The organism is Anabaena sp. FACHB-1391, assembly GCF_014696755.1.
GTDB lineage: Bacteria > Cyanobacteriota > Cyanobacteriia > Cyanobacteriales > Nostocaceae > Dolichospermum > Dolichospermum planctonicum.
This window is the reverse complement of sequence record NZ_JACJQS010000039.1, coordinates 1-45,044: the sequence shown is the minus strand read 5'-3', so window position 1 is coordinate 45,044 and position 45,044 is coordinate 1. Positions and strand designations below refer to the sequence as shown.

The window sequence follows — 45,044 nt, the reverse complement described above, 5'->3', positions numbered from 1 at the left end:
ATTAGTGGTGTTGTTAGCATTAATTGTCAGACTATTAGCACTTGTTCCTCCGGTAATAATCAGGGTATCTGTGCCAAGACCACCATTGATGTTGTCATTTTGTTGTAAGTTGGCAAAGACGCTGGTAATTGTGTCATTTCCTGCAACTGCATCAATGATATCTTTGTCGTTGGTGGTGGTGATGTTATTTGTATTTGCTGTACCAGTGATTGTATTGTCTGTTAGGTTGCTGATATTTATAGTCAATTGTTTTTGATACGTTAAACCACCCTGGTCTCTGGTTTGAACGCGAATACTGTAACTGTTTTTGGTTTCAAAGTCAAAGACAGAGTTGGTTTTAAGTTGATTATTGGTAATGGTGAATAAACTATTATCAGTTGCACCACCTCCTGATACTAACCTATAAGTAAAGGTGTTTGCTGTATCTGGGTCTGTGGTGGAAAGATTACCAATTACTGTACCAACAGTCTTGTTTTCCGCAACTGTGCTGGTGGATAGTGTTAAGTTGGTAGGGGTTTCGTTAACGTTGCTGACTCCAATGGTTAATTGTCTTTCAAAGGATAACCCCCCTTGGTCTGTGGTTTTGACTCTAATGCTGTAACTGTTTTTGGTTTCAAAGTCAAATACAGAGTTGGTTCTAAGTTGATTTCCGCTAATGGTAAATAAACTATTATCCGTTGCACCTGTTCCTGTAACTAAGTTATAAGTAAAGGTGTTTCCTGTATCTGGGTCTGCGGTGGTGAGATTACCAACTACTGTACCAATAATTTGGTTTTCCGCAACGGTGTTATTAGAAAGAGTTAAATTAGTAGGAGTTTCGTTAACGTTGCTAACTCCAATGGTTAATTGTCTTTCAAAGGATAACCCACCCTGGTCGGTGGTTTTGACTCTAATGCTGTAACTGTTTTTGGTTTCAAAGTCAAAGACAGCGTTGGTTTTGAGTTGATTATTGGTAATGGCAAATAAACTATTATCCGTTGCACCGTTCCCAGTGACTAAGCTATAAGTAAAGGTGTTTCCTGTATCTGGGTCTGTGGTGGTGAGATTACCAACTACTGTACCAATAATTTGGTTTTCGGCAATTGTGCTGGTGGAGAGTGTGAGATTAGTAGGTGCTTGGTTAGTAAATTCACTCACATTAATAATCTTTAAACCACCTACATCGTCAGCAACATAAGCGTAGTTACCGACTACTTGCACACCTCTAGCATAGCCAGATGTATCATAATTGCCCTTGAGGGTGGGAGTTGTGGGGTTGCTGATGTCAATTATTTGTAGTCCTGACCAACTATCAGCTACGTAAGCATAGTTACCGACTACTTGCACACCTTTAGCAGAGCCAGATGTATTATAATTGCCCTTGAGGGTGGGGTTAGTGGGGTTGCTGATGTCAATTATTTGTAGTCCTGAAGAATCATCAGCTACGTAAGCGTAGCTACCGACTACTTGCACACCCCAAGCACTGCCAGGTGTATCATAATTGCCTTTGCGGGTGGGGGTAGTGGAGTTGCTGATGTCTATGATTTGTAGTCCTGAACCACCATCAGCTACGTAAGCATAGTTACCCACCACTTGCACACCTTCAGCATAGCCAGATGTATCATAATTGCCCTTGAGGGTGGGGGTTGTGGGGTTGCTGATGTCAATTATTTGTAGTCCTCCATAATACCCATCAGCCACATAAGCATAGTTACCGACTACTTGCACACCCTGAGCATAGCCAGATGTATTATAATTGCCCTTGAGGGTGGGGTTTGTGGGGTTGCTGATGTCAATTATTTGTAGTCCTCCATAATACCCATCAGCCACATAAGCATAGTTACCGACTACTTGCACACCCTGAGCATAGCCAGATGTATTATAATTGCCTTTGAGGGTGGGGGTAGTGGGGTTGCTAATGTCTATGATCTGTAGTCCACCAATATCAGCTACATAAGCGTAGTTAGCCACTACTCGTACACCTGTAGCGTAACCAGATGTATTATAACTGCCTTTGAGGGTGGGGTTTGTGGGGTTGCTGATGTTTATTATTTGTAGTCCTGAATCACCATCAGCTACGTAAGCATAGTTGCCGACTACTTGCACATCATTAGTGTAACCAGATGTATCATAATTGCCCTTGAGGATGGGGGTAGAAGGGTTGCTGATGTTTATTATTTGTAGTCCTGAATCACCATCAGCTACATAAGCGTAATTGCCCACTACTCGCACAGTTCTAGCAGAGCTATACCCATACGAATACCCAGTAGAACAATTGGCCTTGAAAGTGGGGTTTGTGGGGTTGCTAATGTCTAGGATTTGTAATCCTGTAGAAGAATAACGATTATCAATAGCCAAATAAGCGTAGCTGCCCACTACTTGTACACCTACAGCACTGCCAGATGTATTATAACGGCCTTTGAGGGTGGGGGTAGTGGGGTTGCTAATGTCTATGATTTCTAGTCCAGATGTAAAACCATCACCATTAACCACAGCATAATCGCCATCATCATTAGCCACATAAGCATAATTGCCAACTACTTGTACATTAAGAGCAATGCCAGATGTATCATAATTGCCTTTGAGGGTGGGGGTAGTGGGATTGCTAATGTCTATAATTTGTAGTCCTGATTCTCCATTAGCTACATAAGCATATCTACCCACCACTTGCACACCTTGACCATTATAAATATCGTAACTTCCCTTGACAAGGGGTTGGGCAGGGTTGCTAATATCAATGATATCCAATCTATCCCCTACAGCATAAGCATAGTTACCCACCACTGTCACAGCACGGGCATAGCTTAAAAAATCCCACTCTCCCACTAATGTGGGTGTAAAAGTGACACTGACGGTTAATTGTTTCTCAAAGGATAACCCACCTTGGTCTGTGGTTTTGACTCTAATGCTGTAACTGTTTTTGGTTTGGTAGTCAAATACAGCATTGGTTTTAAGTTGATTTCCAGCAATGGTAAATAAACTATTATCTGTTGCACCGTCCCCGGTAACTAAGCTATAGGTAAAGGTGTTTCCTGGATCTAGGTCTGTGGTGATGAAATTACCAACCACTGTACCAATGGCCTTGTTTTCTGCAACAGCACTATTGAATAGTGTTAGGTTAGTAGGAGTTTCGTTAACGTTACTGACTCCAATGGTTAATTGTCTTTCAAAGGATAACCCGCTTTGGTCGGTGGTTTTGACGCGAATGCTATAACTGTTTTTGGTTTCAAAGTCAAAGACAGCGTTGGTTTTAAGTTGATTTCCAGTAATGGTAAATAAACTATTATCTGTTGCACCTGTTCCAGTGACTAAACTATAGGTAAAGGTGTCTCCTGTATCTGGGTCTGTGCTAGTGAGATTACCAACTACTGTACCACTAACTTGATTTTCCGCAACTGTGCTATTAATTAAGGTAATGTTGGTAGGTGGTTGGGTTAAATCACTGACATTAATAATCTTTAAACCACCTACATCGTCAGCAACATAAGCGTAGTTACCGACTACTTGCACACCTCTAGCAGAGCCAGATGTATCATAATTGCCCTTGAGGGTGGGGGTAGTGGGGTTGCTAATATCAATTATTTGTAGTCCTGACCAAGCATCAGCAACATAAGCATAGTTACCCAATACTTGCACACCATAAGCAGAGCCACTAGTATCATAAGTGCCTTTGCTGGTGGGGGTAGTGGGGTTGCTAATGTCTATTATTTGTAGTCCTGCATAACCACCAGCAATATAAGCATAGTTACTGACTACTTGCACACCATTAGCATAGTCAGATGTATCATAATTGCCCTTGAGGGTGGGGGTAGTGGGGTTGCTAATGTCTATTATTTGTAGTCCTGAATACGCATCAGCTACATAAGCGTAGTTACCGACTACTTGCACATCATAAGCATAGCCAGATGTATCATAATTGCCTTTGCGGGTGGGGGTAGAGGGGTTACTAATGTCAATTATTTGTAGTCCTGATTCTCCATCAGCTACGTAAGCATAATTACTGACTACTTGCCCACCCTGAGCAGAGCCAGATGTATCATAATTGCCCTTGAGGGTGGGGGTAGTGGGGTTACTTATGTCTATTATTTGTAGTCCTGAATCACCATCAGCTACGTAAGCATAGCTACCCACTACTTGCACACCATAAGCAATGCCAGAGGTATCATAATTGCCTTTGCGGGTGGGGGTAGAGGGGTTGCTAATGTCTATTATTTGTAGTCCTGAACCACTATCAGCTACATAAACATAATTACCGACTACTTGCACACCATTAGCATAGCCTGTACCATAATTTTCCTTGAGGATAGGGGTGGTGGGGTTGCTAATGTCTATTATTTGTAGTCCTGAACCACTATCAGCTACATAAGCGTAGTTACCGACTACTTGCACATCACTAGCATAGCCAGATGTATCATAATTGCCCTTGAGGGTGGGGGTAGTGGGGTTACTTATGTCTATTATTTGTAGTCCTGAACCACTATCAGCTACATAAGCGTAGTTACCGACTACTTGCACATCACTAGCATAGCCAGATGTATCATAATTGCCTTTGCGGGTGGGAGTAGAGGGGTTGCTAATGTCTATTATTTGTAGTCCTGACCAACCATCAGCTACATAAGCGTAGTTACCGACTACTTGCACACCCTGAGCATCACCAGATGTATCATAATTGCCTTTGAGAGTGGGAGTAGATGGGTTGCTAATGTCTATGATTTGTAGTCCTGATTCATCATCAGCTACATAAGCGTAATTACTGACAACTTGTACACCTCTAGCAAGTCCAGATGTATCATAATTGCCTTTGCGGGTGGGGGTAGTGGGGTTGCTAATGTCTATTATTTGTAGTCCTGAACCACTAACAGCAACATAAGCGTAGTTACCGACTACTTGCACATCACTAGCATAGCCAAATGTACTATAATTGCCCTTGAGGGTGGGGGTAGTGGGGTTACTTATGTCTATTATTTGTAGTCCTGAACCACCATCAGCTACATAAGCGTAGTTACCGACTACTTGCACACCTTGACCATTAGAAATATCGTAACTTCCCTTGACAACGGGTTTGGCTCGGTCAGTAATATCAATGATGTTTAATGTATCCCCCACAGCGTAGACATAGTTACCCAATACTGTCACAGCATAGGCATAGTTTAAAATATCCCACACTCCCACTAATGTGGGTGCAAATACTCCCTGGTAGCTGATGAGGGTGTCTGCAACAATATCTGACAAATGTAGAGACGTTCCATGGAACGTCTCTACATCTGTAACGGGAATATTCACCTCTAACTGCCAATTTCCCCCTAATGCTGCATTGCCGGTTTTTGTGGTGGAGGCGCTAATGGTGGCGTTGGTAATTTGATGTAATTTGTGAATAAATTCTGCCCCTGCGTCTCCTGCCGCGACGTTACAACCATATAGTAAAATATTCTGAGGTTGCCACTGTTGTAATTGTTGGGTGTAATTATGAATATTGGTTAAGTTTAATTGACTATTACCTAAATATAAGCATCCCGGCGCACCGTGGGAAAGGATGTGAATGGTGGTGATGTGGGGATGTTGTTGTAAAATTTGGCTAATTTGCTCAATTCCGTCTTGCTCTGGGGAAATAATAACTGTTTTTACGCCCTCGATAATTCCTGTTTGCAGGGTCTGATAGTCGGAAAGGGAGGCATCAATAAAAACAATTGTTGTTGCGGTTTGACGGAGAAAAGAGTTGTTAAACATATTTTTTTCCTTTACACCTGGTACTGTAGGTTTTTGTTATATAAGGTAGAAAATGAGCAACTTCACGTAAAACCTGGGTCGGGTCAGGATATCAATTTCCTGTCTTCAATCACAATTATAATCGTACAATGGATTTAATCATAGACACAACCGTATTTTTTTAAATTTTTAATGTGTTATTTTTAATCTGTATTATTGTCACAACCGTGGATTCGGTAGCATTTATGCTTTTATATCGTCTGATAGCGAAGCGTGGCCTTAGCCCAGGATGTCCAGGATGAAAGGATGTACAGGATAATGATTTAAAATGGTGCGTTACTATGTTATTATATAGATGTAGCGAACTGCTTGCAGCAGCGCTTCGCTATCGCTATGCTATACCCAAAGTCTTTACCAATGGTGCGTTACGAATAGCTAACACACCCTACTATATTATATAGCGAACTGCTTGCAGCAGCGCTTCGCTATCGCTATGCTACACCTAAAGTTTTTACCAATGGTGCGTTACGAATAGCTAACACACCCTACTATATTATATAGCGAACTGCTTGCAGCAGCGCTTCGCTATCGCTATGCTACACACAAAGTCTTTACCTCAAGTACAGATATTATATTGCGGGGTGCGGGGTTATCTTCTTCATCCTCTTCTTCATACTCCCCACTCTCTAACTCTGTACTTTTTAAGATAATTCTTCCTTATTAAGATGATAATAACATTTTTTAAATCCCTTGTCAACACCTGAAAAACAAATTTTTCGCGGTTTTTTTGCGTCTTGTTTCCTGTCAACTGTCAACTGATTAAAGGATGTACAGGATGAAGATGGGGATTTTCTGATGATGTTAATGATTTAAAATGGTGCGCTACTATATTATATAGCGAACTGCTTGCAGCAGCGCTTCGCTATCGCAATCATAAAAATCTTGTAGTGCGGGCATCTTGCCCGCTAAAAGTCTATGATAAAAATCTTGTAGTGCGGGCATCTTGCCCGCTAAAAATCTACCTCATGAAAATGAAATCTGCTGTATGATGATGTCAATGATTTAAAATAATGCGTTACTATATTATATAGCGAACTGCTTGCAGCAGCGCTTCGCTATCGCTATGCTACACCCAAAGTTTTACCTACTCAAAAAGCTGTTCCCAGTTAAGAGTTCCCAGTTAAGAGTTCCCAGTTAAGAGTTCCCTTACATAATACTCTGGTAACATTCATGCTTTTACATTTGTCAGAATCAGGATATCCAGGATGAAAGGATGTACAGGATGAAGATGGGGATTTTTTGATGATGATTTAATATGGTGCGTTACTATATTATATAGCTAGTATATAGCGAACTGCTTGCAGCAGCGCTTCGCTATCGCTATGTTACACACAAATGCTTTACCCATGGTGCGTTACGCTGTCGCTAACACACCCTACTAAATAATTTAAGATAGTTCTTCCTTATCAATGTAAGGATAACATATTTAAAATCCCTTGTCAACACTTGAAAAGCAAATTTTTCGCGGTTTTTTTGCGTCTTGTTCCCTGTTCCCAGTTAAGAGTTCCCTGTTCCCAGTTAAGAGTTCCCTGTTCCCTGTCACCTGTCACCTGTCACCTGTCACCTGTCACCTGTCACCTGTCACCTGTCACCTGTCACCTGTCACCTGTCACCTGTCACCTATTCCCTAACAAGATACCCGAATTCTTAAAGAAGTCGGATATCTAGGTTTGTCTAAATTTGTTAGTTAAGATTCAGAAGTTTTTTTACCGACAACTTGAGATTTGAGGGTGGTAATTTCGCTAGATAACTCTTGTCTGCTGGAAGCTTTGAGTAAATAGCGATAGATAAACCACACAGAGTAACCAATACCAATTAATTCAAAGCTGGGTGCTACTAAAGGAATATCATTAAGAGCGTCTAGCACGGCCAATAGTACCTTAACTGCGACTACAGATGTCACTACTAAACCAATAGTAACTATAGGCTGTTGATATTGACCAAAGAACTTACCTACATAATCTGGTAATGTACCCAGAAAACCAGAAACTTGTTGTCCATATTTGAGCCATTGTTCTTGAGGCTGCATAGGCGGCTGAAGTTTGGTAAGATTTCCGGTTTGGGTGTTAATTTGGGGGATAGTTGTTTCTTTGGACTGGGTTTCTTGGTATTCTGGTTCTTGCATTTTTATTTCCATGATTTTAATCGTTGAGTTTTTTACCTAGACATTTACAACCAAAAGGCTGTTAATTGACAATTCTTCCACTAATAAGGATGGGAAATCAGAGATTATTGGTTTATTTTATCAGAAAACGCCGTAATACCCCATCCCTCTACAGGGTGGAGATGTAAAGCAAGTAAAATTAAACACCCTCCAAGGGATATTAAGCGCAGCTTAATCGTGAGAGAGGGTAGTTTCATTTTTACCAATCTTAAAGATTGACTAATTCCTTAAAGTATATTATACTTAAAACAGGTCGAATTAGTAATAAAAAAAATGATTGTTTTTGAATTTAAAGCCAAAGGCACAAAGCAGCAATATCAAAAAATTGATGAAGCTATACGGATAACTCAGTTCATTCGTAATAAGTGCTTGCGCTTTTGGATGGACAATCAAAATGTTAAACCTTACGACCTAAATAAATACACTGCGGTCGTAGCTAATGAATTTGATTTTGCAGATAAATTAAACTCAATGGCTAGACAAGCAGCAGCAGAGAGAACAGCTTTTGCAATTAAAAGATTTTTTGATAATTGTCAAGCTAAAACTCCTGGAAAGAAAGGATATCCAAAGTTCGAAAAAAATAACCGTTCCATTGAATATAAAACATCAGGATGGAAACTATTAGAAGACCGAAAACACATTAACTTTACGGATAAATGTGGAATTGGTCAGCTAAAATTAATTGGAACTTGGGATTTACATTTTTACCAGATTAAGCAAATGAAAAGAATCAGAATAGTTAAACGTTCTGATGGATATTACGTTCAATTCTGTATAGATGCAGAACGGAATATTGATGTTAATCCAACTGGTAAAACTATTGGTTTAGATGTTGGTCTTAACAGTTTCTACACTGATTCTCAAGGGGATAAAATTGATAATCCAAGATATTTACGAAAGTCAGAAAAATCTTTAAAACGACTACAAAAAAAAGTTAGTCGTAAAAATAAAGGTTCTAATAATCGTAAAAAAGCTATTAACCGTCTTGGTAGAAAATATTTGCAAGTTTCACGTCAACGTAAAGACTTTGCCGTTAAGACAGCATTGTGCGTAGTTAGATCTAACGATTTAGTGGCGTTTGAAAAACTGCAAGTGAAAAATATGGTTAAAAATAGCAAGTTAGCCAAGTCAATTAGTGATGCTGGTTGGTCATTGTTTACTCAATGGTTAGAATATTTTGGTAAAGTCTATGGGCGTGTAGTTGTACCAGTTGCACCTCAATACACTTCTCAAAACTGTTCTAGTTGTGGAGAAATCGTCAAGAAGTCACTTTCAGTTAGAACTCATGTTTGTCAATGTGGGTGCATACTTGACCGTGACCACAATGCTGCAATTAACATTCTCACTAAAGCACTAAGACAAGCTGGCTATGATCTAAGTACGGTGGGGCGCACCGGAACTTCTAACGCTTGTGGAGAGATGACCCTCTGCTCAGACTTGGTAACAAGGTTGGGTAAGGTTGCTCATTGAAGCAAGAATCCCCGTCCCTCTATAGGGCGGGGAGCGTCAAACTCCTCATCGTCTTTATATTTTATGATAACAAGTATTGATTTCCTTAATCACCTCAATCCTAGTCAACGTCAAGCTGTAGAACACTATTGCGGACCATTGTTAGTAGTTGCTGGTGCTGGTTCGGGTAAAACCCGTGCGCTGACTTACCGTATTGCTAACTTGATTCTACAACACCGTGTTAATCCTGAAAATATCCTCGCGGTGACATTTACTAATAAAGCTGCTAGGGAAATGAAGGAAAGAATTCAAAGGATATTTGCTGAACAATTAGCAATCACAAAACATGATAAAAAGTTTGATTTACTAACAGAATATGAACAAACTTTGATTAAATCACAAGTTTACCGCACTACTATTAAAGATATGTGGTGTGGAACTTTTCATAGTTTGTTTTCTCGGATTCTCCGTTATGATATTGAGAAATATCAAGATGAAAAAGGGAGAAAATGGGAAAAAAACTTTTCTATTTTTGATGAGTCTGATGTGCAAAGTCTGATTAAAGAAATTGTGACTAAAGATTTAAATTTAGATAGTAAGAAATTTGAACCTAAGTCTGTGCGTTACGCTATTAGTAATGCTAAAAATCAGGGATTTTCCCCTAGAGAATTTGAAAGTGAACAGCCAAATTATCGGGGGAGGGTAATTGCTGATGTTTATAACCGCTATCAAGATAAACTGGCTCAAAATAATGCTTTAGATTTTGATGATTTGATTTTAATTCCTACTAGATTATTTCAACAAAATGAGCAGGTTTTAGGTTATTGGTATCGCAAATTTTGTCATATTCTAGTTGATGAATATCAAGATACTAACCGGACTCAATATGATTTAATTCAGCTTTTAGTTACCAATGGGGAAAAACGTAAAAGTGAATGGGAATGGGAAAATCGTTCTGTATTTGTGGTCGGAGATGCTGACCAGTCAATTTACAGTTTTAGAATGGCAGATTTTACGATTTTACTGGAATTTCAGGAGAATTTTGGCGATGGTTTAGCAGATGATGATACCCGTTCTATGGTAAAATTAGAGGAAAATTATCGCTCTTGTGAAAACATTCTCCAAGCTGCTAATGAATTAATTGAAAATAATACCCAACGCATTGATAAAATTCTCAAGGCCACAAGACAACCGGGGGAAGCAATTTATTTTCATAAAGCTGAGGAAGAAATGGCTGAAGCAGCTTTTGTTATTGACCAAATTCGCAGTTTAGAAAATCAAAACCCGGAATTAAATTGGGGTGCTTTTGCAATTTTATATAGAACCAATGCTCAATCTCGACCTTTTGAAGAACTATTAGTTAAGTATCAAATTCCTTATACGGTTGTGGGAGGAATGAAGTTTTATGACCGGAAAGAAATTAAAGATGCTGTTGCATATTTAAGAGCTATTAATAATCCAGCGGATACTGTTAGTTTATTGCGAGTTATTAATACACCTCGTAGGGGAATTGGTAAAGCTACTATTGACGCTTTAGTCAATGCTTCCCAGCAATTAGGAATAACATTATGGGAGATAATTAGTGATGAAACATCAGTTAATAGTTTAGCAGGACGTTCGGCAAAAGCTGTGAATAATTTTGCGGCAATGATTGAAAATCGTCAAGCACAAATCACGGTTATTCCCGGTTCGGAGATATTACAAGGAATTTTAGAAGATTCTGGTTATATCAAGGAATTGCAAGATCAAGGTACAGACGAAGCTGATAATAGAATTAGCAACGTTAATGAATTGTATAATGCCATGTTGCAATTTCAAGAAGAAAATGAAGGCGAGGATATTTCTTTACAAGCGTTTTTACAAAGTGCTGCGCTCAGTTCTGATTTAGATAATTTAAAAGAGGGACAAACAGCAGTTTCTCTAATGACTTTACACGCTTCTAAGGGTTTGGAATTTCCGGTGGTCTTTCTAGTTGGATTAGAACAGGGATTATTTCCGGGTTATCGTTCATTACAAGATCCATCGTTGTTAGAAGAGGAACGTAGATTATGTTATGTAGGTATTACCCGCGCTCAAGAACGTCTATTCCTATCCCATGCTAGGGAACGCCGTTTATATGGTACTAGAGAACCGGCAATGCGATCGCAATTTTTAGACGAATTACCAGCAGAGTTATTAACTACACAGAATAAAGTTACCCGTAGTTTCACTAAGACAACATCGGCAAACCCTAATAAACAAAGCACTTCTCAAGCTTGGCAAGTAGGTGATAATGTATTACATAAAACTTTCGGCATTGGTAAAGTTACTCACGTTTTTGGAGAAGGAAATAAAGTTTCTGTAGCCATTCAATTCGCTAGTTTGGGACAAAAAATTATAGACCCTAGAGTAGCACAGTTACAGAAAGTCTAATGGGAGGAAATACTAATAATTAGGGCTTGCTGAGTAAGTTGTCTGTGAGGGTAGGGAACTCTTAACTGGGAACAGTTTTAACTGTTTGGATATCCTCAATTTTCCAAATCCGACAAAGAAAAATGCAATTCATTTTGAGACATCATTAGCCAAAACCTTGCACTTTTTTGTGGTAAAAATCCGAGAAACCCTTTGTTAATAAATGGTTTTAGGTTTATATGGCTAACGCCACGCTACGCTATCAGTAAGCCCTAATTAGGTTAACACCATAAAACCAAAATGTGTAAAATCAATGTAAAATCAATGTAAAATCGCTAAAAACCTCTTCCCTGTTAAGAGTTCCCTGTCACCTGTCACCTATCACCTATCACCTGTTCCCTGTTCCCTGTCACCTGTTCCCTATCTCAGCTTACCGGGTATTTAAGCTGGGGTTTTTACCTGGCTTGCCATTTCTAAAAAGCTGTTCATATTTACCCCAGGACGACGACGAGGGGTATTCTTAGGAATGAGATACTTGGTGGCAAAGTTGGTTTCAGTTGGGACTGATATTTTAACGGGTTCAGCTTTGGTGGCTTTTGCTGCTACTGGTGCTACTGGTGCTACTGCTACTGCTGCTACTGCTGCTGGTGCTGCTGGTGTTGGCGCTACTGCGGCTACTGGTGCGGCTACTTGAGTAACATTAGCTTCAGCTTCTTCCTTTAGTTCCAGGTAGTAGCTGTTTCCCTTATTACCAAATAATCCAGTGATAAAACCGACAATACCCGCAATCAGATTTTTGATAAAGCCCATAAAAAATACTCCTGGTTTATTCTGTTAATTGCTGCCAGTCATAAAAGTTACTGGTTGTTACTTAGCAAACCGTGAATTAATACTGATTAGTATTTTCAGGTTTTTGGTGTCAACAGTTGCAACTGGTAGATCACATTTCACAAAAATTAAATTAATTATTAAATTTTATTATGAAAATAACATTATGAGAAATTTTTTAACAAATCTTAATAGTTTAGATTTATGCTCATGTCACATTTTCTATTATCTTCATGATAATACTGAGTTAAATTCTGGAAAATCATGAAAAATGAAAATTACCACCACAAAACAGCAGAATCCGGTTTTATTAGTCCATGGTATCAACGATACTGGGGCGATTTTCGATAAAATGGCGTTGTATCTCAGACAAAGAGGTTTGTCTGTGTATACAGTAGATTTGGTCCCGAATAATGGCGCTGAGGTTCTGGATAAATTAGCGCAACAGGTAGCTAATTATGTAAATGATACTTTTGCACCAGAACAACCACTTAATTTAGTTGGTTTTAGTATGGGTGGTATTGTTGGTCGTTATTATATTCAACGTTTGGGAGGAATAGAAAGAGTAGAGCGATTTATTAGTATTTCTTCACCCCATAAAGGAACAGTAATTGCTTATGGTTCATGGTTGCCAGGATGTGTACAAATGCGTCCTAATAGTCCTTTTTTAGCAGATTTAAATGCTGATGTTGAGATGTTAAAAAAAATAAATTTTACATCTATTTGGACACCTTATGATTTGATGATTTTACCTGCTATAAGTTCCCAGCTTGGGATAGGAAAAGAAGTAAATTTACCAGTGTTATTACATCCTTTAATGCTAACAGATCCTAGGAGTTTAGCAATAGTAGCAGAGGCATTAACATCAACAGTAAATTTATGAATTTATACTTTCTAATATATATACTATTAAACTGCCATCTAATCTCTATCCCCAATTTTGGTATATTCAGCACTGCCAAAAATAGCTTCTGGATGACGATAATACTTAAATTCCATTAAGTTATAAAAAGGGTCTTCTAAAAAGAAAGTGCGATGTTCTAGAAGGGAGTCAACAAAGCGGTTTTTCGGTTCTTCTCGAAATTTTAGATCTTGGTTTTTTGCCTTTTCTAGTAATTCTTGCCAATCCTCTAATTGAGAAAAAATTAGTCCAAAATGTCGGGGATAGATAGCTTTTTGAGGTGTTAAAATATCCTGGGTAACGTGGGCTACTAATTGATGTCCATAAAGATTGAGAATTAAAGCGTGGGGGTTTTCACGTCCGGGTATGCAGCCTAAACCATCAACATAATAGGCTTTGGTGTCGGGGATATTGGTGACGGGGAAAGCGAGGTGAAAAATAGGTTGGTTCATGGTGGGGGTGGGTGAGAGAATATAACTATTGTGGGTTTCTTTATTCCCACAGTATGGAAAAGCCAGGGAGAAAAGAATCTTAATATTAATGTAATAAAAGAGGATAAAATCATTTTATCACATTAAAAACCTGAAAATACTCATAATTGATCACAGATGTTATCTCTAATTGATTTGACAAATCCCTGGTTAATGGGATTAGCCTTAAATACGATTTTACTAGGAATAGTGGCAATTCTTCCCAAAAAACTGCTCACCCCCGCAGGTATACTTAATGCTGGGTTATTGGGAATTATCATTTGGGGAACGCTGGGTTGGCCAGGATATCTAGTGGTAGTGTTCTATTTTATTGTTGGTTCTGGAGTAACGCGCATTGGTATAGCGGAAAAAGAAGCCGCAGGAATTGCAGAAAAACGTGGTGGTGCAAGAGGTCCAGAAAACGTTTGGGGTTCTGCATTAATAGCGGCTGTATGCGCTTTAGGAGTGTTGTTTTTACCTGATTTTAAATATTTGCTATGTTTGGGTTATGTTGCTAGTTTTAGCACCAAACTATCGGATACTACCGCTAGTGAAGTTGGTAAAGCTTATGGTAAAAGCACATTTTTAATTACGACACTGCAACCAGTTCCTAGAGGTACAGAAGGGGCGGTAAGTTTAGAAGGGACTGTAGCTGGTATGATAGCATCAATAGCGATCGCTCTGATTGGTTGGGGCGTAAATTTAATTAATCCTGTTGGTATGATTTGGAGTGTATTAGCTGCATTTATCGCTACAAATTTAGAAAGTGTCATTGGTGCAACTTTACAATCTAAATATACTTGGCTAACTAATGAAGTTGTTAATATTTTTAATACCTTTATTGGTGCTATTTCGGCGATGATAATGGCGTTAATTTACCAAAGTATCTTTGTTTAATTATTCATTGACTAAAATCAAAATATTTGTAGGTTGGGTTGACTCGCGTTAACCCAACATTATGATTTTATTTTTGTCATCGTGTTTACAGATTTCCAAATACTTATTAGTTAAAATTCTTGAGATATTGCCGACTGATTAAGCATATATTTAATTTATCAAATCTTCATGATTACTAAATATCATTCTCTACTGTTTTCTCTATTATTTAATGGAAAGTCTTAGAGATGTTTTAGTTTTATTTTCAGAATCACTTCATGGAATCTGCAACTTTTTTAACTGTAAATAACCAAGAAATCGCTTTAGCTGAAGTAGTAAAGTACCTACAGATATCGGGTAGACTAGGAAATTTTATTAATGATGTACTGCGTCAGCACATAATTGAACAAGAAATTAATACCAGGACAGATATTGAGATTAGTTCGGCATTAATTGAACAGACAATTATTGATTTTCGCCTCAAAAATCAACTAACTGATCCACAAAAGTTTCAAGAATGGTTAATCAATAATGGTACAGATTATACAACGTTTCATACATCTATCACCTTTAGCTTTCAATTAGAAAAACTCAAAGCATTGGTGACAGAATCAAAATTACCAGAATACTTTATTGAAAGAAAGATCTACTTAGATAGAGTCGTACTTTCACGAATTTTAGTTGATAGTCGAGAATTAGCAGAAGAACTGCAAACTCAAATTGAAGAAGGTGCTAGTTTTGAACAGTTAGCAAAAGAGTATTCATTAGCAGATGAAAAAGTATTTAATGGAATGATGGGACCAATTAGTCGGGGAACTATACCGGATATTTTACGTGGGGCTGTAGATGCAACTATCCCTGGAAAATTGATAAATCCCATAGAAATAGAAGGGCGTTTTGCTTTATTTAGATTAGAACAAATTCTCCCAGCATCCTTAGAAGATCCTCAATTAAAACAATCACTACAAAATGAATTATTTGAAAAATGGCTAGGGGATAAAATTCAAAATCTCACGGTGAAAATCCAAGTTAATTAAAAACTCTAAATTAGCAATCTTTACGAATAAATGTGTTAAACAATTTACTCTGGAATGAACCACCGCTATCTTGGCTAAATGCGGAAGAACAAAGCGAATTAAAACAGCAAGCGGAAATTCGTAATTACAAACTTGGTGAGAAAATTTGGTCACCAGAACTAGGAGGTGAACAGTTTTTAATTATCACTGGTAAAGTACGTTTACGAGAAGAAGGAGAAAATAAAACTGTAGCTACTTTACAAACAGGAAATTGGTTTGGTGACTGTCAGGAATTATTTACTAATTTTAAAGCTGTAGCTGCTAGTAAGGAAGTAGTAGTAGTCTGTTGGAATTCAGAGGTGTGGAAAAAGTTTTTAAATCCTCAGATTGATGAATTTTGGAAAAATTCAAGGAATCAAGAGGAGAAAAAAATCGTTTTACCAGTTACTAACTCTCGCATTTCTGCACCAGCTTTCACACCGCCCCAACCAATAATTTCCCATTATCCCTTTGTGGGAAGTGGGAATACAGGTGCTGCCTGTTTAACAATGGTAGCGCAACATTTACAAAATCCTGTGCAGTTGGAATGGGTACAACGTCAATTGCGGGGACAAAAGCCACAAAATATAGTAGAAGCAGGAGAAAAATTAGGGTTAGTGTTGCGGAAATTGCAGGTTAATTGGAGTGAATTACGTCAATTATCTTTTCCGGCTTTATTGTTGTGGAATCAAGAGAATCAGGAAAGTGAGAATGATAAAAATGACAAATTAAATAGTCAATTAAATTGGGTTGTAGCATATCAAATGAAAGGTAATTATTTGATTATTGCTAATCCCCAAAATCCTGATTATATTTGTGAACAATTACCTCAATCTGTAGTAGAAAATTGTTGGGATGGTACATTATGGCAAGTTGAATTAATTTCCCAACAAGAGAAATTTAATTTAGGTTGGTTTACTCCCGCAGTGTGGAAATATCGGGGATTATTAGGTGAGGTTTTATTAGCTTCATTTACCTTACAATTATTAGGTTTAGCTTCACCATTAATTACCCAAGTTATCATTGATAAAGTCATGGTACAGGAGAGTTTAGCCACCTTAGATGTGATGGCGATCGCTCTGTTGTTAGTGGCGACATTTGAGTGTATTCTAGGTATTCTGCGGCTATTCATATTTACTCATACTGCACGGCGGTTAGATTTGAGTTTATCGGCTCAACTTTTTCGCCATTTAATGCGTTTACCATTGGCTTATTTTGAGTCGCGGAGAGTGGGAGATACAGTTGCTAGAGTTCAGGAATTAGAACAAATTCGTCAATTTCTCACAGGTACAGCTTTAACAGTAATTCTGGACAGTATCTTTGCTATAGTTTACCTGGGATTGATGTTTTATTATAACATTCCTCTCACATTTGTAGCCTTAGCGGTATTACCTTTGTTTGCGACTTTAACGATTATTGCCACACCAATTTTGCGAAATTGGTTAAATGAAACCTTTAACCGCAGTGCGGACAGTCAATCATTTTTAGTAGAGACAATTACCGGCATTCATTCAGTTAAAGCTCATGCGGCTGAACCAATAGCTAGAGAAAGGTGGGAAGGCTTATTTGCCCGCTTTATTCGCACCAGTTTTAAAGCTTCCACCACATCCAATATTAGTAGTAATATCGGTGATTTTCTGACTAAATTTTCTACTTTAATTATCCTATGGTTTGGGGCGAAATTAGTCATTGATCATCAACTTACCATTGGGCAATTAATCGCCTTTCAAATGTTATCGGGAAGAGTTACCAGCCCTTTATTAAGGCTAGTACAACTGTGGCAAAATCTCCAACAGGTGCTATTATCAGTAGATAGAATTGGTGATATTCTTAATGCAGCCCCAGAAACCGAAGCAGGAACAGGTTTAGTATTACCTCCCCTGAAAGGTGAAGTTAATTTTGAACAGGTATTTTTTCGTTATTCTGCTAATACGGAACCAGTATTAAAAGGAATTTCTTTTCATGTTAAACCGGGGCAATTTATAGGTATTGTTGGTCGTAGTGGTTCAGGGAAAAGTACCCTTTCTAAACTTTTGCAAAGACTATATCAAATTGAATCAGGGCGCATATTAATTGATGGATTTGATATTAAAAGTGCTGACTTAGCATCTTTAAGACAACAAATTGGGGTAGTTCTCCAAGAAGACTTTTTATTTAATGGTTCAATCTTGGAAAACATTACTTTAGGAAATGCAGATATTAGTGCGGAAAAAGTTATAGAAGCTGCGAGATTAGCCGTAGCCCATGACTTTATTAGTCAATTACCTTATGGTTACGAAAACAATGTTGGTGAAAGAGGTACAGCATTATCAGGAGGACAAAGACAAAGGATTGCATTGGCAAGATTATTTCTGAGTTCTGCACCTCTTCTTATCTTAGATGAAGCCACTAGTGCCTTAGACAGTGAAACCGAACAACAAGTTTTAAAAAACCTGAAAAACGTCTCTTCCCACCGCACAGTTTTTTTAATTGCCCACCGTTTTGCCCCTCTCAAGCGTGCAGATTTAATATTAGTCATGGAGAAGGGAATTATCGCGGAACAGGGAACACATTTAGAGTTGTTAAAACAAAAAGGTTTATATTGGTCACTATATCAAAAACAACAGACCAATATTTAAACAAAAGCTTTAATTCCTCTCTGCCCTGGGAGCGTATCTGTGTGAAAAAACCTAATTTAATAAGTCTAGACCCAAAGCAACAGCACCCCATAAAGGGGCATCATCACCCAACAATGCCCGGACAATTTCAAAATTCACTTCTGGTAATGCGGTTTCTCTGGCTACTTTTCGCACCGCAGCCCAAAAATTATCACCAGCTTTAGTCACACCACCACCTAAAACAAAGCGTTGAGGATTCATAAGATTGGCTACATTACCAATACCTACTCCCAATGCCCAAGCTCCCCTATATAATACCTCTTGGGCGATTTCATCTCCGTAGGATGCGGCGGCACTGACGACTTTTCCCGTGAGTAAATCCAGATTATTACCGATCAAATACCTAAGTATTTCTCCCCTGGCTTTACCCTCAGGGCTGGGTAGTTCTTTTTCTAGCATTTCTCGCGCATTTTGTGCCATGTAAGGGCCAGAAGCCAACCGTTCTACACACCCTCGTTTGCCACATAAGCATAATGGACCTCTAGGATCTACTACTATATGACCAATTTCCCCCGCCATGCCCAATGCACCTCGCCAGAGTTGGCCATTAATTATCCAGCCTCCGCCAACACCTGTACTAATAGTAATATAAAATAAGCTATCATATCCTTGTCCAGCCCCAAAGCGATATTCACCGATGGCTGCAACATTAGCATCATTATCTATACTCACAGGTACATTATAATCTTCCTCAAATAGTTGTTTGAGGGGAACATTTTCCCACCCCGGAACATGATGAGATAGTCTCACTAAACCTGTCGTTGCGTCCACTGGACCACCAAAGCTGATACCAATAGCATCCGGTTTATTTCCTTTTAACACAGATTTGATGAGCGATCGCATAATTTCTAAATCACTTAAAGCATCAGCATTTGCAGGAGAAAACCGTGATTCATGATACAACCACTCTCTAGTACCAGCCTTAACTGTTGCTGCTGCTAATTTTGTACCGCCAAAATCCAAAGATAAGATTAATGTCATATAATTAAACAATAGGGAGTTTAGGAAACAACTATCAACCATTCACCATGATTACTTAATTATAATTTTTTTGTAGTGCATTAGGAAACCATCTTCACAGCCCGGATCTAAAATATTTCTGGTATTTCTGGATTGATTATCTTTGTAACATATATATAACCTAATTTATTACATTTATAAATGCAATCACAGTGATGCTAAATTTTGGTTAACTTATGTATATTTAAGATTGTCCTCAGGACTTTATTTTTTTTTTAAAATTATTGAGAATATTTTGCAATATAGATAAATTCAGCTATAATTTGAAATATAATTTAAAAGTTAGTGAATGTATGCTATTGGGTATACAGACAAAAGATAGGATTTTTATTTAGATAATTGAGGAAAAACATCATTTAGGAGTCAACACAGAAGATTAAAAATGCTGGTCGAAACCGATATAAAGTATAAAAAATATTACATAAATTCTCCCGCTAAAATGTAAAAAATCTATATTTGAGATGATTACATTTTTGATAACAGAATTTATTTAGCCGGAAAAACTTAAAAAAATTAGAATATGATCAAGTGTCCTCTTGAATTTCTGCTAAAAATTGTCCATAAAATCCATCCTTGAGTAAATGTAAATGAATAAATTTTTTTGTGCTGATAATTCACGACAACTACAAGAAGATATGATTGGTACTGCTACCAACTACCAAACCTATATTTTAGTAGAATGTCCTACACCCTGGACCTATGAAGCCTTCAATTCCAAATGGGTTCCCGACAACTTACGGATTTTAGTAGAAGAAGTAAAACGTGCTAAAATGCCAGTTTGCTTTCTGCTAATTGCTAATGATCAATCCCATGGAGTTAAAGAGACAACTTTGTTAATTTATCAGCAGCAAAAGGGATTAATCAAAGGATATAGTAAGCAAGAATTTAAACTACCGAATATTGAAAAAGCAGCGGGAGTTGTTAGTAAATATTTAGCAGGTTTTAATACTGATTATGAAATAGAAACCCCAAGCAGCAGAGATATATTAATATGTACTCATGGTAGCCATGATCAATGTTGTGCGAGATATGGTAATCCTTTTTATTTTTATGCTCAAAATTATGCTAAAAATTATGCTGAAAATAAAAGTTTTGATTTACAATCAAATCAGGTGAGAATTTGGAAATCGAGCCATTTTGGTGGTCATAGATTTGCTCCCACAGCCATAGATTTTCCCCAAGGAAGATATTATGGGATTCTTGATCAAAATACCTTTCCATCAATTCTTAACTATAGTGGTGATATAGAATGCTTCAATAAAATTTATCGTGGTTGGGGAATATTGCCTAATCCTTTGCAAATTTTGGAAAAAGAACTGATCCTACGTTTAGGATGGGATTGGTTTAATTATAAAGTAACAGGTAAGATACTAGAAAAGAGTTTAGATAATCAGACAATTCTGGGTGAGTTAAGTTTTGAACAACCCTCTGGGACACTCTACACTTACCAAGCCAAACTTGTAAAAGATAATGTAAAAACACAAGCATTGAAAGTTTCTTGTCATGCTGCACAAGAAGTAGTATGTATGAAATATGCTGTATCTAATCTTTGGTTGGTAGCTAAAAAAGTGGCAACTTATAGTTAGGATATGATTGTGAATAGACCCAGATCCCTGACTTCTTAAAGAAGTCGGGGATCTATTTTAAGTTAAGGAATATCTAGCAATTGTCTCAAGAGCATTTGATCATCTAATTTAGCTTTTAAACGACCTTTCTCCACGTCACGAATCCAGCTTTGGCTTTTTTCCATTAACTTAGCTAATTCCCTTTGGGAAAGGTTCATTTTTTTGCGTCCTTCTATCACTTGTTTCCCTAGTAAATTACCTGTTTGTTGATGATTGCTTTTAGGTTTAGTAGTGCGACGTTGTTTCTTATCTGATTCTGAATGCTTTTCCCAATCTGGAGGCAGTTCAAAAGCTAAAATTCGGGCATTCAGGAGCAGATTCCATTTACCACGAGGTCCGCTATCGGTGAGACGATTTTCACCACTACCGTCATTAATCCAAAATTCTAAAGCTTGATCAGGATCTTCAGGAATATCAACTAATTTAGCCCATAAAGGTTGAATTTCTGGGGGATAGGTGACAGGATCAAATAATGGTTTAATTCCATAATGATTGAGAACTTCTAAATCATTTTCATAGGCTTTAAGTAGGCGTTTGCGCTCTTCCCTATGTCTAGAAGCTTGAGTTAGTTTTTCTTCACCATAAGCAACGCGCAGCAAGGTAGGAATAGTGATGCGTTGTTCCCTACCCATTTTAGTTTTAAATAATAACCAAAGCATGAGTCTAACAGCGCCCTCATGTTGTTGCCACAAACTCATAACCGTGGTTAATAAGCTTTTAGGAAGGCTGCCATATTGATAAAATGCAGTGCGTTCTTTACATCCTTGTCTGTTGCAAAAATGTTGCGTCCAAATCCCAGCTTTGATTGTAAATGTTAAGCCAATCAAATATTTACACCCTTGATCATCTTCTTGAAAATGGTGTTGAGTATCTATCAAATTCCAGAGATAACTATCTTTAATAGCAAAACTGGGAACTCTACCTTGTTGCGGCCAGTCAATAGAAACCATGAGAGAACAGGTTTGATAAACGATATTTTTGATTAAACCGAGTTTGGTACTTTTGCTCAGATCCTTACGTTTTTCCAAGCCCAAATACTGTTCAATTTGTCGTTCATCAATGGTAAATTCTTCTTGCCAAGGTTGATCTAAGGCTGTGATTTTAGCCGCAAAAATGAGATGAATACAAGCAGCACGAATATCTAAATAATCAATTGCTTGTAAATTATTATTGGTGCAGTTATTAACTGGAAATAGGTTGTGAATTTGAAAATAAATTGTCCCTTTTCCTTGATTAACTGAGCGGTGGTAATGCCAATTACCTTCTGCATTTTTTTCCCATTGTAAAGATGTCCGTTGTGCTAATAGATTACAAGCTTCCCAGATAACTATTGCTGAAGCAAAGGGGTTATTCTTACCATTAGAAAATAAATCGGAACTGGTAGCATCTCGTGGTTCAATTTTGCATCTTCCTTTTTTTGCCTGTATAGGTATGGGGGCATTTGTTGGACAAGCAATTACGCATTGTGGTTGTGAATGATGACCATCACAATTATTACAAAGGACAGGATCAACCCAATATTCATCATCTTCGATTTTGATTGCACCCGTAGGACATAGGGGTCGGCATTTGTCACATCCCACGCAATTGTTATTAGGAATTATATGCGGCATAGGAGGTCTTCCTACTTTAATCGTTGAGATGTTTGGCTCAAGTCTCCCCTTACAGAATTTTTGGATAAATGAACTACATTTAGATTTGGTTTCGCGCTATCACTCTTAGTGATCTTGAAGAGTAGACGCTAAGGAACAAAGGCGCAAAGGACGAAGGAGATTAAATACATAAGAACTGCTATAATGTGTCCTTTTGATTGATAATTTGTTACCCAATTACCTCTATAACGAGAAGATATTTTTCTCCTCTGATTAATTACTTATAGGGTTGATGAAGCCAGATTTTGTAGCTATTGATATTTGGCAAAGTTAGACTTTATTACTTCTTCATTAACTATAAATTTCATAAAGATTTGCATAAGATTGTTCAGTATGAGCTTGGCGGAATTTCTTAATATTTACCTAGATATTTATTGTGATAATGTTTATGCTGGGCTATATAAATTAGTCTAAATGTTTTTTATGAACATCTTGAGTAGTTAGGCACAAAATGGTTCAAAAATAAAGGAAATTATTTTTTTAAGTTTGTATTTATAAATACCATGAACGGTATATTTTCATCTAAATAAAAAATATTTGCAAGTGGCAAGTCAATTTAGCTAATAATTGGCGGTAATAATTGATGATAATTCCTATTAATTAAGGTGTTTTTTGGCTAATTGAATCAGATTTATTGAGAAAATAAATTTCAACACAATCGTGGAAAACTTTGGCTAATAAGCTTTTTAGATGCGGATATAATCTAAATTTATCAATAATTAATATTATTTAATAATTTGAACTAACTAAAAATAAATAATATTGTTTAGCAAGTCATGAAAATTTGACAAAAAAGTTAATTTTCGTTATTGAAAAAATTAAATATTAGGCTAGTATGAAGATTAAAGGATTAACTAACATCTAGCTAAAATTGCTGAGGTTCGATTCATGGCTACATTAACAGGATTGACTTTTGGAGGTACTGCTTGGACTCCTAAATTTGCTCAAGAAATTGACAAGGATAAATGTATTGGTTGTGGCAGATGTATGAAAGTTTGCGGTCATAAAGTTTTGGGCTTAATGGCTTTGAATGAAGAAGGTGAATTTGTAGAAGATGAAGATGATGAGGAAATTGAACGGAAAGTAATGGTTGTTATTAAGCCAGAAAACTGTATTGGTTGTGAAGCTTGTTCTCGGATTTGTCCCAAGAATTGTTACAGTCATACCACTTTAGACCAGTAACATTTTGGGTGATTTTTAAACAGTTGATTTTTGTCATTCTCAGCAAGGTAATTAGAGGGGAATCTCGATATTTACAGAATTTAGTTGAAAAGTTCACGGTAAACAGAAACGTAAATCGTCAATTGTTATTATCTAAATAAATCATACTTGCTACTATTTTTTCTACTTATATTTGGTTTATGAAAATATTAATTCTCAGATCCTCGATTTCTTCAAGAAGTCGGGGATTTTGTGGTTATCAATATGAAAAAATATGGAAGTTTAGCCATTTTTTGCTAGTTACAAGTTAGAACAGTAATAGTGAAAAATAAAAAGATGATTCTCTCTGCAAAAGAGAATTATTGATCTATAGAAACAAAGTCTATCTTCACTGACTATTGTTTTATTACTGTTTACAAAGCAGGTAGCATTTATGCAAAAAGTTCCTGTTTCGCTGTGGACACTGTTAGCTGGGATGATCATAGCCCCTATCAGTATCTGGATTGGTCAAAATCATCATTTATTACCGGAAGCAGCATCGCAACAAGCGCCTTTGGTAGATGGTTTTTTCAATATCATGTTTACAATTGCAGTTGCCCTTTTTTTAGTTGTTGAAGGGACAATTCTGCTGTTTCTAGTTATCTACAGACGACGAAAAGGAGATAATTCCGATGGTGTAACTGTAGAAGGTAACTTGAGTTTAGAGATTTTTTGGACAGCAATTCCTACGGTAATTGTGATCTTTTTAGGCATTTACAGTGTTGATATTTATAACCAAATGGGTGGTTTTGGTGTGGGTAGTCATCCTCACCAGGGGTCAACAACTGCTATGAATGTTAGTCATACAACTAATATTGGTATTGGTGAAAATCCTCAAACCAAAAATAAACCTGCTGATTTAGTTGTAGATGTCAAAGGAATCCAATTTGCGTGGTTATTTAATTATCCTGTAAGTGGTGTTTCTGCTGGAGAATTGCACGTTCCCGTGGGTACTGATGTCCAATTAAATTTATCGGCAGATGATGTAATTCACTCTTTTTGGGTTCCCCAATTTCGTCTCAAACAAGATGCTATTCCTGGTGTTCCTACTCAACTGCGATTTACAGCTACAAAAACTGGTACTTATCCAGTAGTTTGTGCAGAATTATGTGGTGGTTATCATGGTTCAATGCGGACACAGGTAATTGTCCATGAACGAGAAGATTTTGATGCTTGGATGAGTGAAAATCAAATTGCTGAACATCAAGAGATAAATCATGCAGTGGCTGTGAATTTAGAGAATTTATCCCCATCAGAATTTCTAGCCCCCTACACTCAGAATTTAGATGTAACTCCCGCAAATCTTGAGTCATTAGCCCATCAATTTTAGATTTTAGATTTTAGATTTTAGATTGATTCTTGTCTAAAATTTTGGATATTGAATCATCCTCGAAGTTTAAAATCTAAAATTCAGTCGTTAGTAATTATTAGCTAATAACTGAAACCTGACAAAAGACAACCAACAAAAATATGACACAAGTAGATTTTCCAGTTAATCCTCCACCAAATGAAAATCAAGCACCAACGCTGCTAAATACTCATAGTTCTCATCCCACAGCGTGGAAAGTTAGAGATTATTTCACATTTAATACTGATCACAAAGTGATTGGTATTCAATACTTGGTGACAGCCTTTGTATTCTATCTCATTGGTGGGTTAATGGCGATCGCAATTCGTACGGAATTAGCCACACCAGACTCGGATTTTATTGATCCAAATCTCTACAATGCCTTTATGACAAATCATGGAACAATCATGATTTTCCTATGGATTGTACCCAGTGCCATTGGTGGATTTGGTAACTATCTAGTTCCTTTAATGATGGGTGCTAGAGATATGGCTTTTCCTAAATTAAATGCGATCGCTTTTTGGTTAAATCCCGTCGCTGGATTATTACTATTACTAAGTTTTTTCTTTGGTGGTTCTCAATCTGGTTGGACTGCTTACCCACCATTAAGTTTAGTTACCGCCAACAACGCCCAAAGTTTATGGATTTTGTCCATTGTTTTAGTCGGAACTTCTTCAATTTTAGGTTCTATTAACTTTGTCATCACCATTTTGATGATGAAAGTTCCCAGCATGAAATGGGATCAAGTTCCCTTATTTTGTTGGGCAATTCTAGCAACTTCCATTCTCGCACTTTTATCTACTCCAGTATTAGCAGCAGGTTTAATCTTGCTGTTATTTGATATTAATTTCGGGACATCTTTTTTCAAACCAGACGCAGGTGGTAATGTGGTTATTTACCAACATTTATTCTGGTTTTATTCCCACCCGGCAGTTTATTTAATGATTCTGCCGATTTTCGGAATTATGTCCGAAATTATTCCCACCCACGCCCGAAAACCGATTTTTGGTTATAAAGCCATTGCCTTTTCCACCGTTGCTATTTGCGTCGTTGGTTTATTCGTTTGGGTACACCATATGTTTACCAGTGGTACACCTGGATGGATGCGGATGTTCTTCACCATTTCCACACTCATAGTAGCAGTCCCCACAGGTGTAAAAATATTCGGTTGGGTAGCAACCCTCTGGGGCGGAAAAATCCGCTTTACCAGCGCCATGTTATTTGCTATCGGTTTACTTTCCATGTTCGTCATGGGCGGTTTAAGCGGTGTCACCATGGGAACAGCCCCCTTTGATGTTCACGTTCACGATACTTATTACGTAGTCGGTCATTTTCACTACGTTTTATTTGGTGGTTCAGTCTTTGGTATTTACGCAGGTATCTATCACTGGTTCCCCAAAATCACCGGTAGAATGATGAACGAAACCTGGGGAAGAATTCATTTTCTACTGACATTCGTCGGTACAAACCTGACATTTCTACCCATGCACAAACTGGGTTTACAAGGAATGCCCCGCCGAGTTGCCATGTATGACCCCCAATTTGCCAGCTTAAACCAGCTTTGCACCATTGGCGCAATCCTTTTAGGTATTTCCGTCATTCCCTTCGCTTTAAACGCCATTTACAGTTGGCAAAAAGGCGAAATTGCTGGTGACAACCCCTGGGAAAGTTTAACTTTAGAATGGACAACCAGTTCTCCACCCATTATTGAAAACTGGGAAGTTCTACCAGTTGTTACCCATGGACCCTATGACTACGGACATCACCATGAAGAATCATCAGTGACAGAAGCTATCAGTTAAAACCCAGAGGTATGCAGAGGTCTTTCGCGCCTTTGCACCTTTGCGTAAGACGAGAAAAAATTTACCAGGAAAATAATATGACTGCAATTACACCCAGTGAACATCACAGCGACGGAGAACATCCAGATTTACGAGTGTGGGGTTTAATCACATTTCTCGCTTCTGAATCTTTGATGTTTGGCGGATTTTTCGCCACTTATTTGTTTTTTAAAGGGACGACAGCAGTTTGGCCACCAGAAGGCACAGAAGTAGAATTATTTATCCCCGCTATTAACACTATCATCCTCGTTTCTAGCAGTTTTGTCATTCATTTTGGTGATATGGCAATTAAAAGAAATAGTGTGGGTTGGATGCGGTTTTGGTATTTTATCACCGCCATTATGGGTGCTGTATTCCTAGCTGGTCAGGTTTATGAATACATGAATTTAGGTTATGGATTCACTACCAATATTTTCTCGAATTGCTTTTATTTAATGACAGGTTTTCACGGCTTGCACGTCTTTGTAGGACTGTTATTAATTTTAGGTGTCCTATGGCGTTCTTTCCGTCGTGATCATTATTCTGCTACTAAACATACTGGCATAGAAATGGCAGAAATTTACTGGCACTTTGTTGATATCATTTGGATTATTCTCTTTACTTTGGTCTATCTTCTCAATATTTTGTAAAAATGGATTGTGAGTAATTCCTAATTACGAATTACTCATATTCTTGTCTAAAATAATTATCATAATTTCAGCAAAAACTTCTAGGGATTAACTATTATGAAAACTGATAACAATAGATTTTCATGGTTTGATGTTGCAGATGATATCAAAGAATTATTGATATTAGCCGCAGCCACCTGGGAAAATACAGAAGAATCGACAAAATATATGCAGCAAGCTTTGGCTAAAACAGCAGATAATACAGATATTTTAGTCGCAGCTTATAGATATTTTTACTACAAAAATAATTATGGTTTAGCACTGACAACAGCAGAGAAAATAACCGCTAAAATCAAAGCAGTGGAAAATCTACCTGATAAGTGGGAAGAACTTAAACCTATCTTAATCAAACGTCAGGAAGAACCGCAAATCAGATTGTATTTGAATGCTTATGCTGCTTCTGGTTTGGTATTAGCTAAACTAGGAAAAATAGAAGAAGCGAAGGAAATTAGTAGCAGAATTAAAGGAATTGATGACAAAAATGATTTTGGTGCTGGTATTCTGCTAGAGATTTTAACTCGTCCACCGGAAGCAGATGATTAAACTTTCGTTAACTTTCATAAACGTTCATAAATTATGCAAGGTAAAGATTGGTTTGTTGCGGAAAATGGAGAATATCAAATTTGTAAATCAGCAAGGTCATGGGATTTATTGCAGGATAATTATCGTCTGTATCGCTTTTTAACTGAAGTGGAAGATGTACTCAATCATGTTGAAGAGGAATCAATCCAACTTCCAGCAATAAGAACCCTGGTAAGACGATTAATTGTTAATTCCTATTGGGTACAAAGTCAGTTTTTAAAACCTGATGCCAAAACGGGAATTTCTGTTTTATTATTATATGATGAATTAGGATTTCCCTTGACCGTACAAACAGTAACATTTGCACCAGGAACAACTTCCACTATTCATAATCATGGCACATGGGGAGTAATTGCTATATTAAAAGGTCAGGAAAAAAACACATTTTGGCGACGTAGTGGAAATCCTGATTTTCCTGATAAAATTGAAAGAACAGGAGAAATCAACTTATTTCCTGGTGATATTATCAGCTTGACACCTGAGACAATACATGATGTTCAAGCAATGGGTGAAGAACCAACAGTAACATTTAATATTTATGGAGAAACAAACCCAAACCAGAGATTTGAATTTGATGTAATTAACCACGTTGCTAAAAAGTTTTAAAGAATTTTCAAGCTAATGGCAAAAATAGCAAATGTTATAATTTCGGGATATAGGTGTTAGCTATCAATCAAAAAAATCATCTTGAATCTGCGTTGATCTGCGGTTAATTATTTTCCATCTAGAAACCAATAGGAGAAATAGCAATGGCCAGAGTACTTTTCTATGAAAAACCAGGCTGTAAAAACAATACCAGACAAAAAGTATTACTCACAGCCGCAGGTCATGAAGTGGTAGCATATAGTTTATTAACAGAACCTTGGACTGTAGAAAAATTGCGGTCATTTTTTGGCGATCGCCCGGTAATAGAATGGTTTAATCAAGCCGCACCCAGGGTAAAATCAGGAGAGGTGAATCCTGAAAATATCACGGCTGAAAATGCTTTGATCATGATGCTGAGAGATCCTTTATTAATTCGTCGTCCTTTGATAGAAGTAGGAGACAAAAGAGAAATCGGTTTTGATGTGGAGAAAATTGACGCATGGATAGGCTTAAAACCTGTGGATGAATCTTTGCAACAAATGAGCGAAAACCTCCTACAGCAAGACCTCCAAGGATGTGCTAATAAAGATAATCACGACCACCATCATGGTCAAGGTGGTTGTAAAAATCACCAATAATAATTGACAATTTTAGTAGGGTGTGTTAGTGTTAAAGTAACGCACCCTCGAATTTGGGTGAATTAATTAACTCATCAAATCTTGAAACAGAGCGGTACTTAAATAGCGTTCACCAAAGGAAGGTTGAATCACCACAATTAATTTACCCGCATTTTCTGGGCGTTTACCGACAACAATAGCCGCAGATAAAGCCGCACCAGAAGATATTCCCGATAATAAACCCTCTTCTCTGGCCAATCTACGCCCATACGCTATTGCATCTATATCATCAACTTGGACTATCTCATCAATTAAGTCTTGACGCAACACATCAGGAATAAATCCCGCACCAATACCTTGAATTTTATGAGGACCGGGTTTACCACCTGATAAAATGGGACTGTTGCTAGGTTCTACCGCAATAGCTTGAAAACTGGGTTTACGTTGTTTAATCACTTCTGCAATACCAGTAATTGTACCGCCTGTTCCTACCCCAGCAATTAAAATATCAACTTCTCCGTCCGTATCCGCCCAAATTTCCTCAGCGGTGGTTTCTCGGTGGATTTTCGGGTTTGCAGGGTTAGCAAATTGCTGTAACATAAAAGCATGGGGAGTATTCGCCACAATTTCCTCTGCTTTATTAATTGCTCCTCGCATTCCTTGAGTTCCTGGTGTTAACTCCAAACTTGCACCATAAGCCCGCAGCATGGCGCGTCTTTCTTGACTCATGGTTTCGGGCATGGTTAAAATCAATTTATAGCCCCGCGCGGCTGCTACCATGGCTAAAGCAATACCTGTATTACCGGAAGTTGGTTCAACTAAAACCGTTTTTCCTGGTGAAATTAAACCTTCAGCTTCAGCGGAAAGAATCATACTTACGCCAATTCTGTCTTTGACAGAGGCCGCAGGATTCATACTTTCTAGTTTGACAACTATCCTGGCCTTCACTCCTTCGGTTTGGGGAATTTTATTTAACTGAATTAATGGAGTTTTTCCAATCAGTTCTGTTACATCTTTAGCAATTCGCATTTTTTAACTCCTAAACTTCTAAAGTTTATATATTAATCTATTTTGCTCAAGTATTTATCTCATTGAGTATTGGTATTAACCACGCTTATTCTAGCATAATTTCTATCTATTTCACCAAAAATATTAGTAATTATTAAAAACTATTAGAATATCTTAATGTTGTTTCTGAGCTATTTAAGATATCTTAGGTTTATCTTTGTCATGGAATGATGTAATTTGAGTACAGTTTGTACTTGGGAATTTTCTTAGCAAAATATCTAAAACTAATAGTCTGTCTTGGTTTGAGTTTGAGTACAAAATACCCCGTCCCCTTTTTCAAAAATGCTAGTCCCCCACTCAATAAATACTAGCACCCCAACCCCAAAAAATATTTTAATTTCTTTTAAATGCTTACCAAATCAGGATCACAGAATTTGAGTAATGTCGTAATTATCTTAATAATATTAACTTGAGTTGCTGAAAATCGGGACTAAAAAGGGAACTGATATAAACGATATAGGATTTACGCAGAGATTCCCCTCTACCCCCCGAAGTTCTCCAGATGAAAGTCTGACGAATCAGGGGGGACTTCTTAACTCCTGCATTTGTCATCAGCATATTTTGAATAAAAAAGGGGCAAAAAATAAACATACTCATAAAAATTTTCTTTCTAGGTAATTAAGTCCTGGTAAGGGAGAATAAACATGAAAGTGAAATTTTTAAATCTGCTGACTGTAAGTTTAGTAACTTTAGCATTAATTTCTCCAGGGATAATAGTATTTGCTATGGTTTGGGGACAACATAAAGAGTTCGTTAAAACACAGAATTTATCCTGTGAATTGCAGAAAATAAATATAGCATCTTCAGCATTATCTCCCCAAACAAAAATTATCAATACTCAGTTATCTTTAGTCAAATCCAAGCCATCTGATCACAATTTTCTGCATCAACTCAAAGTTACCGCAAAAAGATATAAATTAGCGACAATTTTGCAATGGTTATTTTTAGTAACACCCATTTGTATTGGTGTAGGAATTATCGCTTATGACAGATATCTTGTCTATCGTGCTGCTGTATTAAAAGAACACATTGCTATGTTAGAAAGAATGTGGAAACAAAGCATCGAACAGTAATTTTTCAACTTAATCATTCACAATAAACTAAATTATCATGACAGACGAACGCCAAACACAGTATTTTAATTTAATTGATGAACTTCTCCAATGTCCTAATGGTCAAGAACCAGAAGTTTTAGAAGCAAAACCCGAATTAATTGACTCTGGTTTAGTGCAATCAATGTTACAAGTAGCCACAATGTTTGCTCATCAAGGTAATCAAGATGGGGCGCAATTTCTATTTTTTGTTGCTAAACAATTGGCCAAAGAATTAGGTTTATATCCTGAAGTTTCTGATCAAGTTGTCACTCAGGAGTAATCATGTTATTGACCGCAACTGATGCTGGAAAAATATCATTAGAATTTCTCTTAGCAGATTGGAATATTGCTGATGATTTTAGAGATTGGTTTACAGTATTTAATTCTCGCTTAATGGGTGAGAGTTGGTATATTGTAGAATTGGGTGTAGAGGGATTACCTGATAGATGGTTTATGCAGGTTTATGACACAGGAGTTTGTGACCCTAATTATACTTTTATTTCCCCAATTGCTGGTGCAGAAGGATATACAGATTTAAAAAGTCTACCAGATATTATTGCCGATGTTTTAGTCGCAGAACGTAATTCTCGATAAAAATTGGAGATATTCAGATCCCCAACTTCTTTAATAAGTCGGGGATCTAATATTTTATGTATTTTATGATTAATTTTGTTAGGTTTATTTGATAATAATATGTTATACTAAATAGAGTTATGGACGCTACAGAAGAATCAGTCAAATGATTACTGAAGACATCCTAGCCCAAGAATTTCTCAGAGTGGTAGATGACTATTATCCGTCCGTGGGAGAACTTTTAGAAGGCTGCCACGTGAAAGTTATCACTTGCTTTTGGGGACGACCTGCAAAACGGTTTCAATATATAGGAATTTATTGTCGAGAAGACATAATGCCCTATATTCAAGCCCAAAAACAAATCCTCAGAGAATTAGCTGAAAATATGGGGCTAATTCAAGTAGTTTGTCTCAATGCTAAACGATTGCTACGTGATCCTATGTCGAAGTTAAAACAGTCTGAACCTCGATTATGGTTGGAGTTGCAATTAGTGGCAGCCTAATCTAATATTTGGTTAACAATGAAAACAGGACTTTTCTGCAATTACGAAAATCATCACCATGATGCTAGACGCACTATCTTTGAACAAGTTTTATTGGTGAAGGAGGCTGAAAGTTTAGGTTTTGAAGAAGCTTGGGTAACAGAACATCATTTTAATGAGTTCAATCTCAGTCCTTCAATTCTGCTATTGTTGGCACATTTAGCAGGTGTGACTTCGCAAATTCGTCTAGGAACTGCGGCTGTATTATTGCCATTTCACCAACCAATTCGCGTGGCTGAAGATATTGCTACTTTGGACAATCTTTGTAGTGGTAGGTTGGCTTTTGGAGTAGCTAAAGGTGGACCTTTTCCGCAGCAAAATAAACATTTTGGTGTGAAAATGCAGGAATCTCGCACCAGAATGTTAGAGTCAGTGGCATTGATTCAAAAGCTATTATATGAAACTAACGTATCATTTAATGGCGAATATTATCAATGCGAAAATCTGACGATACAACCCCAACCACTGCAAAAACCAATTCCTATATATGTTGCTAGTGGTGATGATGATGCAGTTAATTTTGCTGCTAAAAATTCCTTTGGTTTAATGGGGGGTCCGCCGTTTTCTTTAGCAAGACTAAAGAAGACGGTTAATAAATATCGGGAATTTAATCAACGTGGTGCAGAAAAGTTCCTGTTAGCGCGGTTCTTTTTTGTGGGTAAAACTCATGATCAAGCGGTAAATGAAGCATTACCTTTTATTCGTCATTTTAGCAAAGAAATGACGGCTAACTCAACTCAAGTAATGGAAAAAAGTCCTCAACAACCAGCATTTGATCGGACAAATATTTGTTTTGATGAGGACTATTTGCTGGAAAACTCAATTATCGGTGATGTCAACGGTTGTCGTGACAAAATCAAGAAATTTCAGGACGAATTAAATCTCAGCACACTAGCGTTAAAACCTTCATCTTTTTCCTTACAAAAAAATCGAGAAAGTTTGCAACGCTACAATCAAGAGGTGCGGAATTATGTCTAAACTTTCCCTACTTCCTCCCGATGATTTACCTCCGACTCAGGTAACAAAAGAGGATGGAATGCTACATTTAGAGTTGGAACAGTCTATTGGTAAGTGCTTCTTTTATGCGTGCGATCGCATTACCCAAGTATTACTATCTAATTGTCAGTGGTACATGACCACAAATAAGACGACTTTGATGTTAATTGTAGACTGTCCCGATCTGGTTGCCTATTGGCATATAGTTAGTAATATTCCCCAATTAGGAAATAGGCTGGAAAGATTCACTAAAGATGCCAAAATTCGCGTTTATCCTCCTTTTGGCAAAGGATCACCCTTTGAAATTGGAGTGAATGAAATTTCAGCCTATCGAGATTGGTTGTAAGTCCTAAATTATATTTTAATCACTAAAATCACCTGATCCTCGACTTCTTCAAGCAGTCGGGGATTTATCTTCTATCTTGTTATAATAAAATAAATACAATATACCAGCCATGATTAACAACATGATTAATAACAAAAAAGCACTATTTGATCGTTGGGCAAATAGTTATGATTGGACATTTCCTTCCTTTATTTATCAAGCAATTCATAAAAGATTACTTTCCCAAGTTGAATTATCAGCAAATGCCAATGTACTTGATTTAGGTTGTGGAACAGGTAGATTATTAAATAGATTAGCAAATCAGTTTCCAGAAATTACAGGCACAGGTTTAGATTTATCTCCCCAAATGTTGCGGGTAGCGAGGCAAAATAACCGCCACCGTCCCCGCTTAATTTACCTTGAAGGTAATGCCGAAAATCTCCCCTTTGTAGAGGGACAATTTGATGCGGTTTTTAATACTATCAGTTTTTTGCATTATCCCCAACCAGACCAGGTTTTAAAAGAAGTAGCAAGGGTACTTTCTCCTGGTGGTAAATTTTATTTAGTGGACATTACTTTTAATAACTCATCATCATGTCAAATTACACCCCATTCTCATACAGCAGTTAGATTTTATAGCCAAAAACAAAGAGAAGAAATGGGGAATAATGCCGGTTTAACTTGTGTAGGTCATTATCCCTTATTAGGGTTTGTATTATTAACTATTTTTCAAAAATAATCTTTGTAGGGTGCGTTAGCGACAGCGTAACGCACCATTTTGATTTAATATTTAAACAGAAATCAAATTTGATGAATTATTGACCTGTTCAGATAACCAATTATATAAACCTTCCAACCCTGCCCCAGTAGTAGCAGAAACTTGGAAAATTTGCATATTTGGATTCACCTGTTTAGCATATTCAATACAGCGCTGAACATCAAAATTGATATAAGGTAATAAATCAATTTTCGTTAAAATCATAATATCACTACTGCGAAACATATAAGGGTATTTAATAGGTTTATCTTCTCCTTCCGTTACCGATAAAATTACCACCTTAGCCCCTTCTCCCAAGTCAAACAAAGCCGGACAAACCAAATTTCCGACATTTTCAATCATCACCACAGAATTAAGGGGCGGATTTAATTCTTGCAGCCCTTTTTCTATCATTGATGCTTCTAAGTGACAGCCTGTACCCGTATTAATTTGCACGACCTTACAACCAGTGGATTTAATTTTTTCAGCATCATTTGTAGTTTCTTGATCACCTTCAATAACGCTGATAGTTAGTGTATTTTTTAAATCATTAATAGTGCGAGTTAATAAAGTAGTTTTACCTGCACCGGGAGAACTCATTAAATTTAAAGCCAGAATATTTCGACCTTTAAACCAGCCGCGATTTTGGGCAGCTAATAGGTTATTTTTACCTAATATTTCTTGTTCTAAAGATATGGTTGTATTATGAATTTGAGCATGAATTTGGGTTGTTTCCTCATGATGATGAGAATGAGTAATTACAGTTCCATCTGCTAAAGTATGAGTATGATGGTGTTCATTTTCCATATTTGTAATTGTTGTTTGATTATCACCAGAACATCCGCAAATTACACACATAATTCCTCTACTTCAATTTCTTTAATTTTTAGTTCTTCACCAGCTATTATATCTAATTTAATACTACCACATTCACAAATACCAAAAGGTTTTTCGACATAAAAATTTGTACCACATTGACGACATTTAGCCATTCCTGGTATTTCCAAAATTTCTAATCTTGCCCCTTCAACTATTGTACCTTGGGCGCAAATATCAAAACAAAATTTAATGGCATCTGGCATAATAGCCGATAATTTACCAACTTCTAATAATACTCTTTGGACTTTTTTACCTTGGGCATTTTCGGTGACTATGGCAATGATATTTTGAGTTATTCCGAGTTCGTGCATATTAGGTGACAGTTGAGCCGTTACGGACAAGGAGTATAATAAAGTATACATCAATTTATTTCCTGTTCCCTAAAACTAAAAAACTTTGTATCTCACGAGCATGGGAACTGCTACAATAATTTTTGTAAGAGATTATAAATATCTTCCTTATTACCTTCCTTTCTTAAACCTATGCCAACTACTAAAACAACTACCTTATCATTTTCCACTTGATAAACTATACGGTAGCGTTGCCCTACAGCCCTAAGACTACGATAATTTATTAGTTGTCCAGTTAAAGGTTTTCCCTGCTTTTCAGGTTCTATTTTTAGTTTATCAATTCGTGAAATTAGAGCTTTTTGGTGACGTTTATCTTTAATATTTGTTAACATCTCCAATGCTAAAGGCGTTAACTGAATTTCAAATTCAATATTATCAGTTTGTGGTTTTTCAAAGTCCGAGTTTGAGTTTTGCATCATGCCAACTAATAGTTTCTCCCCTGTGTGCTTGAGCTATACTTTCTTGTAATTGTTGGTTAAATTCTTGATCAAATAAAATTGCTAAAGTTTCTAATAAAGATTCATATTGCTCAAAACTAATAGCCGCCATAACTGGTTTACCATGTTTGGTAATAATTATTGGCTCTTGTTGTACATCATCTGGCAAATGTAAAATTTGCTGTTGTGCTTCTGTAATTGTGAGGTGTTTTAACATATTCTGGTAAAAAATAAGTATTGTATATGATTATATCACTAATTCATGCACAAGATACCCGACTTCTGTGTTGATGATAGAATTTGTAGGTTGGGTTAAGCGACAGCGCAACCCAACAAAACCGCAAAAATGTCAGAAGTGTTGGGTAACATAGGTCAACCAAACCTACATAATTTATAGATTTTAACATATTCTGGGCAGTTGATCACCTACTAGCATATCTATGATTCTTTCTGCACCAAAGGCGGTTTTTAAAAGGACTATTCCTGGTGGGTGGGGAATGATTTCACCTATAATAGAGGCTTGTTTTCCCGTGGGGTGGTTTTTCATTGTTGCTAAAATCAAATCGGCTTTTTCTGGAGGTGCAACTATGACTAATTTTCCTTCGTTGGCTAAATATAAGGGTTCTAAACCTAAGATTTCACATACTCCATTTACTTCTTCTTTAATGGGAATTGCATTTTCATGAATGCGTATTCCTAAGTTAGAAGTGAGGGCAAATTCATTTAATACTGTGGCTAAACCGCCTCTGGTTGCGTCTCGCATGGCGTGAATTTGGGGACAAATTTTAATAATTTCGGCGACTAATTCATGCAGTGGTTGACAGTCACTTTCTATATCTGTTTCTAATGCTAATTCTCCTCTGGCAATTAATATTGCTGTGCCATGATTTCCTATTTCTCCATTAATAATTACCACGTCTCCCGGTTGAATGTTGCGAGGAGAAATGTCAATGTTTGGGGGAATTATCCCAATGCCGGCAGTATTTATAAATAATTTATCGGCACAACCTCTATTAACAACTTTGGTGTCTCCTGTGACTATTTGCACTCCAGCTTTTTCGGCTGCTTTCTGCATACTAGCCACAACTTTTCTTAATGTTTCTATGGGTAAACCTTCTTCTAAAATCATACTACAAGTGAGATATAAAGGTTTTGCCCCACTCACGGCTAAATCATTAATTGTACCATTAATTGCTAATTCTCCTATGTCTGAACCAGGAAAAAATAAAGGATCTACTACATAGGAATCTGTAGTAAATGCTAATCGTTTTCCATGTTGAGAAAGACTCAGTAAATCAAATGTGGCTTGGTCTTCTAATTGGGATAAAATGGGATTATCAAAACTTTTCACAAAGATATCATCTATTAGGTCTCTCATGGCTTTACCACCGCTACCATGGGATAAGTTAATGTGAGTATCTCTTATCTTTCCTTGACGACGACGGACTTGCTCAATTTTTTGGAAAAGTGGATTCTGATCAGAGTTAATTGTCATTTTTAAAATTGCTTTGTAATTATTTGTAATTATATTTTTTGTTGTGGGACAGGCATCTTGCCTGTCATTATTAGTTAATTATCTGCCAGTTTCTTCATGTCTACCAGCGTGTTTATCAGAGTGTAAAACCCCTCCAACCGCCCAATTATCTCGTTCAAATTCATCAATATGAATAGTTATCCATTCGGGTTTTGTTCCTAGTGCAGAAACTAAAGCTTCAGTGACAGCTTGGGCTAGTTTACGCTTTTTTTCTATGGAGTGACCCTTACCAATTTGAACAGTGACAAAAGGCATATAATTTTCCTCAAATTGTGCGATTTAGACTGATATAGGTTCGGTAGATACACCTGATTTATCTCTTTTTGCCATGGTTGACAGTCGCCCATATTTGTAATATGCTGCACAAGCACCTTCAGAAGAAACCATACAAGTTCCTATGGGTGTTTCCGGTGTGCAAGCTGTTCCAAATACTTGACATTGCCAAGGTTTTAAAACTCCTTTGAGAATTTCTCCACATTGACAAGCTTTATGATCTGCTATTTTTAAATTCGGAATTGTAAATTTAACTTCAGCATCAAATTGGGCATATTCTGGGCGAATTTTGAAACCGGAATTGGGTATTTCTCCTAAACCTCGCCATGCAAATTTTTCTCGCACTGTAAAAACTTGATTCATGGCTGTTAATGCGTTTTGATTTCCCCTAGTTTCTACTAACCGGTTATATTGATTTTCAACTTGACAACGATTTTCTACTATTTGTTTTAATAACATCCAAATTGATTGGAAGATATCTAATGGTTCAAAGCCAGAAATAACAATTGGTTTATGATATTGTTGGGTAATAAATTCATAAGGTTCTGTGCCTATGACCATACTTACATGACCAGGACCAACAAAACCATCAAGTTGTAAATCGGGATTTTCTAATAATGCTTGCAAGGCGGGAATTACTAATACATGATTAGAAAACATACTAAAATTAGTGATATTTTCTGCGGCTGCTTGAAGTATGGTAAATGCAGTGCTGGGGGCGGTGGTTTCAAAGCCTAAACCGAAAAATACTATTTCTTTATGGGGGTTTTCTTTGGCTATTTTCAGGCTATCTAAGGGTGAATAAATCATGCGAATATCCGCACCTTGGGCTTTAGCTTGCAAAAGGCTGGTTTTTGCACCAGGTACACGCATTGCGTCGCCAAATGTGGTAAATATGATGTTGGGTAGTTGACACAGTGCGATCGCATCCTCTATTCTACCTTTGGGCATTACACAAACTGGACAACCAGGACCATGAATTAATTCTATATTATCGGGTAATATTTCTTCGATTCCATATTTAAAAATAGAATGGGTATGTCCTCCACATACTTCCATGATTTTTAAGTGTCTATTTATTTGTTGGCTGAGTTTGGTTATTTCTTGTTGTAATGCTTGGGCTTTTTCGGGGTTGCGAAATTCGTCTACATATTTCATATCAATTTTAGATTTTAGATTTTAGATTTTAGATTTTGGATTAATTACTTTACAAAACATAAATTGATTAGCTATGATTAGCTAGAATGTCATTATTTTGTTTTTCCAGTCCGTTTTAACGGACTTTTGCTATTAGCCTTGTACTTCAGTGCAAGGCGGCTATTTCTTGTAATAGTTTTAATGTTTCTGCTGCTTCTTGTTCGTTGATTCTGTTCATGGCAAAACCAACATGAACTAATACCCAATCTCCTATACAAGCCTCTGGTGGGTGTTGTTGGTCAACTATACAGGCTATATTTATTTCTCTTTTGACTCCTCCAATATTAACTGTGGCTAGTTTGTGTTCTCTGTTGGTTATTTCTGTTATTTGTCCAGGTATTCCTAAACACATTTTTTTTTCCTTTTTTTAGATTTACATACCACTCCAGGCACAGAGGACGAATTTTTTGTTACTTTTTTAAGTATTTGGCGGCTGCAATTACACTTTGTCCTAATGATAAACCGCCATCATTTGTGGGTAATATACTATGAGTTAATACGTTAATTTCTAATTTTTCTAACCGCATTTTTACCTGTTTTAATAAAATTTGATTCTGAAATACTCCTCCTGTTAATGCTACTTGATTAAATTGATGTTCTTGTCTAAGTTGTTTAACAATTGTTACAATAGCAACAGCTAAACTTTTATGAAATTTTGCTGCTATTTCTGGTGATGAAATATGCTGTTTTATATCATTCAAAATTTCTCGCCATGTCGGGGATGTATCTATATAATATATATTAGCTGATTTTTCCAATTTAAAGGAATAATTTAGAGTTTCTTCATCATTGTTTAAAATATTGGTATCAGCTATTGCTTCCATTTCTATGGCTGCTTGTCCTTCATAGCTGCATTGTTCTGGACAAATACCTATGGCTGCTGCAACTGCATCAAATAATCGGCCTACTGATGATGTTAAGGGTGAATTAATACCTTTTTCTATGATTTGGTTGAGTAGTTTAGGGTTTTTATGTTCTAAAAATTTGATTATTGCTAAATCCCTGTATTTTTCTCGTATTTCTTGCCAACTAAAAGCATTAATTAATTGAGAATAGGTATTTCTCCAAGGTTGATAAATTGCCTGTTTTCCTCCTATCATTGGCATAGGTTTAAATGTTGCTAATCTTTGAAAACTTTGATAATCTGCTAATAAAAATTCTCCTCCCCATAATGTATCGTCTTCTCCATATCCCAAACCATCAAAGGCTATTCCTAAAATCGGTTTTGTATCTAAATAAATTTGATTTTCTGCCATACAAGCGGCTATATGGGCGTGATGATGTTGAATTTCTGCTAATTTAATATGATTAACCGTTGCTAGTTGTTTACCAAGTTTAGATGATAAGTATTCTGGATGTTTATCAATAGCAATTATTTCTGGTTTATGTTGAAACAAATTTAGATATAAATTCAATGTTTCTTGATAAGCATTAAACGCGGACGCATTTTCTAAATCTCCTAAATGTTGTGATAAAATCGCCTCACCTGCTCTTAATAAACAAAAGGTATTTTTCAACTCGCTACCCATGGCTAAAATAGGCGGTATTTTTTCAAATCCCGGTGGTAAAATAATTGGTGCTGGTGCATATCCTCTAGCACGTCTGAGGGTTTGAATTTTATTATCAATAACTCTAACTACCGAATCATCTACTCTATTAAAAATATCTCGATTATGTAATAGAAAATAATCAGCTATTTTCGATAATTTATCTTTAGCATCTTCATTATTTATACATTGTGTTTCATCAGAAATATTAGCACTAGTTAAAACTATTGGTACTTTCATTCTTCTGAGCATTAAATGATGTAAAGGCGTATAAGGTAGCATAAAACCCAGGGTATTTTGTCCTGGTGCTATAGCAGATGCTAATTTATGATTATCTTTAATTTTTAATAAAACAATAGGTGCTGCCGAACTTGTTAATAATTCTTTTTCTAAATCATTAATATGGCAATATTCAGAAATAATATTCATATCTCTGGCCATTAAAGCCAAAGGTTTATGATATCTATGTTTACGAGTTCTGAGTTTTATCACTGCATTTTCTAAACTAGCATCACAAGCCAAATGAAAACCACCTAAACCTTTAATAGCGACAATTTCACCCTTTTGTAATAAAGTACAAACAGCATCCACATCATCCAACATTGAGAACATATCAGATATCACAGGTTTACCGTCAGCCCTTTCTAACCATGCACGAGGTCCACATACAAAACAAGCCACAGGTTGAGCATGAAAACGACGATTTTCCACATCTTCATATTCCCTTTTACATTCCTTACACATGGGAAAATTGGCCATACTCGTATTATCCCTATCGTAAGGAATAGCGCGAATAATAGTTAACCTTGGACCACAATGAGTACAATTAGTAAAAGGATAACGAAAATAACGACTAAAAGGATCAAAAATTTCCCTTTGACATTGGGGACAACTTGCAGCGTCAGGAGAAACTTGAGTTTTTATCACACTATTAACACTTGGAGAAATCACAAAATTATCAAAATTAAATTCTCCCCAATATAGACCTCTAACCACCTGATTAATTTTTGCCAAAGGCGGACATTCTTGATATAATTTATTCACAAACTCCGTTATTATTTCCTCACTACCAGAAACACGAATTAACACCCCTTTGCCATCATTATAAACCTCACCTTTCAAACCTAAAATATTAGCTAAACGATAAACGGTAGGACGAAAACCCACACCTTGTACAGTCCCACTAACCCGAATTTCTTCTATTCTCATTCTTCCTCCTCTGCGACTTTGCGTGAGATAATCAAAACTTCCAAATCAAAACGCGATTATTCCCAGAATCAGCAATTACCGCAACTTCTCCACAAACCTTAACTCCATAACACCAATTTAAACTTTGTCGCGTTGCTAGTCCAAAATTGCGATTTTCACTTTTATTTGTAAAGTTATCTTGCCCAATGACAATATCAGCATCTGCACCCTGTAATAATAAAATAGATTCTCGTTTTTTCCATCCTACTAAACGCGAATTAGCTGTATCAGCTACCATTAAATAATCTCCCCAAATATCTACTCCATAAGGCATACTTAAACTACTAGCACTAGGAAAATAAACCCCTTGATTTAATTCTACAAAATTAAAGTTTTTTTGTCCTAAAATCACCGCACAAGGAGTATTATTTTCTGTTGGTATTCCTGGCCAAATCATCACCCTGTTATTACCTGCATCAGTCACAACTAAATTATCATCCCACATCGTGATATCATGACACCAACGCATACTAGCAGCAGTGGGAGAACTACCCCCATTTTCATTGCGTGATATCATGTCTGGTTGTCCCAAAACTATATCCGCAGGTTGGCCATTTTCTGTGGGTAATTGATTCCAAATTAATAACCGACGATTTCCGGTATCAGCTACAAATAGCTGACCTTGATGATAAAAAATACCGTAAGGCCAATGGAGAGTATTAGCTGCGGGTTGTTGGTGTCCTCGATTTGGTTCATGATCAATAAAGTTAGTTTGTCCTAATACTAAATCTGCGGGAATATGACTATCCTTAGGTGTATTATACCAGATTAAAATACGATGATTCCAAGCATCTGCAACCGCTAAACCATGACCACATTTACAAATACCCGTAGGTACACTAAATGTAGATTTTCCTGGTGTATTTTTTGCATTTTGTCCTTCATGAAAAAAGTCTGGTTGTCCTATTACCCAGTCCGCAGGTTCATGGTCTTTTGTGGGTAAATTTTGCCACCCCAATAAACGATGATGTCCTGTATCTGCTACCCATAATGGTCCGGTTGGTGATAATAAACAAGCTGCACGGGGTCCAAACATTGTTGTCGGAGTGGGTACAAGGGGAATTACTAACTGTTCTGGTGTAATATTATTTCCTAATATTATTTTGGCGCTATGAGGGAAGAGGGAGAAATGGGATATATTTTGGGTTTGCAATGTAGATAGGGAATTATTATTGGTTAATATTACCAGTTTTTACTCTATGGGAAAACCTGGAATAATTCCATCAATTTCCTGCATTATTCGGAAAGTTTCTGTTAAGGAGATAACAATTTTTTGATAATGGTTAATTTCTTGGGTAGATAATTGACGTTTGGCGTTTTTTCTGTCTTTTAACCATTTATCTAATACTTGATATCCTCCGATTTTAAATTCCCAGATATGTTGAGGAATATCTGTAAAATAACTTTGCTTATTAATATATACTCTTTGCAATTCTGAATTATAGGTAACTTCGTTAACTTGATTATCTTCTATTGTTTGATAGGTTGTCATTAAATTATTGAGTTTATCGGATTTCATTAAATGTAAGTTAACTAGTTCTTCTCCTTTGATAGCTAATGAATTAAATAGGTTTTGATTACTGGTTAAGGGAAGACGGGGAAAATCTATTTTCAGAAATTCAGCGTATCTAGTGCGGTATGTAGGACTGTGAAATATAGCATAAGCATAGTAAAAGATTTGTTCTGGTGTGGGTATTTTACCAAGTTTTTCTTTAATAGCTTCTAAGAATTTTGGGGATAGGTTAGGAGTTTTTTCTAGAAAAAGATTTGTTTGTTTATTTTCTATATTTGGGTATGTGTAGAGAGGAAAAACATAAGTCCTTTCTCTACTTGCTGATGAAATAGAACAGATTTCAGGAACTGAGTTAGTAACAAAAATATGTCTCCACCCCATAATAGAAAGCTGACGATTACATAATAAACTCAGATTATCTTGTATTAGATGCTGTTTCAATGGTGGACGGGGAAAATCCATTGCTACTGTACTTAAATAACAGAAACGCTTATCAAAAGGACGATACAAACAACTAATTAAATCATTTTCCCAGTTGAGATTTTTTCTAACTTGTTTTCGTGCTTCAGCTAAATTCCAATCTCTACTATCATGAATAGTATATAATTCTTGCAAATAATCATTAGATAAATCTTCAGATATTAAATCAAGTATTCTTTTTTTAATTACATCTCTATCAAAATCTATTGCAAAGTTATCTCTATGAGTAGTAAAACCACTGGAATTAATTATAAATATATCGCTGATTAAGCATCCTTGATTATATTCCGTTGCTAAATCAAAATCTTTCGGTGCAAAAAAGTAATTAGGTTCAGTAGGTTTTACTTCTATCCAATCAATATTATCTAAACTTGCAGATTCTAAAAACTTATATTTATCCTCACGTCTTCCCCACAGATCATAATATAACACCTGAGCCATTTCCTTAACACCATCTCTGGATTTATAAGCAGTAGAACCATAATCAGGTTGATCTTTTTCCCGCACAGCAATTAAAATCGCTACACCCTGTTGAATATCAAACACATTTTGATCAAT

Annotated in this window: 39 protein-coding genes; 21 read left to right on the top strand and 18 right to left on the bottom strand. The window is 36.7% G+C overall.

What is annotated here, in order from left to right:
• Together H6F62_RS21070 and H6F62_RS16715 are read right to left on the bottom strand one after the other, a co-directional pair.
• Positions 1-5,706, bottom strand: a 5,706-nt coding sequence (locus H6F62_RS21070; protein ID WP_190372527.1) for a DUF4347 domain-containing protein, incomplete at its 3' end; no start/stop codon positions are given.
• Between the two features lie 1,726 nt (positions 5,707-7,432).
• Positions 7,433-7,870, bottom strand: a complete 438-nt coding sequence (locus H6F62_RS16715; RefSeq protein ID WP_190372528.1) for a CAAD domain-containing protein — start codon at positions 7,868-7,870, stop codon at positions 7,433-7,435.
• 312 nt (positions 7,871-8,182) lie between these two features.
• On the opposite strand from H6F62_RS16715, the gene H6F62_RS16710 reads away from it, so the two are divergent.
• Both H6F62_RS16710 and pcrA read left to right on the top strand, forming a co-directional pair.
• Positions 8,183-9,379 (top strand): RNA-guided endonuclease TnpB family protein, encoded by a 1,197-nt coding sequence (locus H6F62_RS16710; protein ID WP_190372526.1) that lies wholly within the window; start codon positions 8,183-8,185, stop codon positions 9,377-9,379.
• 63 nt (positions 9,380-9,442) lie between these two features.
• Positions 9,443-11,770, top strand: coding sequence for a DNA helicase PcrA (pcrA, locus tag H6F62_RS16705; protein WP_190372525.1), 2,328 nt, complete (start codon positions 9,443-9,445; stop codon positions 11,768-11,770).
• Positions 11,771-12,190: 420 nt separating this feature from the next.
• Here pcrA and H6F62_RS16700 read toward each other — a convergent pair whose 3' ends face one another.
• Positions 12,191-12,559, bottom strand: coding sequence for a hypothetical protein (locus H6F62_RS16700; protein WP_137909050.1), 369 nt, complete (start codon positions 12,557-12,559; stop codon positions 12,191-12,193).
• Between the two features lie 289 nt (positions 12,560-12,848).
• On the opposite strand from H6F62_RS16700, the gene H6F62_RS16695 reads away from it, so the two are divergent.
• Entirely contained in the window at positions 12,849-13,460 is a 612-nt protein-coding gene (locus H6F62_RS16695) for a triacylglycerol lipase (RefSeq protein ID WP_190372524.1), read from the top strand.
• Positions 13,461-13,498: 38 nt separating this feature from the next.
• On the opposite strand, the gene H6F62_RS16690 is transcribed toward H6F62_RS16695, so the two are convergent.
• Complete coding sequence (locus H6F62_RS16690; protein ID WP_137909052.1) at positions 13,499-13,930, bottom strand: VOC family protein; 432 nt, start codon at positions 13,928-13,930, stop codon at positions 13,499-13,501.
• Positions 13,931-14,086: 156 nt separating this feature from the next.
• Here H6F62_RS16690 and H6F62_RS16685 point away from each other — a divergent pair, with 156 nt between their 5' ends.
• The 3 genes from H6F62_RS16685 (at position 14,087) to H6F62_RS16675 (ending at position 18,497) form a co-directional block, all read left to right on the top strand.
• Positions 14,087-14,845, top strand: a complete 759-nt coding sequence (locus H6F62_RS16685; protein ID WP_028082078.1) for a TIGR00297 family protein — start codon at positions 14,087-14,089, stop codon at positions 14,843-14,845.
• 257 nt (positions 14,846-15,102) lie between these two features.
• The gene (locus H6F62_RS16680; RefSeq protein ID WP_190372523.1) at positions 15,103-15,861 is read left to right on the top strand and encodes a peptidylprolyl isomerase; all 759 of its coding nucleotides are present in this window, start codon (positions 15,103-15,105) and stop codon (positions 15,859-15,861) included.
• A gap of 32 nt (positions 15,862-15,893) precedes the next feature.
• Positions 15,894-18,497 carry a type I secretion system permease/ATPase gene (locus H6F62_RS16675; RefSeq protein WP_190372522.1) on the top strand — a complete coding sequence of 868 codons (2,604 nt, stop codon included), beginning with the start codon at positions 15,894-15,896 and terminating at the stop codon, positions 18,495-18,497.
• Between the two features lie 51 nt (positions 18,498-18,548).
• Here the strand turns inward: H6F62_RS16675 and H6F62_RS16670 are convergent, their stop codons facing one another.
• A complete protein-coding gene (locus tag H6F62_RS16670; RefSeq protein ID WP_137909055.1) occupies positions 18,549-19,517 on the bottom strand; it encodes an ROK family protein in 969 nt (322 codons plus the stop codon).
• 626 nt (positions 19,518-20,143) lie between these two features.
• Between H6F62_RS16670 and H6F62_RS16665 the strand changes: the two genes are divergently transcribed.
• The gene (locus H6F62_RS16665; protein WP_190372521.1) at positions 20,144-21,142 is read left to right on the top strand and encodes a sucrase ferredoxin; all 999 of its coding nucleotides are present in this window, start codon (positions 20,144-20,146) and stop codon (positions 21,140-21,142) included.
• Positions 21,143-21,204: 62 nt separating this feature from the next.
• Here H6F62_RS16665 and H6F62_RS16660 read toward each other — a convergent pair whose 3' ends face one another.
• Positions 21,205-22,794 (bottom strand): helix-turn-helix domain-containing protein, encoded by a 1,590-nt coding sequence (locus H6F62_RS16660; RefSeq protein ID WP_190372520.1) that lies wholly within the window; start codon positions 22,792-22,794, stop codon positions 21,205-21,207.
• 927 nt (positions 22,795-23,721) lie between these two features.
• Here H6F62_RS16660 and fdxB point away from each other — a divergent pair.
• The 7 genes from fdxB to H6F62_RS16625 all read left to right on the top strand — a co-directional run bounded on the left by fdxB (position 23,722) and on the right by H6F62_RS16625 (position 29,695).
• On the top strand, positions 23,722-24,015 hold the full coding sequence (gene fdxB / locus H6F62_RS16655; RefSeq protein ID WP_028083556.1) for a ferredoxin III, nif-specific: 294 nt from the start codon (positions 23,722-23,724) through the stop codon (positions 24,013-24,015).
• Positions 24,016-24,427: 412 nt separating this feature from the next.
• Positions 24,428-25,363: a cytochrome c oxidase subunit II gene (locus tag H6F62_RS16650; RefSeq protein ID WP_137909058.1), complete on the top strand. Its 936-nt coding sequence runs from the start codon at positions 24,428-24,430 to the stop codon at positions 25,361-25,363.
• A gap of 140 nt (positions 25,364-25,503) precedes the next feature.
• A complete protein-coding gene (ctaD, locus tag H6F62_RS16645; RefSeq protein WP_137909059.1) occupies positions 25,504-27,183 on the top strand; it encodes a cytochrome c oxidase subunit I in 1,680 nt (559 codons plus the stop codon).
• 77 nt (positions 27,184-27,260) lie between these two features.
• Positions 27,261-27,851, top strand: a complete 591-nt coding sequence (locus H6F62_RS16640) for a heme-copper oxidase subunit III (RefSeq protein ID WP_190372519.1) — start codon at positions 27,261-27,263, stop codon at positions 27,849-27,851.
• Positions 27,852-27,947: 96 nt separating this feature from the next.
• The gene (locus H6F62_RS16635) at positions 27,948-28,433 is read left to right on the top strand and encodes a hypothetical protein (protein ID WP_137909061.1); all 486 of its coding nucleotides are present in this window, start codon (positions 27,948-27,950) and stop codon (positions 28,431-28,433) included.
• 33 nt (positions 28,434-28,466) lie between these two features.
• Positions 28,467-29,078, top strand: a complete 612-nt coding sequence (locus H6F62_RS16630; RefSeq protein ID WP_137909062.1) for a cupin — start codon at positions 28,467-28,469, stop codon at positions 29,076-29,078.
• Between the two features lie 143 nt (positions 29,079-29,221).
• On the top strand, positions 29,222-29,695 hold the full coding sequence (locus H6F62_RS16625) for an ArsC/Spx/MgsR family protein (RefSeq protein WP_137909063.1): 474 nt from the start codon (positions 29,222-29,224) through the stop codon (positions 29,693-29,695).
• A gap of 66 nt (positions 29,696-29,761) precedes the next feature.
• On the opposite strand, the gene cysK is transcribed toward H6F62_RS16625, so the two are convergent.
• Complete coding sequence (gene cysK / locus H6F62_RS16620; protein WP_137909064.1) at positions 29,762-30,703, bottom strand: cysteine synthase A; 942 nt, start codon at positions 30,701-30,703, stop codon at positions 29,762-29,764.
• A 683-nt stretch (positions 30,704-31,386) separates the two neighbouring features.
• Here cysK and H6F62_RS16615 point away from each other — a divergent pair.
• From H6F62_RS16615 to H6F62_RS16585, 7 genes are all read left to right on the top strand, one after another.
• Positions 31,387-31,815 carry a hypothetical protein gene (locus H6F62_RS16615; protein ID WP_190372518.1) on the top strand — a complete coding sequence of 143 codons (429 nt, stop codon included), beginning with the start codon at positions 31,387-31,389 and terminating at the stop codon, positions 31,813-31,815.
• A gap of 37 nt (positions 31,816-31,852) precedes the next feature.
• Complete coding sequence (locus tag H6F62_RS16610) at positions 31,853-32,116, top strand: hypothetical protein (protein WP_028083565.1); 264 nt, start codon at positions 31,853-31,855, stop codon at positions 32,114-32,116.
• Positions 32,117-32,118: 2 nt separating this feature from the next.
• Positions 32,119-32,430, top strand: coding sequence for a hypothetical protein (locus H6F62_RS16605; RefSeq protein WP_028083566.1), 312 nt, complete (start codon positions 32,119-32,121; stop codon positions 32,428-32,430).
• A gap of 145 nt (positions 32,431-32,575) precedes the next feature.
• Positions 32,576-32,911, top strand: a complete 336-nt coding sequence (locus H6F62_RS16600) for a hypothetical protein (RefSeq protein ID WP_028083567.1) — start codon at positions 32,576-32,578, stop codon at positions 32,909-32,911.
• A gap of 18 nt (positions 32,912-32,929) precedes the next feature.
• A complete protein-coding gene (locus tag H6F62_RS16595) occupies positions 32,930-33,928 on the top strand; it encodes an LLM class flavin-dependent oxidoreductase (RefSeq protein ID WP_190372517.1) in 999 nt (332 codons plus the stop codon).
• The gene (locus H6F62_RS16590) at positions 33,921-34,292 is read left to right on the top strand and encodes a hypothetical protein (RefSeq protein WP_137909067.1); all 372 of its coding nucleotides are present in this window, start codon (positions 33,921-33,923) and stop codon (positions 34,290-34,292) included. The genes H6F62_RS16595 and H6F62_RS16590 overlap by 8 nt, the downstream gene beginning before the upstream one ends.
• 109 nt (positions 34,293-34,401) lie before the next feature.
• On the top strand, positions 34,402-35,010 hold the full coding sequence (locus H6F62_RS16585; RefSeq protein ID WP_190372516.1) for a class I SAM-dependent methyltransferase: 609 nt from the start codon (positions 34,402-34,404) through the stop codon (positions 35,008-35,010).
• A 51-nt stretch (positions 35,011-35,061) separates the two neighbouring features.
• On the opposite strand, the gene hypB is transcribed toward H6F62_RS16585, so the two are convergent.
• The 11 genes from hypB to H6F62_RS16530 all read right to left on the bottom strand — a co-directional run.
• On the bottom strand, positions 35,062-35,886 hold the full coding sequence (gene hypB, locus H6F62_RS16580; RefSeq protein WP_190372515.1) for a hydrogenase nickel incorporation protein HypB: 825 nt from the start codon (positions 35,884-35,886) through the stop codon (positions 35,062-35,064).
• Entirely contained in the window at positions 35,877-36,218 is a 342-nt protein-coding gene (hypA, locus tag H6F62_RS16575; RefSeq protein ID WP_028089723.1) for a hydrogenase maturation nickel metallochaperone HypA, read from the bottom strand. Before hypA ends, hypB begins: the two co-directional genes overlap by 10 nt.
• Before the next feature lie 110 nt (positions 36,219-36,328).
• Positions 36,329-36,676, bottom strand: a complete 348-nt coding sequence (locus H6F62_RS16570; protein WP_231395417.1) for a type II toxin-antitoxin system RelE/ParE family toxin — start codon at positions 36,674-36,676, stop codon at positions 36,329-36,331.
• Positions 36,648-36,911: a type II toxin-antitoxin system Phd/YefM family antitoxin gene (locus H6F62_RS16565; protein WP_137909070.1), complete on the bottom strand. Its 264-nt coding sequence runs from the start codon at positions 36,909-36,911 to the stop codon at positions 36,648-36,650. The genes H6F62_RS16570 and H6F62_RS16565 overlap by 29 nt, the downstream gene beginning before the upstream one ends.
• 183 nt (positions 36,912-37,094) lie before the next feature.
• Positions 37,095-38,189, bottom strand: coding sequence for a hydrogenase expression/formation protein HypE (gene hypE / locus H6F62_RS16560; RefSeq protein WP_137909071.1), 1,095 nt, complete (start codon positions 38,187-38,189; stop codon positions 37,095-37,097).
• A gap of 78 nt (positions 38,190-38,267) precedes the next feature.
• Positions 38,268-38,483, bottom strand: coding sequence for a 4-oxalocrotonate tautomerase family protein (locus tag H6F62_RS16555; RefSeq protein WP_028089727.1), 216 nt, complete (start codon positions 38,481-38,483; stop codon positions 38,268-38,270).
• Between the two features lie 24 nt (positions 38,484-38,507).
• On the bottom strand, positions 38,508-39,659 hold the full coding sequence (gene hypD / locus H6F62_RS16550) for a hydrogenase formation protein HypD (protein ID WP_190372514.1): 1,152 nt from the start codon (positions 39,657-39,659) through the stop codon (positions 38,508-38,510).
• Positions 39,660-39,804: 145 nt separating this feature from the next.
• A complete protein-coding gene (locus H6F62_RS16545) occupies positions 39,805-40,050 on the bottom strand; it encodes a HypC/HybG/HupF family hydrogenase formation chaperone (protein ID WP_137909073.1) in 246 nt (81 codons plus the stop codon).
• 58 nt (positions 40,051-40,108) lie between these two features.
• On the bottom strand, positions 40,109-42,454 hold the full coding sequence (gene hypF, locus H6F62_RS16540; protein ID WP_190372513.1) for a carbamoyltransferase HypF: 2,346 nt from the start codon (positions 42,452-42,454) through the stop codon (positions 40,109-40,111).
• Positions 42,455-42,485: 31 nt separating this feature from the next.
• Positions 42,486-43,646, bottom strand: a complete 1,161-nt coding sequence (locus tag H6F62_RS16535; RefSeq protein WP_190372512.1) for a hypothetical protein — start codon at positions 43,644-43,646, stop codon at positions 42,486-42,488.
• A gap of 39 nt (positions 43,647-43,685) precedes the next feature.
• On the bottom strand, positions 43,686-45,044 hold a 1,359-nt coding region (locus H6F62_RS16530), incomplete at its 5' end, for a type ISP restriction/modification enzyme (RefSeq protein WP_347238722.1).

Bases quoted from the DNA above. Each gene is read 5' to 3' on its own strand.
- H6F62_RS16625 (WP_137909063.1), top strand. From the start codon at position 29,222: ATGGCCAGAGTACTTTTCTATGAAAAACCAGGCTGTAAAAACAATACC.
- H6F62_RS16605 (WP_028083566.1), top strand. From the start codon at position 32,119: ATGTTATTGACCGCAACTGATGCTGGAAAAATATCATTAGAATTTCTC.
- H6F62_RS16665 (WP_190372521.1), top strand. From the start codon at position 20,144: ATGAATAAATTTTTTTGTGCTGATAATTCACGACAACTACAAGAAGAT.
- ctaD (WP_137909059.1), top strand. From the start codon at position 25,504: ATGACACAAGTAGATTTTCCAGTTAATCCTCCACCAAATGAAAATCAA.
- H6F62_RS16565 (WP_137909070.1), bottom strand. From the start codon at position 36,911: ATGTTAAAACACCTCACAATTACAGAAGCACAACAGCAAATTTTACAT.
- H6F62_RS16695 (WP_190372524.1), top strand. From the start codon at position 12,849: ATGAAAATTACCACCACAAAACAGCAGAATCCGGTTTTATTAGTCCAT.
- hypF (WP_190372513.1), bottom strand. From the start codon at position 42,454: ATGAGAATAGAAGAAATTCGGGTTAGTGGGACTGTACAAGGTGTGGGT.
- H6F62_RS16715 (WP_190372528.1), bottom strand. From the start codon at position 7,870: ATGCAAGAACCAGAATACCAAGAAACCCAGTCCAAAGAAACAACTATC.
- H6F62_RS16650 (WP_137909058.1), top strand. From the start codon at position 24,428: ATGCAAAAAGTTCCTGTTTCGCTGTGGACACTGTTAGCTGGGATGATC.
- hypA (WP_028089723.1), bottom strand. From the start codon at position 36,218: ATGCACGAACTCGGAATAACTCAAAATATCATTGCCATAGTCACCGAA.
- H6F62_RS16660 (WP_190372520.1), bottom strand. From the start codon at position 22,794: ATGCCGCATATAATTCCTAATAACAATTGCGTGGGATGTGACAAATGC.
- H6F62_RS16610 (WP_028083565.1), top strand. From the start codon at position 31,853: ATGACAGACGAACGCCAAACACAGTATTTTAATTTAATTGATGAACTT.
- hypD (WP_190372514.1), bottom strand. From the start codon at position 39,659: ATGAAATATGTAGACGAATTTCGCAACCCCGAAAAAGCCCAAGCATTA.
- H6F62_RS16670 (WP_137909055.1), bottom strand. From the start codon at position 19,517: ATGACATTAATCTTATCTTTGGATTTTGGCGGTACAAAATTAGCAGCA.
- H6F62_RS16640 (WP_190372519.1), top strand. From the start codon at position 27,261: ATGACTGCAATTACACCCAGTGAACATCACAGCGACGGAGAACATCCA.
- H6F62_RS16700 (WP_137909050.1), bottom strand. From the start codon at position 12,559: ATGGGCTTTATCAAAAATCTGATTGCGGGTATTGTCGGTTTTATCACT.
- H6F62_RS16595 (WP_190372517.1), top strand. From the start codon at position 32,930: ATGAAAACAGGACTTTTCTGCAATTACGAAAATCATCACCATGATGCT.
- H6F62_RS16615 (WP_190372518.1), top strand. From the start codon at position 31,387: ATGAAAGTGAAATTTTTAAATCTGCTGACTGTAAGTTTAGTAACTTTA.
- H6F62_RS16555 (WP_028089727.1), bottom strand. From the start codon at position 38,483: ATGCCTTTTGTCACTGTTCAAATTGGTAAGGGTCACTCCATAGAAAAA.
- H6F62_RS16690 (WP_137909052.1), bottom strand. From the start codon at position 13,930: ATGAACCAACCTATTTTTCACCTCGCTTTCCCCGTCACCAATATCCCC.
- H6F62_RS16685 (WP_028082078.1), top strand. From the start codon at position 14,087: ATGTTATCTCTAATTGATTTGACAAATCCCTGGTTAATGGGATTAGCC.
- H6F62_RS16630 (WP_137909062.1), top strand. From the start codon at position 28,467: ATGCAAGGTAAAGATTGGTTTGTTGCGGAAAATGGAGAATATCAAATT.
- H6F62_RS16570 (WP_231395417.1), bottom strand. From the start codon at position 36,676: ATGATGCAAAACTCAAACTCGGACTTTGAAAAACCACAAACTGATAAT.
- H6F62_RS16600 (WP_028083567.1), top strand. From the start codon at position 32,576: ATGATTACTGAAGACATCCTAGCCCAAGAATTTCTCAGAGTGGTAGAT.
- pcrA (WP_190372525.1), top strand. From the start codon at position 9,443: ATGATAACAAGTATTGATTTCCTTAATCACCTCAATCCTAGTCAACGT.
- cysK (WP_137909064.1), bottom strand. From the start codon at position 30,703: ATGCGAATTGCTAAAGATGTAACAGAACTGATTGGAAAAACTCCATTA.
- H6F62_RS16545 (WP_137909073.1), bottom strand. From the start codon at position 40,050: ATGTGTTTAGGAATACCTGGACAAATAACAGAAATAACCAACAGAGAA.
- H6F62_RS16585 (WP_190372516.1), top strand. From the start codon at position 34,402: ATGATTAACAACATGATTAATAACAAAAAAGCACTATTTGATCGTTGG.
- H6F62_RS16635 (WP_137909061.1), top strand. From the start codon at position 27,948: ATGAAAACTGATAACAATAGATTTTCATGGTTTGATGTTGCAGATGAT.
- hypB (WP_190372515.1), bottom strand. From the start codon at position 35,886: ATGTGTGTAATTTGCGGATGTTCTGGTGATAATCAAACAACAATTACA.
- hypE (WP_137909071.1), bottom strand. From the start codon at position 38,189: ATGACAATTAACTCTGATCAGAATCCACTTTTCCAAAAAATTGAGCAA.
- H6F62_RS16710 (WP_190372526.1), top strand. From the start codon at position 8,183: ATGATTGTTTTTGAATTTAAAGCCAAAGGCACAAAGCAGCAATATCAA.
- H6F62_RS16680 (WP_190372523.1), top strand. From the start codon at position 15,103: ATGGAATCTGCAACTTTTTTAACTGTAAATAACCAAGAAATCGCTTTA.
- fdxB (WP_028083556.1), top strand. From the start codon at position 23,722: ATGGCTACATTAACAGGATTGACTTTTGGAGGTACTGCTTGGACTCCT.
- H6F62_RS16590 (WP_137909067.1), top strand. From the start codon at position 33,921: ATGTCTAAACTTTCCCTACTTCCTCCCGATGATTTACCTCCGACTCAG.